Raw genomic sequence first — 57,671 nt, forward strand, 5'->3', positions numbered from 1 at the left:
ATGAATGAGTTGTGGAAAAACATCTTAGCTGAGCTTGAAATGGACCCTAGAATCCAAGGTGCAAATTTTAAGACTTGGTTTGCTGACACTCAACTCTTATCTTTAGAAAATGACCATGCAGTTATTGGCGCTAAAAATTCTTTTATAACTAATACTATCAAGAAAAAATATCTTGAGCATATCAAAAAAGCCTTTCGAAATAACGGTAAGAATCCTGAAATTATCTCTTTTGAGGTTATTTCCACAAAAAAACGTAAAAAACAGACCGAAGAAATTCCGACACATTCTTCTAAAAAACCTTCTGTTGAGGATTTAATTAAAAAGAAGACCGAAAAAGCCAAACATTCCAGCGGTTTAAACAAAGATTTTACTTTTGATAATTTCATCGTTGGCGGATCAAACGATCTTGCATTTTTTGCTAGCCAAAATGTTGCCAAAAATCCTGGAACAAAATACAATCCACTTTATTTTTATGGTGAATCCGGATTAGGAAAAACTCACTTAATGCAGGCAATCGGTAACGAAATTGAAAAAACACACCCAGAATTAACTGTTCTTTATATTACAATTGAAAATTTCTATCGTGATTTTTTGGATAACGTGCGCTCAAAAAAGCAAGGTTATGCTGATAAATATCGCAATGTCGATGTTTTGATCGTCGACGATATCCAATTTATTTATGGAAAAGATAAAACTCAAGAAGAGTTTTTTCATACTTTTAACGAATTACATCGAGCGAATAAACAGATTATTCTCTCTAGTGATCGTGCACCTTCAAGTATCCCAACTTTAACTGATCGTCTAAAAAGCCGTTTCGAAAGTGGAATGACTGTTGATATCCAACTGCCTGACTTTGAAACTCGTCAAAGTATCGTTGAAGCTCGAGCAGAGCATGATAATGTTAAACTCGACCCCGAGGTGTCGGAGTTTATCGCCGAAAACTACCGCACAAATATTCGTGAAATTATCGGAGCGGTAACTCAACTAATCGCAATGGCGGAGCTGCGAAATATTAAACCAAACCTCGAGCTTGCGCAAGGATTAATTCAAAATAGTCGACCGACTCGACCAAATCATCTTAACTCAAAAAAGATAATTGATAAAACAGCAAAATACCTGGGCGTTTCTAAAGAAGATATCTTAAGCAAATCTCGTCAAAAAGATATTAATCACGCGCGCCAAGTTGCTTGTTATTTAATGAAGTATGAGTTAAAAATGAGTTTTCCGCAAATCGGCAAGGAATTCTCACGCGATCATTCGACCATCATGAATGGTGTTTCGAAAATTGAAAAAGGCATTAAATTGGATGCTGAAATTCGCTCCGAAATCGAGAGCTTACGTGATTTAATTTACGAATAGAGTCTAAATGGCTCTATTTTTATATCTGTTAATTTGACATTTTCTATTTTTAGTTTTATAAAAAGCGAACAGCTTTATTTGTTCGCTTTTGACTTTTTCTAATTATATTTTATTCATATAAATACTAAGAGCACTTCTCTATTTGCGAAAATATATTTTTTATTTTATTGCTATGTTTGACAATATGCTGCTATTGTTTTAATAAAGTGTTGAAAGCTTGTGGAAAAATCAAAGATTTCGTTTGGAAAACCTGTAAAAATCTTGCAGAAAAAAATGGCAAAGTTTTGCACAAGTTTCTTGTGGATAATTTCCAATTTTCAAAATTGTGAAAAAGTATTTAATTTATGCACAGTTTTTCAAAAAGTTTTGCTTTGATTTTCCACACAAAAAATGGTATAATTTAAGTAGTGAATAAGTGGTTTTCCACAGTTTCCACAACACCTATTATTATAACTACTACTTTTTAAGAAAAAGGAATTTGAATTTTATGGAACTGACTGTTAATAAAGATGATTTAGCTAAAGCACTCAATAATGTTGAAGGAATTGCAAGTGCAAAAACAAGTATGCCTATTCTTGAGAATATTCTTTTACAAACAGATGGACCAAGACTTTTAATTGCTGCTACAAATTTAGAGATTGCGATTTCGCAAAAAATTAGTGCAAAAATTGAAAAAGTTGGTTCGATTATGGTTCCAGCAAGTTTAACAAAAAGTTTTATTAGTAGTCTTCCATCAAATAGTCAAGTTTCTTTTAAAGTTAGCGGCGATCATATTTTAATTGAAAGTGGAAATTATAAATCTAAAATTAATGGTTTTTCGGCTGAAGATTTCCCTGAACTGCCAACAATTGATGAGCCAACCGCACGATTTTTTATGAGTACGGATATTTTTAAAGAAGCGGTTGATCAAATCAACACGGTAAGTATGGATACTTCGCGGCCAATTTTAACGGGTGTGTTTTTGCATACTTTCGAAAACTATATTTATATGGCCGCAACGGACGGTTATCGATTGAGCGAGCGAAAGTTGTTTGAAACTGATCAAGAGTTTGAATCAATTGTTCCAAGCAGTGTTTTAGCAAAAGTTAAAAGTGTTATTCCAGAAAAACTTGATGAAATTGAAATTCTTATCAACGATAACCAAATTCAATTTATGGTTGGCGATATTTTAGTAATTAGCAATTTAATTGATGGAAAATATGTTGAATATCGCCGTTTAATTCCCGATAAAACTGAAACTACAGTAAAGATCAGCCGCACCGATTTTTACCAAATTGCAAAAGTTGCAAAAGTTTTTAGTGATAAATCTGGTGGAAGTGTTAAAATCACTGCAAACGAAGAAACTTCGAAATTATCAATGCATACAATTGCTAGCGAAATTGGTGAAAACACATCTGAAGCCGATGCGGAAATTCAAGGTGGAGGCGAAGTTACGCTGAATGTAAATTATATCGAAAATGCTTTAAAACCATTAAAATCTTCGAAAATTTATTTTGGATTTTCAGGAAAACTTGCGCCAACAATTTTTAAAAATACAGATAGCGATGATTATATCCACATTGTGATGCCTCTAAAAAGTTAGGAATTGAATGATTTTAAAAATTTTAAGGGTTCAGAATTTTCGAACGCATTCTGATTTCATTTTAGAAATTGGTGAAAAATCGACATTAATTTCTGGTGCAAACGGTAGCGGAAAGACTTCACTTCTTGAAGCGATTTATTTTACTCTTCAAGGAACTAGTTTCCGATCGAGCGATAAAGAAATTCTTCGAAATGATGGTTCTAGCTGGTTTCGGATTGATTTAAAAGATTCGAAAGATTCTTTAAGGACGGTTACATTCGATAATTCCCTTACTAGTTCGAAAAAGCAATTCCTAATAGATGGAAACAAAAAAGCACGCCTGAGCGCAAATTTAAGGGTTCCTGTGGTGCTTTTTGAGCCTGAAGACTTGCAATTATTGAGCGGGTCGCCGAATCGCCGACGTAATTTCCTGGATCATTTTTTAGCCCAAATTTATCCAAGTTTTCAACTAGCACTTTCAAGATACAATAAAGCCTTAAAGCAGCGAAATAATCTGTTGAAAAGTGATAATTTCTCAAAGATTGAACTCTTTCCGTGGGATTTGATGCTCGCAGAATACGGTTCCGAAATTATTTCGAAAAGATGTGAATTTATAAAATTATTGAATTCGAAGATCGAAAATATTTATGCAGAAATTTCAGGAGTTAAAGATAGTATTAAAATTCAATATTTGGGCGACAATGTCTCGAAAAGCGAAATTTTAGCGATCTTAAGTGAAAATGTTGAGCGCGATAAGATTTTAGGCTATACAAGTTTTGGTCCACACAAGCATGATATTCAGTTTATTTTTAATGGAAAACCAGCGCAAAATGTGGCAAGTCGTGGCGAGAACCGTAGTTTAGTTTTAGCGCTTAAATTTATCGAAACAGACATTTTAGCGGAACTAACTGGAAAACGACCAATTGTTTTGCTCGATGATGTATTTTCAGAGCTTGATAATGAGCGACAAAAATTACTAACTAAGCATTTTTCGAAATATCAAACTATTATAACTTCAACAAACGATATTCAGGTTGACGAATGTAAAATAACCTCACTAAGTTAGTGAGGTTATTTTTTTGGTTAATCTGTAATAGGCTTTACGTTTGTTGTATCTTCTTTACATACGGCAGGGTCGCAGTAATTATATTCGAGAACTGGATTTTCTTCCTTATCGGTGTCATAAAAATAGAACTTATACCTAAATGGTGTGAAAGATTCAATTTTTACCCATAAGGTTTTTTTGTTAGTATCTAGTTCGATCTTGAAGCGATGTGTGAAGATATTAGTTTTTGGATCTGTTTTGGCTGAGTAAGAGTCTTTATACATACTTACACGCTTATAATAAGTATTGTAATTATTGCCATTAACTTTAAGCTGATACTGTCGAACGACACTTTGAAATTCTTTATACATATTGAAATTTGCGCCGTTATTAACAAACTTTTCAAAGCCAATATACGGAACAGCATATTCTGGAAGATTTCCACCAGTTGGAGGGCCAATTACTTCGCCCGAAGCTGGATCGATCTCAGGTTTTTTGTTGGCCTCTTGCTGCTGGCGAACAACCGACCAGATTGCTAAACCAATCATGAGTGCGCTAGCAAATAGAAAGGTTATTACGATAGCTTTGATTTTCTTGTTTTTTAAAATATCTCTAAGCATATTCAACTCCTTTTATTTAGTAACTCCAAATGCTGCGAAAGTCATTGAGATGACGTAAGAAGGATCATAAGGAGTGTCGTCAAGCTCTTTACGGCCAGGGTTTGCTGTGTACCATTTTCCACCTGAGCTTTTTCGAATAACAACATAGTGGCTCGTGTTTAGGAATGGACCGGGGCCAGTTCCTGCTAACATAACCAACCCACCTTTCTTTAGGACATCTTCAACAGCATTAACTGAAATATCAATTTTAGATTGTTTTAATCCATAATCTTGTACCATTTCAACAACTCCTAGGGTAGTTCCGTATCCGGCTTCATAGCCCTTTTCGGCGGCCTTTTTAGCCATCTCAAGAGGGCTGATGGATTTTCCAGTAAGGGCTAGTACCATGTTGGAAACAGATGTTGGACCGCAGGCTGCGTGACACATTGTATTTCCAGGATTTTTTCCCCACTGTTCATTAGCCCATCGTGGATCGCATTGTTCGAAAACTGAGAATCCATCTGATGTTGTGTGTGATGCGTCGGCTGAAGTCATAAACTTGCCCGAAGCAGATCCGGTTGCACCACAAGAGTCCGATGACTTAGAAGAATTATTACCACCACCATTAAGCGCTTCTTGTAGGAATTTTACATAGGCTTCCTGTCCCTCAGTATTTGGGTGAATTCCATCACCTGAGTAAAGCTTTTCGCGTCCACCATTTTTCTCGGCGTAAGCCTTCCAATCTAAAACTTTAACTTCACTATGCTTTGATGCGAATGCTGACAACTTCTTGTTGATTACTTCATAATCAGCGTTACCACCTTTCGAGAAGTTATTTACCCAATAAATTTTCTTACCTTTTAATTTACCAAGTAGGGTTTCAGCAGCGCTTTCATCAAAGTTATCGTTAGTTCCAAGATTGATTACAACAGTATCGTTTATTTCAGCTGGGAGTTTGCTTGTTGCGGCTGCGATTGAGTCTCCGACCGTTGCTGAAACGTTCGAACCTGAGAATGTTGAAGTAAGTTTATCTTGTACACCAACAGTAATAGAATCGCCGATGAAGGTTATTTTTCCGCTATTTGATGAACTATTCGAGCTTGAAGATCCTGAATTTGAGCTCGAGCTTGAGCTGTTTGAGCTTGATGAATTGCTTGAAGAACTTGAAGAACCTCCACCCTTACCTTTATATTTAGCAAGAATATCATTACCAACTTGCTCACCTTCTTGAATACGTCCAGGTCGCAAATCTTCACGCGGTCGTTCAAACTGAAGCGTCCAGGCTGTAGTTGCTTCTTTCACGGATTTTGCAGAACTTACGGCATTTTTTGCGGCCACTTCTGGGCCCTCAAGTTCTGTCCATAGGAAATCTAGCTGAACACCAAGATCTGATACGGGCTTACCCTTTTCTTTGGCATAATTTTCGAGATTTGTTCGTCGTCCAAAAGACCACTGAGCAATACCATAACCAATTCCGCTACCCGCCTCATTTAAGTCAGGTTGAAAGTGGTTTGATTCACCCCAAAGGCTACCCATAACTCCAGCAACCTGTTCATCGCTCCAACCTTTAGATTTGAAGAAGTTCCAGATTTTTTCAGCATTATCGTTTCCTTCGAGGTTCGTGGAGCCACTACCACCACCTCCTCCGGTTCCACAATCATCACCCGCATCGTAATAGGTGATATTATTTGAATTGAAGAATTTAGCATTAAAATCTGCTTTGGCTGGAAAGCTAATTAAATCGGCTAGCAAAATAGATACGGCTATAATTGGTAAAATTCTGATTCGTTTCATTACAATACTTAAGTATTTCCTTTAATTAAATCCATAGGGTTGAAGGCACCTTTTTCTCCCGGTACTCCGGTTCCCTTCTTTGTTTCAAAGTGAAGATGTTCCCCGCTTGCGTTTCCTTCTGCTCCGGTAACACCAATCTGCTGGCCTTTTTTAACTTTATCTCCTTTATGCACGCTATGGGATCGCATGTGTGAATACGTGGTGTAAATATCGCCATTATGCTTAATTGCAACGTAGTGACTACCAGCACCCCATCCTACGGTTTCGGCGTCTCCACCGTAAACAACTTCACCGTCTGCTGCCGCATAAACTGGTGCTGCAGAGCCGAAGGTTGCACTACCGAAGTCTATTCCATAGTGTGTTGATGAGAATCCATCAAAGAATGATCTAGGTCCGAAATCTTGATCTGGCCCAACACCTTCGATTGAGTCACCATTAACTTTAACACCCTTAACTGGCCACACAAATTCTCCACTAAGTTTAGCTAGATCTGGGTCTACACCTCCTGAACTTGAGCTTGAACTTCCAGATCCGCCACCTTCGTCAGGTTTGAAATCTTCATTCATACCTTCTTCAACCCGAACATCTGTTAAGAATAGTGCGTATAGATTAGCTTTTGGATTTTTATCACTATTACAAATAGCTCCAAAGTTATCGTCATCATCATCTTCTGATGCGCCGATTGGTTTTTTGCGGTTGAAGCAATATTTTTCGTACTTTTTAAGTTCGGGACCCATTTCAACTGTACTTAGCATATCGTCAGTATCCTCGTCTCCGGAGTTATCTTTTTCTTTTAAATCTCCGCTACTCTTTAGCTCGTTGATAACTTCATCTGTATCTTTATCGGCTATTTTCATATCGATACCAGTATAGACATTGCAGAAAATATCAGTTGCAGCACCAGTATCTTTGATAGACTTATCTTCACAAGTGTCCATATTTGCAATAAAGTTCGCATCATTTGCAGCATGTGCGCCAGGCGTGATTGCAGCGAATGATCTTTGCGCACCACCAATAATCGAAGGCAGGAAGCCGCTGATTGAGGCTATTTGCTTTGAATAAGGTAGCATATTGCTTACAATTGAACCTAGGAATGTGTGACGAGTATTTGGATCGAACGGACTTCTTGTCTTTCGAATTTCTTCAGCATTTTCGGCAATTTGCCTTTCGGTCTCATGGTAAAAAGCAACGGCTTGTGATTTAGTTAATACTCCTCCGCTTCCGGCCATTGTGTTTTTAGACATCATCGCAGCAGAACCCGACATTATGGCATTACCAAAATTTTCACCTTTAGTGGAGTCGTTAAGAATTGTTCCAGTTAAACCTTGCGCAACATGCAGAGATATCTCATCCATCGCCTTATCTTTTAAGACAGTTAAGGCAAGAGACAGTGCAACACCAACAGCCGCTCCCCAAGCTATAGATCCTAGAACTTCAGCTACACAGGCAGTAGTTGCGCAGGCCACGAGGCTGGCTACGACTACTGCAGCACCAACTACAGCTGTAGTAACAGTTGCAACTTTACACCCTTTACGAACCACCCAGCCAAGAGTTCCGCTAGTGAATGTATCCATTATTTTTGCTAAAGCACCAGTTATACCAACTTGATAGTCTTTTGCCGAATTATCTAATTTAGAGACGCGGTCTCCATAAGCAACAGCGCGCCAACCCTGCGAATCTGTAGCGCTTTTTCCAGGACTATTTTCTTCAGCTGAATCTGCGAAAAATGCAAAGGCCTCTTTTAATCTAGAAGTATTAGAATCGCTTTGTTCGCTGTCTTTTTTCTCGTCGGAATCTTTCTTATTAGCAATTCCCATTAAACTATTTCCTTGAGCTGTGACTTCTTCTTGGGTTGCATCACCGGACCTGATCTTTGAAGACATCGAAAGGAAAGATAGCCCAAACTGAGCAAAAACTTCAACTTTTGCTACTTTCGCAACACTCCATCCCATAGTTACGAGTGCATACACGCCACAAATTTTATCAATTGCATTTAATGGGCCACTAAGTGTCTGACCTACACCCTTAATGGTATTTGCGGCTGCAATGGATTTTTGTCGGGCATTTTTAAAGCCCTTTTTGAGTTTATCACTATTAGATTTTAACTTATCTTTAACTGCACTCGTACCCTTATCTCCTTTTTCAACTTTACCGTCTTCTGGGTCCGGGTCACCCTTACGGCTTTTGCCGTCAGCGTCCTCTTCTTTCGAATGATCATTGGCAGTTTTTTTCATGTCCTCATCAATTTCTTCTTCGGTTTTGCCCTTGTTATTCTTTCTCCATTTCTTGAAGCTAAACCACCCCTTAAGCTTTCGCCACTTCTTGTCTAGGAAAGATGCAAAGCGCCCGTTATAGCCACGTTTAAAAGCCTCCCGAACCTCGGGATTTTTAGTTAGCACATTTTTAATATCTGAAGATGTATTATTTATTGTAATTTCTTGGCCAGCCTTAGTGTAGGTTAAGGATTTGATTTTTTTACGACCAAAAAGGCCATCACCATCCTCTAGTTCAACTTTAAAACCAGCCTCGCGTAGATTCTTAATATTTCGATTAGTCACTCGTGACATTCGACAAACGATTCCTGCCGTACAGTTTGCGCCCTTAACTTTAAGTTTCATAACTTTTACGCTTCGCTTGTTCATGCTTATCGAGGCTGAGTTGAGCTTTTCGGTAATCATTTCAGTGATATGGTTCGACATCAGGGAGACCATATTAAATGTTCCGGCAAAAATTAAAGCACCAACACCACCAATAACTCCACCAGTTGTAGCAAAAGCTCCCTTACCCTTAAAGAATGACATCGCGCGGTTTTTTGCGCCGCCTTTTGAGGCTGCATTTCGTGATTTATGAGTTCCTCCGCCGCTAACATTATTACGCCAACCACTTGATTGAGTTGTGGTTGCGTCTTTCATGAGGGTTTCGTTATCGCTGATTCCTGAACTTGAGCTTGTTGCCATAGACGAATTTTCAGCGCTCGCTAAATCTGACGGATTATAGCCGTCATCACCGCGAATAACCTCAGCGTTTCCCCATCTACTTTTTGCTTTTTCTAACGCAGATTGGTTTGTGTCGCTTAAGTCGCTAAAATCAAGATTTTCATCTTGGTCAAAATCTCTTGCTGCTCCCATTTTTTTCCTAAATTAAAACTCAAAAATTTATAAGACTATCTTAACATGTTTATGCTCATGTTTCAAGACTAGAATAATTCATTCGGGTCTGCATACCCATTTGTCATTAAGTTATCACTCTGGCGATTCTTAGAATTATTTGGACTTGTTGAAATTAACTGGTGTTCAGTATCACTGGCAATAATTTGAATATGAACGTGATTCTGTCCAGCGAAGAATAGACCTTGCCCAACTGGGAAGTTTGCAAGACGTTTACGCTCTTCTTCAGTTAATTTAAAGACATCACTCAAAACATCAACTGCGCTTGAAGATTGCTTTAGAAGTAGCTGCATTGAGCTGTTCGAAACAATCGCACGACCCATTTTTGAACCCATAAAGTCTTCAACGTCCTGAGAAATTGTAGTAAGACCAAGGTAGTATTTTCGGGCGCGTTTTGCCAAACTGAACAAAAAGTTTGCGGAATCGTCGTATTTCATTAACTGCCAAGCCTCATCAACGATCAGCATACGTTTTTTCTGTTCCGAACGCACAATATTCCAAATGTGTGAAAGCACAATATACATCGCAACTGGGCGAAGTTCATCTTCAAGGTCGCGAATATTAAATACCACCATTGAGTTATTAATATCAATATTTGATTGTTGCGAGAAAATCCCCGCGAATGTTCCGGTGGTATATTTGCGAAGGCGTTGTGCTAAACTTGGACCGCTTCCATCCATATGAACCAAAGTATCATAAAGATTATGGATTGTTGGCGGTGTTGAATTATGCGTTAGCGGATCAGAAGTAATTCCAGCGCGCGCATAAGTATCGATAATCGCTTGATCAAGATCAGCTTCTTCACTCGGCGAAAGACCAATTGATTGCCCTGCACTCGTTCCGCCAAGCATTAAGCGAAATAGGCCGTGAAGTGTAACGATATTTGCGCGAAGTGCGTTGTCGGCTTCCTCGGCATCAATAACGTGTGGCAAATCGAACGGATTAATTCGCACATCAGAGTTCAAACTTAAGCGAATGTAGCTTCCGCCAACCGCATCACTTAATTTTTGGTATTCGTTTTCTGGGTCGATAATTAAAACTTCGGCGCCCATCATCATTGTTCGAAGGGCCTCAAGCTTCACAGTGAAAGATTTACCGGCACCAGATTTCGCAAAGACCACCATGTTAGCGTTTTCAAGTGTGAAACGGTCGAAAATAACAAGTCCGTTATTGTGCATATTAACACCATAAAGAACACCATTTTCCTGCGTAAGATCGGCAGAAGTAAATGGGAATGAGGTTGAAATTGCACCCGTGTTCATGTTTCGGCGAATCTGTAATTGATCTGAAAGTTGAGGAATTGTTGCTTTCAAGCCCTGCTCTTGTTGGCTTGATGCCACTTTCGAAAATAGCATTTGCTGTCCGAGCATTGTTTCGATTTTACTTCGTACGAAGTTTAATTCATCAAGGCTATCAGCATAAATCGTTAAATAAAGTCCAAAACGGAAGAATTTTTCCGCTCCAAGCTGGAGTTGATCTCGAAGCTCTTCGGCGTCATTTAAGGCAGCCTCGAGCGCTGGGTCACGAGTTTTACCCTTTTCATTATTAATCGAAAGGTCGGCTTCAAGCTGGGTAACTTTTCGGCGGAGGTTTTTCATCACGATTTCGGTTTCAACTGGATAAATAAACATTGAAACATCCAAAACTTCATCAGCATTCAAGATTGGTGAAGCCCATCCGGTGTAAAGCTGGCGTGGGTAGCCATAAACGTAGATTGTCTGGCCGTATTTTGTGCCTAAGCGAAAATAGCTCGAGTGAAATTCGAGGCTTGATGGCGCGATAAGGTCGCGTAAAGTGTTAATACCAGTTAAAAATGCTTGTTCAACCTCAGCCTGCTCTTGGGCGCGTTGCTGCGCGGCAATATCAACTGCGTCTTTTTTCTTCTTCCCCATAATTAAAATCCTCCTTGATTTGGATTATCACCCTCTGCTTTTCGAACAAATAAGCTTGCTGTATCACGGAAATCACCCAAAGGCTCATAAACTGCCGTATCTGGGTTATAAACATTGTAATAAAGCTCACCAAGTTCTTTCGTGCTTAACTGCACGGATTTAATTCCCATTTGATAAAGTCCACCAGTGATTGAGTCAACGCGTTTTTTAATTTCCTCGCGCGCTTTATCCCAGGTATTTCGATCAATTTTCGAAATTTGTGCACTTGGTTTTGCGAATATTTTTCCAAAAAATCCCTTGGCTGAATCTTTAAGATTATTTAGATCACCAGTTGGGTGGTAAGGAATAACAATAAAGAAAGATTTATCCATAATATTCGCACTGCGACTCAAACTATCGATAAAGTTAATATAATCTTCCATTAAATCACCAAGAAGCATATTATCTTGAGCCATTTGAATATCGGCAAGTTTGTTTAGATATGGCTCGATATCAACGCGTTGCGAACGAACCAAAATTTGAATTGGAAAAGTTAGCGAGTTTAAAAAGCTCTGGTAAGAATACTCCACTCCCTCACGTTCACGAGAACTCATAAGGTCGAAGTTGATTGACTTACAAGCAATAACTGCTCGAAAGCTGCCATCGCGCATCACAACCATTCCTTCACGAAGTTCGGCAATTTCTAGCGAATTTTGTGTTGAAGTTGGGTTAGCTGGTGCATTTGAATTTGTTTTATTCTCGGCTTGGTTTGCATCCATTGCTGGATTTTTTTGATTCATGTTATTCATTATTTACCTCAATGATATTAATACTTCATTTTCTTCCAGGTCGACCTCTTTTGAATTATCCTGGGTAATCTTTTCTTTATTTGCTATTTTATTCGCTTGGCGTGCAAGCGTTTCAACCGAAAGGTCCTTTCCTTCTGAAACTAGCCTTTTCATTTCAGCACTAATTTCTTTAGCAGAGGTTCGACCGGTTGATTGTTTTTTATTAATGAACGGATTATCCTCTGGGTTTGTTGAAATTCTCGCCTTTGGATCGCGCTTTTCTCTTTCGTCTGTTGTATTATTAAATTCTCGAATTCTCTCAATATCTTCACGGAGTCCTTCAAGTTCATCTTTTTGGCTTTGATAGCTTTCTGGACTATTCGGTGCTGGATACGGATGTTGTTGCGGTTGATTTGGATAAGGGTTCTCAGTAAAGTTTGAAAGTGGTTGTGGCGCAGGTTGTTGGATATTGCGCGGTGGGTTTTGTTGCCAGTTGGGTGAAATAACAGTTTGATTCATTGAATCTGGGTAAGGGTTGTAATGAAGCTTGATATTATTAAATTCGTTATTATTTTCAGGATTTGGTTGAGGCGGATTTTGCCAGTTTTGGCTTGGAGTGTAGCTATTAGAATTATTCTGTCCCGAATTCCAATTTTGCGTTGGGTTTTGCGGATAGGTATTCGTAAAAGTATTGTTAGGAGTTTTATTTTGACTAAAATTCATGCGATATTGGTCTTGCTGATTTTGTGAAAATGCTGTAGGCTGAGTTTGTACTGGGGCTGATACTGGGGCTTGAATTGAGACATCTTCAAATTTAACATTATCTGAGCCAATGTATTTATTTTTAGGATCGAAATAATAAGTTTGGTCTTGAATGTTTTCCGAACTTTCATTCGTAAACTGTGCGAGATTTCGCGCCATATCAAGGTTTTGCATAATTTGTTGTTTACGTCGCTGGTCGTGTTGGCTTAAAAGATTATCAACATTTGAAGATACGCGGGAATTTTCAAACATATCTTCCGCTGAACGTGCCTCATTAGAGTATTCCTCTCGAACGGTCGTGTTTACGGGTGCAATTGAGTGCTTAATAGCCCAACCTTCAGTGTCAACAATATCCGCCAAATAACTAAGCCGTCTTGACGCTTCATTTTGTGAGATATCTTTAGTTAAATGTTCATCTTTTTTAATTGGCGCAGAAATTTGAATCAAATGTTCAACACCATCTGGCTGCCAATAACGCTTATTAGGTTTAATATAAAAAGAAACAATTGCAGCAAGATAAGTTTCCATTGGTTGATCTTTTCGCAGAGGCAATGCGAGCGCTCCAAAGAAAATGATGAAAGGCATTGGTATAATTACTAATCCAGGAAAAATTCCCCATAGAAAAATATCCAGTGCAATACAGCCTGCAACAATAATCAAGTAAATAAACTGCCGAAAATTAAACGGCCCAAGCAATTTGTCATCAGCCTCAACGTCTTGAGGAACTTTATAAACGCTCATTCTCTATTTTTGCCCACTTCTCCTTTATTATTAGTACAATTTTAACATATTTTTTCTAAAAAATAAAGTAAAAAAAATAGACAAAGTCGTGAATGCTGACCTGACACCTAGCAGTTTAGCTATTTCAATATTGACAAGTCAGACATTTTTTGATATACTTTTGAAAGTTATTATTTATTTTTGGGGATTTATTTACCCCAAAAAAAATAAAAAGATTTCGTCGTTTTCATATGACGAATGTCTTTTGTACATTTTCGAAAATTTAGAATTTTCTGAGAATTGAAAATACAATAAATAGTAACTCAAACAGAAAAAACCACTTCCGAAAACGGAAGCAGTTCTTTAACCGAGTAGTTCCATAAACTAGGCCAATAGTTTATGGAATGAATCACATCTCCACAGTGAGATCAATCATTTATTGCGGTTACGCTCGTTCTTGCGTAGCCGTTTTTTATTATCTTTATCTGGCGGTTCTTTATTTGAGTTTTTTATAAACAATTCAATCAGAACTTCCAAAATTGGATAAGCTTTTTCAAAAACACTTATCAAAAGCAAATCAATATTTATATTTGACAAATAATAGAAAAAAGACGGATCATTTTTTAAACCGTCTTTTTAATTCACCCATAAGATATATGAACTCAGATTACTTTTAGACTACTGAGCGTTAAACTGTCTAAACTCTGTTTATTTTTTATTCTTAATATTGGTTGGTTTCCAGTTTGAACCAAGAATGGAGTCGTAGATTGCCTTATTACTCTTTTCGACCTCTTTAAGCATTTTGTGGATTTCAGATCCCTGAACTGCATTAAGCTTACTGTATTCAGCGGGGTTCTCGTTAATTGTTTTAACACTCTTGAGTGTTGACTTGAGTGTTTCATCCGACATTGCTGAAAGTGCTTTTTTATCCCAGATGATTTTCATTGCATCATTTGAAGCTTTTATAATTTTCTCATCTGAAACATTCTTGGTGTAGTTATCATGAATAGCATTTATAACTTCTTTTGAAGTCATGCCGTTTACTGCGATATTTTCTAAGGCCGCTCCGCCAATAAACTGAAGATCGTCTTTTTTGGTTTTCTTGAAAGCTTCAACCAAATCGCTACGATTGGCATTTAATTCGCTACCAAGTGAAGTTTTACCGAGCGAATCTAGAGCGGTTTCGAGATTTGATGAACCCATGAATTTCTCGGCCGTTGCAGCGCGCAAATTCTTAGTAATTTCGAAATCGATTCCATCTTTTTGAATACTTTCACCCATATTTTTTGAGAAGATTTGGTTATAATCGTTGCCTGAAAAGTTGAGTGATTTTGTAAGATTTGCGAGTGATTCGACCTCTTCTTTGTTTTCTTTCGAAGCGGCCGCCATAGCACTAGCAAGTGCTGAGACTTTTCCAGATTCGCCACGAACACCAGATGCGGTATTTAATAGGTCGTTATTGTAGCGCAAATTGTTTGCCATTGCATTATTGAGTGCAATATTGTTATTTCTTTCAGCTTGCTTAAATGAAGTTGTTCTGTTTGCATCATCGATGAATTTAAGTGCCTGTGAGCCAAATTTTCCATTGAGAGTTCTTAGAGTATCATCGCTAAGATCAACAATTCCTCTAATCTTACCACTCGGATCTTTATCAAGAGTTGAACTGAGTAATTCAGATTTAATTTGTGAAACTGCCGCGCCAGATTGGGCGTTGGCACGATTCAAGGCCTCGTTAGCGAGCATTTCTTGGTATTGAGTATTTGTTCCCAAAATATGTTGCTTGCGAGCTTCGTAATATCTGTTCGAAAACGCATTTGAACCTTCTGGCATATTTTGAACGGCTTCTAAATCAGAATTCTCTTTATTCGCAAAGCGTTCTTTTTGATATGTGTCAGCAATAGATTTTGCTGAACCGATTCTTCTTGATCGGTTGTAATTCATTTGATTTAAGCGAGAACCAAGTGATGCTGGATTTTTTGCAATTCCCCGATTTCGGTACATTTCTTGATTTTCTCCAAGGAATTTCTTGGCTCGGTCAATTGGTCCTTTATTTGGATTGTTGATAATTCCAGCAAATTTACCAAGTAGACCACCACTAATTCGCATAATTGTTGGTGTAATTGCAAGTGGTACAATCTGAACAACTGCACCTAAAAGGAAGACTAAAAAGCTTCCGTTTGAGCTAGCAATAATTGTAGTTCCAACGAGCTGTGCTCCACCAAATAGTAGGGATATAATTGGATACATGACAAGCATTGTCGTGAATAAATCTTTCCATTTCTGGAACCATTTTTCGGTATTTGGTAGGATGTTTGCGGCGAAAGCTAAAGGTGCTAAGAAAACTAAAACAATAATAATTGCTTGACGAGCAGCTAGAATTACTAAGCCAACTACGGCTGAATAGATAACGGCAACCAAAGCGCCAAGTATCATCATTACTGCTGCACCAGTACTTCCTGCAGTTGCTACAGATACTGTGTATGCTCCATACGCTACAACACCACTTCCACTTAAAACAGCTGCAGTCATATTTGACCAGTCTAAACCTGAAACCTTAATCTTATTACCGCCACTATTGAAAATGCTGTTTCGAATTCCCACGAGAAGATTTTGTGCTTGGGCGCCTAAAATATTCGAAATGTCCACCAAAATTGCACAAATATAATAAGAGATATTAATTAAGATTGCTGCTACGATTAATTTTGGTAATATTTTTTTTACACCATAATTACTAATTCCAAACCCAGTCACCTGTGAATAAATGACAAAAACAAAACCAATCACGAAAAAGATATTCGCGACATTTCGCATGTAATCCCAGACCTGGAAGAGACCTGATTTATGGGAAGTATAAAGTGGTTGAACTCGCAAAAAAGTTTGAAGCCATTCATAAATTCCATCCATCCATTTCGAGATAGTGTTTGCAACCATACAAACCATCCAGCCACCACCGCCTTCAACGCTACAGTTTGATGTTTCTTCATCTTTTGAGGTGCCGTCAACTTTAACATCTTGCGCATCACCATCTTGTTTTAGATTTCCTAAGGCGCTCACGTCAAAAGTGTAAATTTTTCCACTAGAGGCATCGTTTTCGTCATCTAAAGCAATAACTGTGGTTTTTTGATTGTCTGCGCTGACAGATGAATTTTCTGCATAGATTTTTTTTGAACGAATTGAATCAGGATATTTCGAAGTATCAGAAACTTTTGTATAAACTTTTCCGTTGTATTTTATACCATTTTTTGAAGAATCTGTCCATTGAGCACCATCGAGCGCGTAAGCCAGGCTCGAACTAAAAAAGCCCAAGATTGTGACTACTGTTATAGTCGCGATAAGAAAAACTTTTCGAAAATCTTGAGTTTTTGCTTTTCTGAACCTCGTCAAGATCTGCATATGACCTGATTTTATCATATTTTAACCCTTTTGTCAATCTTTAAATTGTTTTTTCGAAATAAAACACTTGCTTTTTCCCTAAAAATGGTTTAAAGTATAATTATTATGATTAAAAAAATAAAAAAAATAATTACAATTGGGCTAGTTTTGACGAGCTTTTTTGTAGCTTTTCAAACGTTTTTTGTATTCAGCAACGATGCATATGCGAAGCTACAGTATATAGATGGTAATGGTAATGCGGTCGATGCCCCTAAATCATCAAATAAGAAGAAGAAGGATAATAAAAAGAACAATTCAGGCTCTAATTCAGCACCAGCGCCTGCCCCTGCGCCCGCTCCTGCAAATTCAGGTTCAACATCTGGATCGAGCTCTAGTTCAAATTCCGGCTCCAGCTCTTCCAGCTCAAGTGATGGAGACGCGGGTGAAAACAAAGAAAATGAAGACGAAAAGGAGCCGATCGACAATACTCCGGAAGAAGTTAAAACAGCAATTCTTCCAGAAAGTTGGAAAATTGAAGATATTCTCAACATGATTCTGCTAGTTGTAACAACTGGAGTTGGAATTGCGGCCGTCGGTGCGATCGTTTATGCAGGTGTATTATATATAACTGCGCGAGATAATGCTGGGCAAGTTTCAAAAGCTAAAACAATGATCATGAATACGGTTATTGGTGTAGTTGCGTACATATTAATGTGGGCATTCCTACAATGGATTATTCCAGGAGGAGTCTTCTAATGAAAAAAATTTTATTGATGTTATCTATTATGCTTATGCCGATGATGTATTTTTCACAAAGCGCTTATGCAGACTCGGGATGTACTGGAAATGAAACTTTCTTTGGCCTTCCTGCTTGGTATCGCGGATTAGTTACTTCTGGCGAAAACGGCTGTCAGATTAAAGAGATTGGCCCTAATGATGCAAAGAATAAACACGAGATTACGATAGAACAATTTGTTTGGACGGTCGTAGCAAATGTGATTGATATGGGATTTCGAATTGCAGGGTTGGTAGCGATGGCATTCATTATTTACGCGGGATATCAATATATGATTGCTGCTGGTGATCCAGGAATGCTTGCAAACGCAAAAAGGTCATTGACTAACGCGGTAGTTGGTCTAGTGATTGCAATTTTAGCATCAACAATAGTAACATTTGTATTAGGAATTTTAGGATAATGGAACAATATATATTTTTAGCAGAAGAAAATGGATCTGGAGATAAGGGCGAAAGCACTTCAGATGGTTCAATAAATTTCGATAAATCCAAGGTATTTAATAACGTTGACACTTCAAATAAAGACAAAGCTAATGATGCTTCCCTTCAGAATGCGTTTAATACGGCATTTATCTGGGCTGGAATAATTTGCGTTATCGTGATTGTTGTTGCGGGTTTGACGTTTGTTACCTCCTCTGGTAACCCTGGCCGAATTTCGAAAGCTAAATCTGCGATAGTGTATGCATCTTTCGGAATTGGGATAATTGTCTCAGCAGCTTTAATTGTAAATCTCATTATTGGTGGGCTATTGAAAGGAAGTATTTAGATGAAAAAGATTATTCTATTAAGTAGTATCTTATTCGCGTTCATGATGCCGACAAATGCATTTGCGGCGACCCCATTCGGTGCCTGTAAAAATGTTGTTTCCGGAAATACAGCTGTTTGCTCTGGAGATGCGAAAGACGCTAAAGAAATTGCCAAAAATATAATTTCGGTTCTTCTTTGGATTGTAGGAATGGCCTCGATAATCGTAATTGTCTATTCAGGAATTACTTTTGTTACATCAGCAGGAAATCCAAGTCAAATCACACGAGCTAAAACAATGTTGCTGTACGCTGTAGTTGGTCTGGTAGTTTCGATTTTGGCATATGCAATTGTTAACTTTATCGTTGGAAGCGCGGGCGGAAGCAAAGGTGGATCCAGTGGTAGCTCCTCATCTTCTAGCTCAAGCTCTGGCTCTGGTGGTAATTCATCTAGCGGTTCGGGATCTTCTAATAAAAATTCAAATAATAATTCGCCAAATACTAAGTCTGATAATTCAAGCGGTAGCCAAGGCAACGATGGCAGACCTTCCTTCCCAGAACTTAACTCTGGAAAAAATGAAACAGGTGATAAAAGTATTTGGACAAAAATATAAAATAATTTAAGGAGAATAAATGAAGAAAATTTTATTAGCATTCGGTTTAATTTTTGCTTTTGCTACCCCTATTGTTATGACATCGAATGTTCTAGATAATCAAGCCCATGCTGAGGGCGCTGCAGATTTAATTCAAAAAGGTGCGGACTCTACTGGTCAGAAAGATTCTCGATCGGCTGGTGACCTTGCTAAAGATTTCGTTAATATTATGCTTTTTGCGGTTGGTATCTTAGCGGTTATCATGCTTATCTGGGGTGGTATCCGATATGTATTGTCGGGCGGAGATAGTGGTGCTGTTAGTTCAGCTAAGAAGACAATCCTTTATGCAGTAGTTGGCTTAATTGTCGCTATCTTAGCTTATGCTATCGTCAATTTTGTCATTACCACTATTGCAAAAAAATAAAATTTTGGTATAATTTAAGTATAAAATAACTTTTTAAGAAAGGAAATTAATTTAAAATGAAAAATTTTGTAAAAACAGCTTTATTAGCTGCTGTAACAGTGTTCGCTGTTGGTGCTACAACATTTGCGACTCCAGCATATGCTGCCGATTGTAAAGTTACTGGTGGTCTAAAAGCTGCCGATAGCTGTGCTAAAGGTGTTCAAGAAGAAAATGGTGGACCAACAAGCTTGTTTGACGGAGACTCACCAATTTTCACAACAGCAATCAACATTATGCTCTTCATTATTGGTATTCTTAGCGTGATTATGCTTATCTATGGTGGTATCCGATATGTTCTTTCAAGTGGTGATTCTGGTGCTGTGACAAATGCTAAAAATACAATTATGTATGCTATTATCGGTCTTGTTATCGCTATCTTGGCTTACGCTATTGTTAACTTCGTTATTGGATCAATTACAAATAAGAACTAAAGTTAATAAAAATAAAAAGAGACTTTCTAATGAGGTCTCTTTTTATATTGGGATTAATATGACGTAAAAATAAAAATCTCGAATGGTTAATTCGAGATTTTTAGATTTATAGAACTTTGATTCGTGTTGCTTGAGTTTTTAGCTTTGTAAAGCTAATTGTTAGAATTCCATCTTTCAACATCGCCTCAACTTCATCTTCCTTGATTGGAACTGGAAGTGTTAATGTTCGACTGAATTCTCCCCAGTAACATTCTTGAGCATGATGAGCAATAATTCCCTCTTGATCACCAGGATTTAAGCTACCGCTAATTGTTAAAGTTCCGTCTGAAAGTGAAACATCCAAGTCATTTTTGTTTACGCCTGCAGTTCGCGCTTTAACAAAAAGTTTATCTTCTGTTTCGTAAACATCAACAGCGAGCTGACCTGGAAGTTCATTCTCTTCTTCAGCCATTTCAATTTGTTCAGATTCTGCGAAAGCTTCGTCTTTTGAAGTTTCCATTAGATCATCACCAAAGTTGAAAGCAGCTTCGAGCTCATCATTCAAAAAGCTGTCATCATTTTGTCTTCTAGCCATTTTTCCTCCACATTAATTACTAAATAGGCTTAATTTACTTTATTATACCGCACTTTTGCTGTATAATCAAGGGGTAGAAACGATTTTTTATGAAGAAAAGCATATACGAAATAGTTTTAGATTCATTTGCGCCTGAAAGGTGTTATTTTTGTGGAAAACTTAGTAGTCCTATTTGCGAAAAGTGCTTTAAAAGCTATTGTGGATTTGGAAAAATTCTTTCGAAACCGAATTCTGTGATTTCGAAAGAATTTTATCTATCGGAGCGTTCTGGCGAGCTTCAAAAAATGGTTGATGAGTTTAAGCTTCAGAGCAAGCGGCAAAATTGCCGACCTTTAGTGCGGCTTTTTGTTGACTTCTTGCTTTCGAAAGAAGTTTTTCTTCAAAATCGTGATAAAATAGTTTTAATTCCTATTCCAACACTCTCGAGTCATATTCGTGAGCGTGGATTTGATCATACCGAGATGTTGGCGAAAAATCTTTCGGATATGCTTGATGTTCAGAAAATACAAATTGTTCAAAAAATTGAAAAAACTTCACAACGGGGTGCAGACTTTAAAACTCGTCAAATTCAAGCTAAAAAATCTTATAAATTTATCGGCGAGAAGCTTTCACAAGATAAAATCTATGTCATTCTTGATGATATTCGAACGACTGGCGCGACTTTAAATTCGATTGCGAAAATTCTCCGCAAAAACGGTGCAAAAGAAATTTGGGCATTTTATCTGCTTCAACAAGAAAAATAACTTGAGCTTTTAAAAAAAGTATGTTATAATGGTTTTTATCTGGAGAGGTGGCCGAGTGGTTGAAGGCACCGGTCTTGAAAACCGGCATGCGGTAAAACGTATCGAGGGTTCGAATCCCTCCTTCTCCGCCAGAAGATAGAATCTCACCGTTTGGTGGGGTTTTATCTTTTTTTATTTTTTTGTAAATTTAAACAGCTTATGCTATAATAAAAATATTATGAATTTTGATAACGAGAATCAAAACAATGTCCCTCGTGTGACTGGGCTGCCTGAATCACAATTTCAAACTCCAAGTTCGGGTCATTTCATGGCTGAAAATACGGACCACAGCTATGAAAATGAATCTTTCCAGACGCAAGAATATAGGACTGTTGAAAATAATGAGATGCAGAATCCCGATAATATAACTGAGGAACGAGAAATTGCAAATTGGCAGGCTCAAGACCTAATTATTGGCGATAAAAATGAAGTTTGGTATTTGTTCTTTTTTCTAGCCAGCTTATTATTGTGTGGGTTTGCAATTTGGGCTCAAAGCTGGACTTTTCTTGCATTAATAATCGTATCTTCGATTGGAATTCTTGTTCTTCGAAAATCTGATCGTTCACAAATTATCTCATATAGTCTTTCGAATCATGGAATTTATATGGGTACCACTTTTCATGCATATGACGAGTTCCGTGCTTTTGGTGTACGTAAAGAAAGTTCGACATACTCGATCGTATTTCTACCTAAAAAACGTTTTGCGCCAAGCACTGTGATTTACTTCCCTAAAGATTACGGTGAAAAAATTACTGATATTATCGGCGCACGCTTACCAATGGAAGAAGTTAAATTTGATCTCATCGATAAGATTATCCGGAAAATAAAACTTTAATTCTTGCAAAAATATAAAAAATATGCTAGAATTAAAAAGTCCATTAACGTGGAAGAACTTCAAAAGTTAGCTACTGAAAAGTAGCATATGCACCTGTAGCTCAGCTGGATAGAGCGTTGGCTTGCGGAGCCAAAGGTCGTAAGTTCGAATCTTGCCAGGTGTACCATAGAAAAAGCATCAGAGTAATCTGGTGTTTTTTCTATTTTGGTAGTATAATAAACTTATGGTTAAAAGGATGAGTGAAAAATATCAGAAACTAATTAAGGATAATCAGCGAAATCGAAAAATTTTGATTTTTTCTGCGTTAATAGTTTTGGTTATCGCAGTCATTTCTTACTGTGCTTTTTATATGATTAGCAAAAATAATCAACAAAAATCCACTCCTCAAACTGAAAACTCTCAAGAAGTTTCAAAATATTATTTTAAAGATTCGAAATATGAAGGAATAGCTTCGAAATTTATTGAAAGAAAAACTAAAAAAGAAGAAGTTTCTTTGGAAATCCCAGTAACGAAAAATTCGAAAATCAATGATTTTATTAACAAAAAAGTTAAAGAAATTGATGATACTTTTCGCGCAGATATCAAAAAACCATTTTTCGATAAACCTGCGACTGAAAAAATGAGCTACCAAGTTTACTATAACCAAGATAACCTTATTTCGCTAGCTCTCTCGGTTAAACAAGATACTCACGGAGCAAATTTAGTTGATGAAAATCTTTTTTGGACTTTTGATAAAAATAGTGGCGATGTTATAAAGCTAAGTAGTTTCTTAACCGATAAAGATAAATTTAAGCCAAAAGTTTTAGAAATTTTTAAAAATAAAGTTTTTGAATTTTTAAAGAGTAAAAATTTAGAATATTCGAAAGATATTTTGGATGAATTAACTTTTGATAATCTTGAGAATTTTATTATTTTAGATAAGCAAACTATTGATTTTCCATTTTCTCGATCAGATATCTTACCTTCTAGTTACGGTGATGTCAAAATCCAGCTAAAAATTAGTGAAATTTACGAATTTTTACAAAATGATTTTGCGCGCAAAACTTTTGATGTTCCAGAGCCACCAAAACCTAAAGCCGTAGCTCCAAAGCCAGTGTCGCAACCTGCTCCGGTTATTTCAAGGGCGCCAGTTGTTTCGGGCAATTGCCCAAATTGTATTGCTATCACTTTTGATGACGGCCCAGGAATTTATACTGATCGACTCTTGGGATATTTGCGAAATTATAATGCAAAAGCAACCTTCTTTATGATTGGCCCTAATGCCCAGCGATATTCAGGTGTGGCTCGACGCGTTTTCGAAAATGGCCATCAGATTGGAAATCATACGTGGTCGCACCCTTCGTTAACTAGTCTATCTGATGCACAAGTTCAAAATGAAATCTCATCTACAAATAACGTGTTGCAAAGTATAACAGGTGCTCGACCACAAGCCCTTCGCCCTCCCTATGGGGCAACAAATTCTCGCGTTCAAGCTGACGCTGCTGCTCTTGGTATGGCTTCTGTTTTGTGGTCGGTAGATACTCGCGACTGGGCGGATAGAAATTCGGCAGTAGTCTGTAATCGTGCAGTTTCGAATGCTCGTTCGGGTTCAATTATCTTATTGCACGACATTCATCCAACTTCCGTTGAGGCTGTTCCATGTATTTTACAAAACCTAACATCTCGCGGATTTCGTTTTGTAACGGTTAGCCAACTTTTGGGCGGATTACAGGCTGGTCAGATCTATTATTCCGGAAAATAGTCTTTATTTCAATCTATAATTATGATAAAATAGGAATATTGGAGAGGTGGCCGAGTGGTTGAAGGCGCACGACTCGAAATCGTGTATGCGGGCAACCGTATCGGGGGTTCGAATCCCCCCTTCTCCGCCACGAAAGTAGCTCGCGTTTGCGGGCTTTTTTCGTATTTGTTGACATTGGTTTTAGATTCTGTTATAATATAAAAATAGTTCTTTTAGAAATGAGGTTAGAAAAATGAAAAAAATGTTTTTTCAATTTACTTCCGTTTATGCGTTTTCACTAATTATTGCAATATTATTGTTAATTTTTAAATCAAGAATTCCAGAAGGTGACTATCTTGTAACACGACTTTTACTTTTTGGATGTAGCGTATTGACGGGTGCATTGCTTTTTACCCCAAGATTTATGGTAGGGCTATTAAAGAAGATTTCTAAGAATAGTGTTGCTAACCCTGATGAATTTCCAGGAGGCTCAATATCTTGGCTATGTATTGTTTTATCTGTTTTTATTCTAGATGTATTTTTCGGATTGACTTTGTTGATCCCTATAGCTACTATTATACAATCTAGTTATATTTTATATATTCTTGTTAGAAATTATAAAATTTTAATAGAATCAGAAGAATAACCTCTCTAAGTCAGCAAAAGCTGGCTTTTTTATTTTCGAAAAATACTCTCTCTATTGTTTAGTTATCTCTTCATACATCTCAAATAATCGTGCAACTGTTTCACTTTCCGTTAACCAAGTTTTCTTCCTGTCTACGATTTTTGTCATATCATAAGCTTCCATAACTGCTTTATCGTTAGCCTGGTGAGCTCGTCTAAGTTCTTTTGGCATAGTTAACTCATCATAAAGATCTGCTAATGAGCTATCAGGGTACAGTGCACGCGCATCGAGAATAGCCTTAGCAGTTTTAGAAATCTTCTCTTTTTGCTCATCTGTCACTTCTGGCCAAGGGAAATTGTTGTAAACTATCTTCGCAGAATAACGATAACGCATTTCTAGTCTACCAGCAACAGTACGCATCCAAGCCATGTGAACGTTGGAAGTTAGAATACCGAATTCATAAAGTGTAGCATTGGGAATAATTTGTACGGCATCACTTGAAATTATTTGACCATCGATAAAACCAATCGGTATATATCTTCTGTTTTCTGAAGATACCCTTGGAATTAGTAAATAATCATTATCATTATGTCTTATCTCTTGGAATTCCATGGCTCTTTCAGCACTATCTTGAGTTTGTTTTTTAGGACTACTTTGTCGAAATTCTTTAACTAATTGTATCCTACTGATAATTGGAGGGATGCTTCGTAAAGTACTAGGATTCTGACCAGCTAACCATAAACAGTATCTTTCTTTATTGTTTATGAATTCCGAAGCTCCATATACCCGTCGTATCATCGATTCGGCTTGTGGGTATGTCTTAATAAGTTCGTCCTTTTCTTGCAATGTTAAGAAAAGGTACCCTCCGTCAGTTGGCTTGCTTCCATAAACCATCGGAGAAACTTCACATATTGCTTTGGTTCTACTATCGATGAAAATTAAGTCCCCATTGATTAAATATGGATTAATTTGCTTAGCAATAATTTTTGTCTTATCATCATAAATAACTTTGTTTTTGGGATTATCTGACACTGAAAATCCAATGATTACACAATGAACTGCTGCTTTATTTTTAGCTTCACTGTTCCATTTAAATGTTCTGTATGCGAAGTCTATATGGATTCCAAATCGTTCATAGAGTGGTTTCCATACACTGGCTACTTGCTCTCCTTGTGTAATTGAGTTAGTTGATACTAAAGCAGTTCGGATTGATGTGTTCTGCATGATCTGGCTCGCCTTAAAATACCAAGCTGAAACAAAGTCAATTTTGCCAGCTGTTTTATATGGTTTACCGTTTTCATCAACATAAACACTCAATAAATCAGCTTTTTGCTTAGGAGATTGGAGTGAATACCCTAAAAAGGGTGGATTACCAATTATATAGTTCAATTTATCTTTAGGCACTACTGTTTCCCAGCCAATTTCTAAAGCATTACCTTCAACAATATTGGTATAAGACTTGAGCGGTAGAAAATCGATATTTGTATATACGATATCTGCGGTTTCTTCAAGCATTTGACTTTCTGCAATCCAAAGCGCTGTTTTAGCCACAGAAACTGCAAAGTCATTAATCTCAATGCCATAAAATTGATTCAGTTGGACTTTAACAAGCTCTTGCCCGACATCAAGCGCAACGGCATCTCCCATATAGAGTCTAATGGCTTCATTTTCTAAACGTCGAAGAGAGATATATGTCTCAGTTAAGAAATTCCCAGAACCACAAGCTGGGTCAAAGAAAGTCAGACTCGCTAGTTTTGATTGGAACTGCTTGGCTTTTCGTTCAACGATTTTAGGTTGCTTAAATTGACGAATCTCATTCAATTCATCTTTTAACTCATCTAAGAAGAGTGGATCGATAACTTTATGGATATTTTCAATAGAGGTATAGTGCATACCACCGCTACGACGTGTTTCGGGGTTGAGAGTTGATTCAAATACTGCTCCAAAAATAGTAGGGCTGATTTCTGACCAGTCGAAACTAGACGAAGCATGTTCCAAAATTAACTCACGTAGTTCATCGGTAAAATTAGGGATTTCCAGATTATTCTCTGCAAACATCCCACCATTCACATAAGGGAAAGCGTTCAATTCACTATCAAGGTAAGGATCACGCGCATCGATTGGCGTGTCTAAAACAGCAAAAAGATCGACTAGCCCACGACGAAAGTCACGGCTTCCAAAACGAACCATGTAGTCATGAAACATCGTTTTGTGTCCAAAAATACCAGCATCTTCAGCATATAGACAAAATACTAGACGCACGATAAGCTGATTAATAGCATGAAGGCTTTCGGGGCTATTTGGATTAATGTATTGCTTAAGAAGGCTTTCATAAATCTTACCGACAATCTCACCAGCTTCAATAGAAACCTTCATCTCACGCTCTAAGTGTTCATTTGTCTTGTCAATTAAAAATTCTAAACGATAGGCTTCTTTATCTAAATCAGCAAGTTTAATGACTTTAGGTTCGCCGTTTGGTTGCTCCATGTCATAGACATAGAACTCTTTGAAATTACAAGTCACAATCCAACGGGGGCGTTTAGAATATGGAAGATTGGCTGAATAGCGTTTTGCTTGTTGGAAAGGCGTAAGATAAGTATCATCGGACTGTTTTATAGCTTTATTAAGGTCTTTATTCACCCCTTTTTGCTCAATCAAAACTTTTGTTTTTTCTATATACCCATCTATAAAACTAGTATGGTCAAGCATCACTTTATCTTCAAATTTTATATACTCACTTGGGTTTTCAATCCCATAAACAGATTGAAGTAAATCTAACCAGAAAGACTGGCTATCTTGCCTTTCGTTCCCTCTATTTCCCCAGCGTTCAATAAATGCTTTAGCTTGCTTTTTTTGTTCCCGGATATTATTCACTTTGTGCTCTCCAACTACCATATTATTTTGATTTATTTGTGTAATAAATCCTTTAAGGTTTTAATAATTTTATTTTATCTGTTTCTGTTAATTCATATTCTCTCAATAAACTAACAATTTCTTCTAGTCCTGCATTTAGTCGGGCTTTTTCATATTTTCCCACTATTTGAAACTTAATGGTGGTTTTTGAAATTATTTTACTAATTCAATCTTTAGTTTTTCAATTAATTCCACTGGTGTCGGGTTAACATTATTCAAAATTGCAAGATAAATACTTACGAAATCTGCTAAAATTGAGCCCCAAAGAACTTGTTCAAGATAAGTTGAACCTTTAAGTTCGATATTTCGTGCAGCTGGGCGCTTTCCGCTTAAAAGCCTATCTGAAATTTCAAAACGCTTTTGCACTCGCGGATGGTCTAAATTACTTCGAAGATTAAAAATTGCAAAGAGTTTTTCAACTGGGTGCGAACTCCAGCCAATAAATTCATTGTGATTGAATTCCGGATATTCGTTATAAAAGCTAACGTTTTTAGCATTTTCGTTCCAAGAAATCTTCCATTTATAAGCCAGCGGTGAAAATTCATTCGAACTTAGAAAAACTGCACTTCGCCCTGCTGAATAAAGCGCTAATTGTTTGGCATAGTTTCTTTCGGTTGAGATATTCGCTACCCAAGATTCACTTTCCTTTCGTAAAAAGTCGGCATAATGCTCAACTTCTTCGTGCATCTCATTTGAGATAACCCCAAAATTTACTAAAATTTTTGTTAGAGCGCGGAAATTATAGATTACAGCCATTCGAGGTTGTAGCCCGGCTGGCAATTTAACGTGTGCGATATCACGGCTTCGAGCAATTTCTTCAATTTTACCATGAGAAGAAATGGTTGCAATCTGTGCACCAATTTCAATAGCTTGATGTAGTGATGAGATTGTTTCTTCAGTATTTCCAGAGTAAGAACTAATAATTACAAGTGTATTTTTCGAAACATTTTTTGGTAAAATGTAATTTCGAACAACCTCAATTGGCAAAGTTATATTGTTTTCAAGCCACTTCTTAACAATTAAGCCAGCTAATGCTGATCCGCCCATTCCGGCAATTACGATATTTTTAATCTCCCTCCCATCATTTTCGGGAGAAAGAACTTCCGCTTGAAAAAGCGTTTGTTTCCACTGTTCGCTAGCGACTAAGAGTGCATTTTGCGGGTCGCGCTGAACTAATATATTAAAATTATCTAACATTTCCACCCTTTCGAAAAATAATCTTGATTATGCTTTAATTCTATGATACAATATAACTAATAAAAAGTAAAGTCAATTAAGAAAAGGTGGGTTATGGAAATTGATATGAGTCAATCAAGCAAGATGCCAGTTAGCGACGACCCAGAGCTCGCTAAGATTCTTTCTGGTGTTAATGCTTCGAATAGTAACGATAATACAAATGACGATACAACAAACGACGGATTGCAGTATGAAGGTCTTGAGCAAATGCCAGATGCGCAAGAAGATATTCAACCAGAACAGCCAATTGAACAAACGATTGAGCAACCAGTTGAACAAACTGTGCCTGTGACAAGTTTTGCTGCTTTAGATCTAGATGGAATTAAAAGTCATGCGCTAGAAGATTTGCGCCCATTGGTTGATAAACTAACAGTTACAAACGAAGAAAAATTTGATATTTATCTTCTACTTCTTCGTTCAAGCGATGATGACACTTTGATTGAACCAGCTTATAACGCTGCTCGTGCGATCGAAGACGAAACTAAACGCGCGAATGCTCTACTAGATGTAATTAAAGAAATTGATTACTTCAAATCAAAATAATTATAGATTTAAAAACTACACTAGGTATTTCTAGTGTAGTTTTTAAGTTAATTACAATAATAAGATATACTAGTAGTTAAAAGAAGATATTTTCATGATTATTCGCTCAATAAATTATATATCGATGGTCTCACCTACAGCTAAAACCCTATAGCCTGCAGCCTCGACTTCTTTATTTGTCGTATTGTAATGACTATAGTCTTCAATATGAATTGGATAAATATTTTTAGGCTGAAGTAGGTCATTCATTTGGTTTAGCATTTTCAAGTCCATGGTAAATGGTCCACCAAATGAACCTGATTTTACAGCACCTAAATTAGCAAATATGGCATCTATATTTTTAGGAACATTTTTTGTTAAGTCTGGGTACAAAACAGTATCACCAGTAAAATACATGACTTTAGTTTCTGACGAACTGGTGATTGTTAGTTGATAGCCATTTACCTTTCCTACTATCTTTCGCATGATATAATTACTGGCATGATAAGCAGGTAAAGCTTTAATAGTGATATTATAATCATCGATTGAAAATGTATGTTTGTCTCCCCATTTTAAAACACTATTATTTAAGCATGACACGCCATTTAAGATTTTCTTATTAGGAGAAAGGACTGTTTTACCCTTCAAATAATCTTTCCCTACATCATCCAAATGATCTTGATGCCCATGAGTAATTAGCCATACATCAACTTTACTAAGAAGAGACTTATCCTTATGAACATCAGTTTGTTTCTCGGAGACAAATCCTTTAAACCGTACCAAGGTTCCTTTAGGTGATAAATCAGGATCAATTCCAATATAAAATTGATTATCAATGGAGATAACGCCACATGCAACGCCACAATAAGTAAACAAAATAGACATAGTACCTCTATTATTTTATTAATTCTTTATATGTCCCAAGCAATCTTACGCTAGTCAACTATAAACTACATGCTAAATCTGTTTTGATGGTTTCGAGAAAAATAATAAATATATTCCAAACACAAGCTTAATCGCTGAGTCAATATATGCTATCAATCCTAAAGGTATAGCAATAAAAATGTATCCTACAAAAATATTAATGGCGCAAATAAGACCTAGATATATCATTGATTTTCCATGCACAAAATAATACGGGAAAAAATGTAGTGCAGTTGCCATCAGCGCTCCCAGCCAAATTAATCTCCAATTCTCAGTCGCAAAGAATGGTCCACCCAGCAAAACCATTAAGATAAATAATAGAATAACGGCACGTGAAGATATTTTCTTTTGAAATTCACTCGAGGGGCCATCGGATAGTTTAGTTAGCACCTTTTTATTCATGTTGATTGAGAAAAAACTAATAACATATCCAATACTAAATATTTGCATATTTATTATTTGCTTTCCTCCTATTAAAGTAGCTATCGAAATAATCGCCGCTATTACAATTAGCCACAATCCACACGCTCTCTTATAATTGAATTCTAACTTTTCATCTTTATTGTAGCCTAAAAAAGCCATAAAAATCTCCACTAATCTCTAATATTTACACCCCACTATATTGCTATTCTTTATTAAGGAGTTTTAAAAATAGCAATATAGTTTTTCGAATACTTTATTTTTTAGGATTTTTCTTCTTCTTTTTAAGGATGAGTGCAATCGCTGGGGTAATAGTTGCAGTAATTAGGACGGTAAGAACTAGAAGATTATTCTGTTCGTCTTGTTTTTTCTTATCTTCTCGCAAGAACCCTGTTTCTGGTGAATTGATACGCTGATTTTTAACTTCAGGGTTATGTTTTTCTTCTGCTGGTTTAGAATTGTCAGCTTCAGCTTTTTTAGCAGCGATTAATTCTTTAATTTTTTGAAGTTTTTCGGTTAATTCTTTACGCTTATTTTCATCTTTAACTTTCGAAATCAAATTCTCGGCATTAGCAATCTCTGAATTAATGTCTTCAAGCTTATTGTCATCAAGATTTTTCTGGATATTTTCTAGAGAATTATCTGCTTTTTTCTGATTTTCAGCTTCTTTATTAAGCAGCTCTTTAATCTTATTATTTAGGTTATCAGCCGCAGTTTTTATTTCTTCTTCTGTAGTTAAAGGTTTATCGATTAACTGTTTCGCGTCATCAATTAAACTTTCCGATATATCATTTTTAATATAATCTGGCTGATTATCTAAATTCTTGAGCGCATCTTTAACTGGATCGCGCGAGATTGTTCCAAAAATAAGGTGGAATTTAACAGTAGTTGAATTTCCATATTCATTGATTGCGGTTGAAGTTATGATGAAATCACCTTTTAGCTGATTTTCTTGATTATTTAAAACTTCGTCGGCGTCATTTCCGAATAGGATAACTCTAGATGTGTCACTTGTTGCGTAATAGCCTGATGTTTTTGAAATTTCGGTTCGTAAACTCTCTTTAAGATTGTCCAAAACTGATTTTGTTAATTTTGTAGAGGTTTTATCGAAATTTAATGTTGTGTTTTCTGTGAGCGGAGTGTCTTCAAATTCAATTACTGGTTTTTCGGCAGAATTTACATCAATTCCCTCAACTGTAATTGTGGATTTACTGAAATTCAAATTGAATTTATTTCCACTCGGTAGTGTATTATTTTTTTCGTGAACTTCAAAATTATAATTGCCTTTTAAAACAGGTTTAATAATCTTAACATACCCGCCATCTTGTTTAGGATTTCCATCGGCATCAGTATTAACGAAGTTCTCGTTTTCTTCAATTGGCATAGTTGTTCCATCAAAGTTGATGAATGGATTTTTGAAAACTTTTTGCGACTTCTGCACTTTGATTTTTGCATTTGATCGAACGCCCCAAACTGAGGCACGTGGAAGTTCCTTAAGGAATGAAAAATCAGTGATAGGATTATCGTGAATCCAAAGCAATCCAACTTGCTTCCAATTTTTTACGGCTGACATATCTGAAATATTTGACGAGCTTAAATAAGCCGTTTTAATTTTAGTTAATGTTTCGGCTGCAGAAATATCTTTCAAGCTACTCATTCCAGAGACGTGAATCACTTCAAGGTTTGTGAAATATTGAATTCCTTCAAGATTTTCGAAATTACGATAAGCTGCATCCGGCCAAAATGAAGTCATTTTTTTAGCAGCGCCCACCGTAATTGGACTATCGAGATTTCGGGAAGTGTCAGTTTTCATTAAAACCGAATTTAATGCACGCTTAAAATTATTATCTGTAAATTTAATTTCGTAACTATCTGGCGCGGTGCTTGGGTCAACCGGGTTAACTGCCGAAGTATAAGCTAATGCTTTTGAAAATATATTCTGTTTATTAGTTAATTGTACTCCATAATACCCGACACCAAAAACTAAAACAGCCACAGCAACTGCAGGCATTAATATCCTATGATTTTTTACTCTCATTACTATCCCCTTTTAAACTATTTCGCTTAAGTCTATTTTACTGTAAATTTGCTTAAAAATCAATACCGTGCTAAAATGGTAACACTTTTCGAAAGGGGTGGTATTATGAATTCGAAAGAACTTTTAAACAGATTTGGCTCGACAAACTTATTTTTAGCTTTAAACGCTATTTTCTATACTCGCCGAGTTAAAAATCCAGAAAAAACAAGGTTATTGTCGAATGAGAAAAATTTCGATTTTTTATTTTTAGAAATCGAACTTTATAAACCAATGGGAGTTTTTGGAAGAAAAAGTTTCTTTTTTAGATTAAACAAGAACAATTTAAAAGAAGCAACAAAAGCTTTCCAAAATCAAGAAATCAAAAACTGGTATATTCGTAAAGTTTTTTCTGTATCTTTTTTTGAGGGCAGAAGGAGGATGCAAATCTATAGTCAAGTCTAAAATTAGCCGTTCGTAGGAGCGGTTTTTTATTTTTTAAAATCGCCCGGTAATTGAGCGATTTTATATAATTATAAGTTTTTCGAAAATTATTTTTTAAAGATTTCTTTTGAAATTTCACGAACAATTTCGGTGTCGTTCCAAGGGGTTTTTTCGCCATCGATTATACGATAAACTTCATGGCCTAGGCCAGTAATTAATACGGTGTCGCCTTTTCCTGCAATCTGGAGGGCCTTTCGAATTGCTTCTTTTCGATCTGGAATTTCTTGGATATTTGCTGGTATTTTTCCATTCTTCTTAGAAAATCCTACAATGACTTCTTCGCGAATTTGTTTTGCATCTTCGGTGTAGTTTTCTTCATCTGTTACGATAATTCGGTCAGCTAAATCTTGAGCGATTTTTCCCATAATTGGGCGTTTCTCGCGATCGCGATCACCACAAGCACCGAAAACCAGAATAGTTCGATTTTTAGTGATTTTCTTTGAAGTTTGAAGAAGTTTTTCAAGTGCATCAGGTGTGTGAGCATAATCTACCACAACTTCGAAAGGAAGATCTGATGTTGCATATTGGAAGCGCCCAGAAATTCCTTCAAGGTTAGCAATTCCTTCTTGAATATCTTGTAGTGAAATTCCTAAAAGATATGCACCAGCTGCTGCCGCAGTCATGTTGTAAACATTAAATTCTCCAGGCAAATTTGTAGCAATTTCAAGTGCTACGTTGTTGTCAATTCGCAATTTAGCTTCACTACCTTTTTTGTAAAGTTTAAAGCTTTTAATTTTAACTTCTGCTGAATCGCTTTCACCATAGGTTATTTTTTGCTCGCTAGCTTCAAACTTATTAAAGTAATCAAAATATTTATCGTCGGTATTTAGGACGATAAAGCGTGGTTGCATTTCGAAAAGTTTAGCTTTTGCTGCAGCGTAATTTTCCATTGTTTTATGGTAATCAAGGTGATCTTGAGTAAGGTTGGTCATGATTGCCATTTCAATTGGTACACCCGCAAATTTATATTGGTCAAGCGCGTGTGAAGTCGCTTCAATTAGTGCAAATTCAACATCGGCTTTTTTTGCATCGTGAAAGAATTTTTGTAATTTCGAAACTGTTGCGGTTGTAGAATTGGTATCATTGACTGTTTGAACGCCTGCGATTTCGATATTTGCAGTTGAAAACATTGCTGTTTTGTAGCCAGCTTCTTTTAAAATCTCATTAAGAAAATTAACGGTAGTTGTTTTACCATTTGTACCAGTCACGGCAATCACTCGTAAATCACGAGCAGGGTTTCCATAACGCGCCGCAACTACTTTTGCGCGAGATTTTCGATAAGTTCTTTCAAGCTCAACAAGTGCCGATTTTGGCAAAACTTTTCGAGCGGTTTTAGCTAAAGTATTCTTAATGCTCATACTTAAATTATATCACTTTTTCGAGATCAGAGCAAATTACAAAATAAAAACAGCTTCTTTCGAAGACTGTTTCTAAAAATAATTTCTGGTACACGAGAAAGGACTTGAACCTTCACGCCAATTGGCACTAGTTCCTAAGACTAGCGTGTCTACCAATTCCACCACTCGTGCAAAATTACTTTACTATTTTAACTGATATTTTTTGAAAAGTCAAGGATTTTTTCAAAAAATAGATTTTTTGGCGGAGAGAACAGGATTTGAACCTGCGAGAGCTTGCGCCCAACACGCGTTCCAGGCGTGCGCCTTAAACCACTCGGCCATCTCTCCATAAAAATATTATAACACGCTAAAACTATTAGTCCAAATTAAATATATAAGCTAAACTTTTTAAATAAATCGTGCTATAATTTCAAATATAATTATCTAATATTTTAAGGAATGAGTTAATGCAAGAAAAATCAATTTTTACACGAATTATCGAGGGTGAAATTCCCTGTCATAAGGTTTACGAAGACGAAAAAGTTTTTGCAATGCTTGATATCGAGCCACTTTCGGACGGCCATGTTTTAGTTTTTCCAAAAAAGCAAGTTGATTTGCTTTGGGATTTAGAGCAGGATGACTATGATTATTTGTGGCAAATTGCTAAAAAGATTGCTAAAAAAATTCAAGCTGAAATGAAACCAATTCGTGTGGGTGTTGTGGTTGAAGGCTTTGGCGTGCCACATGCGCACATTCACCTTGTGCCACTTTATGACCAAAATGTTTTGCAACTTCATCACGGCTACCCCGCTGAGACTTCACCCGAAGAACTTGCAAAAATTGCTGCAAAGATCACTTTCGAAAAATAAAAAATAACCCCACAATTTGTGGGGTTTAAAAAAGTGAGATGTTAGAGAATTAAGCTGCGTTAAAGCATAACAATACCTTCTTGTGTCCAAAAATCAATTTCTTCTTTTGTTGTTTGACCATATCGAGGATCGTGCTTAGATACAATATGCATTGAAAAGTTACCGGTCTTATTTTTAAATAAGTAGTTTCGTAATTGACGTTTGTATGTTTGCAAGAAGTCATGTCGTTTTTGTTCTGAAACCCCAGCAAAATTAATTCCTTCCACTACTTTGCGTGTAGGATTTTCTGATGAGTAAAGCTCCAAAACTACCCAGCCGTTATCTTTTTCAACAAACTCTGTGTAAAATTTAGCTTGAGCCATATGGAATCTCCGCGCTTAAAGCCCGCTTGGCTATAGATTTTTTCGAAACTTTCAGCTTCGAAAGCTGAGCTTAATTTTTTAAACTCAATTTTCGAAACTGAAAAATCGATCAATAGCCAATTTCTCACTTTTGAAATGTTCGCTTGTTTCACACAAGCTTTTAAATTATATCATAAAAAAATAAAAAAGTCAATAGTTATAGCACAAAAAAAGAAAAAGCCTTGCAAAAACAAGGCTTGTGAGTTGTGGAATTGAGCTATTGGCTATCTATATTTGGCCAGCGCTTGGCAGCCAATAATTTGACCGTCGCCATTTCTCACCGTTTTAGCAGTGAGAAGAAGATCTTGCGTATTTCGGCCGCTTAAGTATGCTGCTTTAGCGGTTAGGGCACTTACAATATAATATGTGCCCTGATCATATTCTGGTAAATCAACTGGCTCACCATAAGATGTCTCAATTATTGGAATACCTTCAAGCATTCCAATTTGAATATCCTCTTGCGCAGCTCTTGCCTTACCCTCAGATTCGAAGACTTTAATTACATTGCCTTCTTCATTCATGATGTTAATTTTATGTGGCGTCAAGTTTATAATGATATTTGTCATTTTCTTTACTTCCTCTTTCGAGGCCCTTCTATTATTTTACCAAGTTTACTACTTAGCAAAAAATCTTTAAAGAATCTTTAAAAACTTATTGCTAAGCAGTAAAAAGATAATAAAATGAACAATATTTTTAGCTCAATTCTGGTAATGTTCGGTTGTGATTTTAGTATTCACAACTCCATTAATTATAGCATAATTACAATAAAAAGTCAAATTCGAAAAAAATCAAAAAAATGTTAAAATAAGAATATGAAAATGAAAATTATTGCGATTGGTAAAAAACATGAAAAGTGGGTTGCGGGCGGGATCGAAATGTTCGAAAAACGTTTGAAAAAGCCGTTTGAAGTGGAATGGCAAATTTTGGCGCATTCGAATTTTGCCGAGGAAAAAGCTCGTGAAGAAGAAACTTTGCGAATTTTAGAGAAAATTAAGCCGAATGATTTTGTAATTTTGCTTGATGAGCGCGGTAAAAATATTTCTAGTCCGGAATTTGCGAAATTACTTTCGAACGGCTTTGTGAATTCGCAAAATTTTGTGATTGTGATTGGCGGTGCTTTCGGAGTTACGGAAGAGCTTCGAAAACGTGCAAATTTTGTTTGGAGTCTTTCGAAATTGGTTTTTCCGCACCAAATTGTGCGATTGATTTTAATTGAACAGATTTATCGGGCGCAAGAAATTTCTTCTGGCGGAAAATATCACCATGAATAGTTTTATTTTGTGGAAAAACTGTGGAAAATTTTTTTCAAAAATGTACGAGAAAATAAGCTAAAGCAATTGCTAAAAATCGTAAAAAAATATATAATAGAATTACTATGGCTAAAAATGAAAAAGAAATTGTTAAACTGCGAAATTTAAAGAAGCGTTTTGGTGTTGGTGACGCTGAAAACTACGCCTTGAATGGTGTTAATCTAACCATTAAACAAGGTGAATTTATCATAATTATGGGGCCTTCTGGCTGCGGAAAAACTACTCTTCTTAATACAATTGGGCTTCTTGATCGTGCGACAGAAGGAGATTATATTTTTGATGGGCGAAATGTTGCGCGAATGTCGCGTTCAAAGCAGGCGCAAATTCGAAGTGAAAAAATTGGATTTATTTTCCAGAATTTTAATCTAATTCCCCGTTTAACGGTGATTGAAAACGTTGCCCTTCCCCTTGTCTATAAAGGTGTTGGTAAAGTTAAACGCCTTGAACAAGCTTCAGAAAGTTTGAAACAATTTCATCTTGGTGAGCGTGAGTTTTATATGCCGTGGCAACTTTCGGGTGGCCAAACGCAACGTGTAGCAATTGCACGAGCTCTTGTGAACAAACCATCAATTATTCTTGCCGACGAGCCAACTGGAAATCTAGATTCAAAGAGCTCGCATATTATTATGGAAGAATTGGCTGATGTGCATAAAAAAGGTAATACTATTATTATGGTAACGCACAATCCTGAATTAATGGCATACGCTACGCGGATTATTACAATGTTTGATGGAAAAATCGACACTGATACCAAAAAGAAACCCGCTAAAAATTCTTCGAAAAAAGATGAAGAGTTGAATACACTAGACAAACTCGAACAGATGGAAGAAAAAATTGATGAAATTAAAGAGGAATTAGGAGTTTAAGATGAGTCCGAGAGTTTTAAAAACGAATATCGAAAATGCGATAGAATCGCTCCATGCAAATCGTTTGAGAACTTTCTTGACGATGCTTGGCGTGATGATTGGTATCGCCAGCGTTGTGGTTATCTTTTCACTTTCTGGCGGTGTGGGCTCAATGATTTCAAATCAAATTGTTGCTGAAGGTGGGGCGTTGGCAGTTGTTCGTCCAAAAGAATTGACGGCAAATGATAAAAATGTAATCACAAGCCTAGCAACTTCGAAGAGCTTTACGCAAAGTTCAATCACGAACGAAGACCTTGGTATGATTTCGAAGATTAAAGAAGTATCGGCGGTTGCTCCACTTGCAAATTTTTCGGCAAAAGTTAGAGGGGATGGCGAAGAAAAATACGCAAACCTACTCGCAACAAGTCCAAATCTTGATCAAACAGTGAGTCTTAAAGTTCGCGAAGGCCAATTTATAGCGGATAGCGCAAATGCAAATACGGTCGTTCTTGGTAATCAGATGGCGATTGATTTATTTGGAACAACTCAAGCGGTTGGTAAAGAAATTGCAATGAAGGGTGAAAAATTTATCGTTATCGGTGTTCTAACGCATCAAAGCTCTTCAATTAACTTTAGTAATGTTGATTTTAATAATACTGCAATCATTCCTTATGAAACTGCGAAACGAATTATCGGTGATAATTTGCAGATTCAACAAGTAAACATTCATGCAAAAAGCATTAATAGCCTAGGAGCAATTCAAAAACAAATTGAAAGCGATCTTTTGAAAAAACACAATGGTGAACGCGATTTTGAAGTTCTTACAGGTAAAAATATTTCACATCCATCAGATAAATTCATCGAACTTTCAACATTAATTTTGGCGATTGTTGCTAGTGTTTCATTGGTTGTTGGCGGAATTGGGATTATGAATATTATGCTAGTAAATGTTAGCGAACGAACACGGGAAATCGGAATTCGAAAAGCGCTTGGCGCGAATAATCGACACATTCTATTCCAATTCTTAACTGAGTCGATGATTATTTCGCTTGGTGGAGGATTGTTTGGATACTTGATTGGCTATGCATTCTCATTTGGTGTAAGTATGTTCTTGCCGTTTAGCCCAATTATCTCTTGGCAAATTGCACTTTTGGTTTGTGGACTTTCGACAGTTGTTGGTGTGATCTTTGGTCTATACCCTGCCTTCCGCGCAGCCCGAAAAGACCCAATTGTAAGTTTGCGTCAATACTCTTAATTACTTAATAATAAATAAAAAGGTCGCTTCGAGTGCGACCTTTTAAGTTTCGATAAATTTAAACGTTTGTTGGTGGAACACCATTCACGCCATTTGGATTGCTTCCTCCACCGAAACCAGTTCCGGTACCTGTGAATAATCCAATAATGAAGTTAATAATTGCATACGCAAGAAGTGCGATAATTAAACCAACGATTGCGTAAAGGATGGTATTTTTTGCAGCATCAACTTTTTTCGAATCTCCGTTTGAGAGAATGTAGCGAAGACCGCCATAGATTAGCATAACAACGCTAAGAATTCCTACCGCGAAAAGCATCATGTTGATCATTTGGGTGAAAATTCCAGTATTTCCGTCACCGAAAAGGGTTGTTGGAACACCTACGCCACGACCCCTGTCTGCTCCGCCTTGAACTCCACTGTTAAAAATAGTGCTAGTCGCAAAAGAATTAAGCGTTAGAAAAGTTGCCGGAAAAGCCGAAGCTATAAAACCGCTAATTGAGATTTTCGAAACTTGTTTTAAATTCTTCATAATAGGCATATTATATCAAAAAAATGGTTTTTTGTCAATGCTCTTGTGTTTTTTATAAAAATTTGTTAAAATGGAAAGTACTGGAGGATTACCCAAGTGGCTGAAGGGGACGGTTTGCTAAATCGTTAGTCTGGGGAGACCTGGAGCGGGAGTTCGAATCTCCCATCCTCCGCCAAATAAAAAACTCATCGCAAGATGAGCTTTTTATTTTGTAGTGTTTTGGCTTTATTGCTTGACACCTTTCATTGTAAGATTCAACCTTCCCTTTTCGTCAATTTTATCTAGTTTTACCCAAATTTCTTGATCTTGGCTTAAAACATCCGTAACTTTTTCGGTTCGCTTTTCAGACATTTGTGAAATGTGAAGCATGCCATCAATTCCAGGAAGAATATTTACGAAAGCACCAAAGTCTTTAATTGAAACAACTTTTCCGCGATAGATTTTGCCAACTTCAGGCTCTTCAACCAATGATTTAATCCAGTTCAGTGCTTTTTCAATCTGTTCAGCATTCGAGCTTGCGATTGTAATCAAGCCGTCTTCCTTGATATCAACTTCAGCACCAGTTTCAGATGTAATCTTATTGATTGTTTCACCACCCTTACCAATGATTGCACCAATTTTTTCAGGGTTAATTTTAATCTTTTCAATCCGTGGTGCATATGGTGAAAGGTCTTTTTTAGGCTCAGAAATTACACTTAACATGTGGCGCAAAATATGCTCGCGACCTTTTCGTGAAGTTAAGATTGCTTTTTCAAGAACAGAAACTGGCAAACCATGAACTTTCATATCCATTTGGAGCGCTGTAATTCCGTTTTTCGAACCTGTACATTTGAAGTCCATATCGCCAGCAAAGTCTTCGGCGTCGGCGATATCGCTTAGAATGTAAGGTGTTTCACCATCCATCATTAATCCCATTGCGATTCCTGAAACGGGATTTTTCAAAGGTACGCCGGCGCTCATTAAAGCCATACAACTTGAACAAGTTGCTGCCATTGAAGTTGAACCATTTTGGCTCATAATTTCAGTCACGCTACGGATTGCATAAGGAAAATCTTCAACACTCGGTAAAACTGCTTCCAAAGCTCGTTGCGCCAAATAACCGTGGCCAATTTCACGCCGACCAGGGCTTCCTAGGCGTCGAGGTTCACCAACAGTATATCCGGGTGCATTGTAGTGGTGCATATATCGGCGTTCAATTTCGTTGAACTCCATTGTGTCAACCAATTGCGAATATGAAAGTGGTGCAAGAGTTACGATATTCATTGCTTGAGTCACGCCACGAGTGAAGAGGCTCGAACCGTGTGCTCGTGGCAAGAAGTCGATTTCACTCGAAAGTGGTCGAATTTCATCTAACTCACGACCATCTGGTCGCTCGCCGTCTTCAATAATCCCCTTTCGAACTGCTTTATGAACCGCCAAAGTGAATGCTTCATCATATTCTTTTCGAATTTCTTCATACGCTTCTTCACCGAATTTTTCAAGCATTTCTGCGTGGAACTTCTCGCGAATCTCGGCAATATTTTGATTATACTTTGGATAAGCCTCACGAATTTTCGAATCGAATTTTCCGTCTGTCCACTCTTCCACTTCTTTTAAAATTTCTTCATTAGGCAAAACTAATTCGAAAGCGCGCTCCTCAAAATAACCTGCTTCGATATATTTTGCGCGTAATTCATTTTGGAGTTTAATTGCTGGTTGGAAATTTTCGTAAGCCCAAGCTAGCCCTGCGATAATTTCTTCTTCAGGAACTTCGTTTGCTCCAGCTTCAACCATTGTGATGCCGCTTTCGATTCCGGCAACAACCAAATCGAGCGGAGATTTTTCGCGTTCTTCAGGATTTAAGAAAGCTTTAAATTCTCCGTTAATTTTACCAATCCGAAGACCAGCAACTGGGCCATCAAACGGAACTCCAGCAAGATGCAACGCGCTCGAAGCTGCAATCATCGCAATCATATCTGGTCGAAATTCTGGATCGGCTGAAAGAACAGTTGTGACAACTTGAACTTCTTCGCGATAACCTTTTGGAAACAAAGGCCGAATTGGGCGATCGATTAACCGACCAATCAAAACGGCGTCATCGCTTGGGCGACCTTCGCGCTTAATAAATCTTGAGCCAGAAATTCGTCCGCTCGCGTACCACTTCTCTTCGTAATCAATTGAAAGTGGGAAATAATCTAGCGCCACTGGTTTAGAGCCTAATTGAACGGTTCCCAAAACAACAGCTTCGCCGTATTTTACGATAACGCTTGAAGTTGAACGAAAGCCAACTTTGCCAACTTCTAGTGTTAATTTTCGACCCAAGAAATCAGTACTAACCGAAATTAATTTCTTCCCGGTTGGATTTATGATCATATCTTCTCCTTCTGCCAAATGAGTTGCAGGAATCTTCTTCGAAAAGCTTTCGAAAATAATTTCTACCACACATTTGGCGTTAATTTTACCCTTTTATTATAGCATTTTCGAGTAAATTTAGCAAAATATATTGATTGATTTTATTGGAAATTAACCCAAGTTTTAGACTCTGAATATTATAATGGAAGGTATAAAGAATTTGTCTATAATGGAAAAATTTTATAGCAACAAAGATCCCCGAATTGGGGGGTCTTTAATTTTATAATTCTACTCTAATTCCTAGAACACTAAACTTTTCTTGTTTTTCTGGTGTATAAAATTCACTAAGAACACCTAGAAGTTCTTCTTTTGCCATTGTTCTTTCGGCGAGAATTTCAATTCCGAAATCATTGAAAAGAGTTTTAAAGTCCTGATACTTTAATAATCCAATAACTTTTGCTGTAAATTTATCTTTTTTATTGCTAAACTCAATTGAATCGCCGATTTTTATTTGTTGTCGCTTCTCATCATTTAATCTTAATTCAATTCTTTTTGTTCCATTTTTAATAAAGTCAAAATATTTATCTTGTAAGTTCATTTTATGGATCATATCTTCTCCTTCTGCCAAATGAGTTGCAGGAATTCTCCTCGAAAATCTTTCGAAAATAATTTCTACCACACATTTGGCGTTAATTTTACTCTTTTATTATAGTATTTTTAGCTAAAAATCGCAAAATTAAATAGCCCTTGATTGGGCTATTTAATTAAATTTTGTGTCGAATAATCCAAGTTAAGATTATTGGTAATGCTGCAATTCCAGCGGCAATTAAAATTGAGAAATCTTTAGTGCTTTTACGTGAACCAGTGTTTGGTGCCTCAACCTTTGAATCTGTCTTTTTAGCTTCGGCATTATTTGGATTCTTAGGTGTTTTTGGATCTTTTGGATCAGCTGGTTTAGCTGGCTCTACTGGTTTGTTTTCACTTGGTTGCGTTGGTTTATTCTCTGGGTCTTTCTTGTTTTTAACTTTTAGGTTAAATACATCTTCGCATCCTTCTGGCAATTCCACAGGAGTACCAACTTCAGGTTGAGTTGCTGGTAGATTCATTGATTCGATAAGTTTATCGAAATTATCTGAAGGATCTCGGTAATAATTTGAAGTTTTTGATGTAAAGTAAATGAATCCTGCATTTCGTTCGCGGCTTAGCTCTAGAACTTTTTGTTGCTCTGCTTCTGAACGAATTCCATAAACGATGTGATAAATCTTTTTCGAATTTTTGCTATCTTTTTCGAAATTAGAAATATTTTTCCAGCGGTTAGAATCTTTGTCTAGATATTTTTCAACATCTGTTTCAGCAGTTGTAAAGATATCTGCGTATTTTCCGATTTCTTCATCTTGAAGGTAAATTCCAGGGTTTTGAATAACTAGAGTTCCAGGATATTTTACCTTAATATAGTTGTAAGTGTTTGCAACGTAACAACGTTGAGCGGGTGTACCAGAAGCCATCTCATCGATAAAGATCGCTTTTGTGTCCGGTGCGATTTTAAACCAAGTATCGATGTCTTTTGCGAGCTCTTTAATGTCACGATTTTGATAAGTTTGGGCAACATATCCAACCTTATTAAAACCACGGTTGCTTAATTCTGTCATCGCTTTTTGATAAGATGCATCTAGCGGATCAGCTGGTCCGTTATTGGGGTTGACAATCGTGTATGGAATTTTTGTGCTTCCGTGTTTATAGATTGCTTCCCATAGCGGTGCATTTTTGCTAGGGTATTTATACATCGGTATGATTATGGATTGAGTTGATGTTGCAGCAGAAGCTTTTAGCCCAAAGAGCACGCTCAAACCAACAATCCCTAAAATTGATGTTAGTATTGCTATTTTATTTTTGTTCATTTTCTCCTCCTTAAAAAGAATAACATTCCGATTATAAAATATTTATAAATAAAAATCAATAGTAATTATGCTTATTTTTTGAAAAAACAAAAAAGCTTCGAAAATAACGAAGCTTTTAAAGTGTTTGGCGATATTTATTTTCAACCAAGATTTTTATATCACATGCATATAACCCAGAATTCGAAAGCGGGTTTAATTCAACAATTCCCGGTTTACCGTTAATTATTGCTGCATCCAACACAAAATCTTTAGTTTTAAAAACCGGCGTAATTTCTTTAGCGGTTTTTCGAGCAAATTCAAGTAATTGATTTCGAATCTTAGGTTGAAATTTAACTTCGGTTTGATTGCGAATTTCTTGCAGTTGCGGATCAAACTTTTCAGTGTTTTGCAACCAAGTAAAATCTTCAATGTTACCAGCCGAAGTTAACACTTCCCCGTTCACACAAAAACAACGCATTTCATAACGAATATCTGCAAAATCTTGAATGAATAAATCATTTTCGTGCCAGGCATTCATTATTCTTACCAGCATTTCGTGAGTTGGCTTTTGAGATAAATCAATTTCGAAAATTCCCGCTTTTGGATTTATCATAATTTTAACCATTACTTTTTTATGGTTTTGGCCGAAAATTTCAAGCGTTTCTAGAAAATTTTCGCTATAACAATGAATGAAATCTCGATTAAAATATTTTTGAACTTGCGGCTTTAAATCGTATCGATTAACGTCATAGTTTGGATGTTTTTCGATTCCAAATCGGGGTAAGTTCAATTTCGAATAATCAAAATTTAAGATTTTTCCGGTTTTATCAAATACAACCGTATCTTGTTTTGAGCCAAGATCATAAAAAACAAAAATTGGATTTTGCGCAACCTCGAGGCCAAATTTTATTCGGCCAATCATTTCTAGCCAAAGCTCGGTGTCTTGCTTTAAGTGAGTGTGTAAATTATTTACATAATTCAAAATGCTGTGCAAATCTTTTGGATTACAATTTTGTGTTTCCTGCTTGGGAAATTCAAATTTTTGGGCAAGTTTTTTGAACTCTGTTTTCAATGAATCCGGAACGCGCTTTTCGAAATCTTCGTTCGAAATTTCAAACACATAATTACTGATAATTAAATCGTAGGCCATTTTAATACCTCCAAAAAATAAAAAGTTCAACAAAAAGTCTAGTTTTAATTATAATATATTTTTATCTTAAGTTAAACTGAAAATACACAACAAAAAATCGCCCAGAATTTGAGCAATTTTTGCAGTTTCGAAATTATTATTTTCGAAGACCTAATTTAGCAACAACAGCTTTGTAAGCTTCAAAATCTTTTCGTTCAAGATATTTTAGAAGTTTTTTACGGCGACCAACCATTTGCATCAAACCGCGACGAGCCATGAAGTCGTGCTTGTTTGATTGAAGGTGTTCCGTCACTTCTTTGATACGAGCCGTCAAGATTGACACTTGCGCCTGTGGCGAACCAACGTCATTCTTTGAAACCTGAGTCAAAGCGATTGCCTTCTCTTTATTCTCTTTAGTAATCATCTTGAATATTTTAACAAATTTTTCTAGATAAGTCAAGAAAGTTTTATAATTCTATAGAATTTCAAGCGCTTTTTTAACTTTTTCAAGCTCGGCTTTTTTGTTTGAGAATTCTTCACGAGTTTCTTCAACCAAATGTGCTGGTGCTTTCGAAACATAGTTTTCGTTCGAGAGTCGTTTTTCGAGCAAGTTAATCTCGTTCGAAATCTTTTCGATTCGTTCATTTAATTCAGTTTTATATTCGGCTAGAACGCTAGTTGGAACATCAAGATATGCGCCCAAACCGCTAGCGGCAAGACTGAATCCGTGTGGCGCGTCTGTTTGAACAATTTCTGGTACGCGTGAAAGGTGGCGAATTGTCTCGGCATTTTTTGCAATTAGTTCATCTTTTTCGAAAACCAAATTGTAGCGTTTTTTGCCTGGAAGTTCAGCGGTGATCAAGCGAATTTCACCAACCAAATCTTGAATTCGTTCAAATTGAAGTGCTTCGAATTCGTTAAACTCTAGTGATTCGGCAAGTTTTTCATTTGCGAGAATTCCCTCAGTCCAAGGTAAAGTTTGCCAGATAGTTTCGGTTACGAAAGGCGCAAATGGATGTGCAATTTTTAGACAAGTTTCAAGGACCCAAGCCAGAAGTTCAGGATTTTGTTGTGTTTTTGATGCTTCGATATACCAATCGGCAACTGTGCTCCAAATTGTGTGATAAACAGTTTCAGAAGCTTCGGCAAAACGGTAATTTTGCATGTGATTATCTAATTCTGAAATTGCACGGTCGAGTTCTCGTACGATCCAGTGATCTGCTGGCGAGAAAGCTTCGGGGCGTTTTTCACTCTTAATATCGCCAACTTTTTCTGAGATAAATCGTGAAATATTCCAAAGTTTATTGCAGAAGTTTCGCCCAGCGATAACTTTATTTTTCGAAAATGCTTGGTTTTGCCCTGCTGAACGTGCTGCGATAATTCCAAGGCGGAAAGCGTCGGAACCATATTCAGCAATTACATCCATCGGGTTGATCACATTTCCCTTTGATTTACTCATTTTTTGGCCATGCTCATCAAGAACCATTCCGTGCAAGTAAACTTCGCGGAAAGGAATTTGGCCGGTGCAATAAAGCCCCAACATGATCATTCGTGAAATCCAAGGGAAAATCAAGTCGTGGCCGGTTTCCATTACACTATTTGGGTAGAATTTCGAAAGCTCACCGCCCTCAAGAAAATCAGTTGTAATGAATGGCCATTGACCACTCGAGAACCAAGTATCAAGCGTATCCTCATCGCGTTTATAAATTTTGCCGTTAACTTCAATTTCAGCTTCGTGAACGCGTTCATCAAAAATCCAATCTGTTGGATCTTCAACATTTTGAAATGCTGGGATCGGAATTCCCCACGGTATTTGACGTGAAATGTTCCAGTCGCGAATATTTTTAAGGTATTCCATTAGAACATTCTTCTTATTTTCGGGCGTAAATTTAATTTTGTCCTCTTCAAGAACTTCAATAGCTTTTTTAGCTAGAGGTTTCGTAGAGATAAACCACTGCTCTTTTACAAGTGGCTGAATTGGCTCGCCAGATTTATAGTCGTAACCAACAACGTGCGTAATATCTTCTTCTTTAAAGAGAGCGTTAATCTTCTTGAGGTCTTCAAGAATCTTTTTTCGCGCTTCCATAACTTCTAAGCCAGCATACTCACCGGCGTTTTGAGTCATTTTTCCATCAAAGCCAATTACTTGAATTTTTGGTAAGTTGTGACGATTACCAACTTCGAAGTCATTTGGATCGTGGAATGGTGTAATTTTAACAACACCAGTTCCAAATTGTGGATCGGCGTATTCATCGGCGACGATTTCAACTTCACGATTAGTTAGAGGTACGCGCACTTTTTTGCCAATTAGATTTTGGTATCGTTCATCTTCTGGATTAACTGCAAGTGCAGTATCGCCAAGAATTGTCTCTGGGCGCGTTGTTGAAACTAGCATATATTCACTAATATCACCAAAATTATCAAGAACAGGATACGCGATTGTCCAAAGTTTGCCCTTCTCTTCTTTATAATCTACCTCAATGTCGGCGTAAGAAGTTTGGTATTTTGTTGAATAATTAACAATTCGCTCACCTCTATAGATTAGGCCATCGTTCCACATTTTTTCGAAAGTCTTATAAACGCGATTTACTACTTTTTCATCTAGTGTGAAAGTAAGGTTTTTCCAGTCAGCTCCAGCTCCGAGTGCGCGAAGTTGTAATTCCATATTTCCGCGTTGGCTAGCAACAAAATCCCAAACATTTTTATAAAGCTCATCACGAGAATAATCAAAACGGCTCTTCCCTTTTGCATTTAGAAGGCGTTCATAAACAACCCATGTTTCAAAACCGGCGTGGTCGGCACCAGGCAAATAAATTGCGTCATAACCCTTCATTTTGTGATAACGCACCAAAATATCCTCTACGGCGGCCATTAATCCGTGACCAATGTGAAGATTTCCGTTTGCATTTGGTGGTGGCATTACAATTGAATATTTTGGGCCAACTCCGCTACTTTCGAAAGCACCGGAAAGTTCCCAAAGATTATAAATTTCAGGTTCGTAATTGTTCGGTTCGTAAGTCTTTGTAATTTTCATAATTCCCTTTAATCGCATTTATTCAACATTTCACGCGAAATTTTTTAATGCGTGAAAATTTTACATTTACAATTATACCACATTCGGTGTATAATATAAATATGCTAAAGATTATCGAAATTACAGATAAAAAAGAATGGGACGATTTTGTTAACGAACATAACGGTCATCCTTTGCAGCTTTGGGGCTGGGGTGAACTTAAAGCCGAGTCATCAAACTGGAAAGTGGTGCGAGTTTTTTTGAAGAACGGTGAAGAAAAATACATTGATCGCAAGAAGAATGATCATTCAGATATTGTGGCAGCAGCGCAAATTTTAATTCGAAAACTACCTTTTCCGCTTAATAGTTTTGCATATATTCCGCGTGGCGCTTTGGCGCTTTCGAAAAAACCGATTGAACGAGCTCGCATTTCGCGTGAAATAGCACTTTGGGTTTCGAAAAACATTAAACCAAAACCAGTTTGTTTGAGTATGGAGCCAGATTGGAATGAAGATGAATTTGAGATTCGTGATGGCTGGCGAAAGAGTAAAAATACTATTTTAATTCCGCGAACGCTAATTATTGATTTAACGCAAACTGAAGATGAATTGCTCGCACAAATGAGCAAAAAAACGCGTCAATATATTCGAAAGAGTAGTGGGGAAGTAAAAATTCGCCAACTTCGTTCGAAAGAAGATATCGATCGCGCGCTAGAAATTTACGTTCAAACTGCAAAGCGTGCTGGTTTTGCAATTCACCCTAAAAAATATTACCACGACCTCTATAAAAAAATGGGTGAAAATTCGCCAATTTTTGGTGCATTTATAGATGTAAACTCGAGTGAAGAGCAGGGGCAAGCTTTCGAAAATAACCAAACTCAAGAAATGGTTGCATTTTTGTGGTTTGCGCAAAGCAACTATACTTCGTTTGAGCTTTATGGCGGCGTGACTGAAATGGGTCAAAAAGTGCGCGCTAACTACATTTTAAAGTGGACGGCAATGCTCGAAATGAAAAAACGTGGTGTGGAAAGATATGACTTCAACGGTCTTTTGAACGATGGGATTTCGAAATTCAAAGCTGGTTTTGCGCATCATGAAAATATGCTTGTTGGAACTTTGGATTTTCCGATTTCGAAAACATATTTCATCTGGAATTCATTCTTACCGACTGCGAAAAAAATCGTGCGAAAATTCAAAAAATAGGGAAGTGCAGAATAAAGAAAATCGCTCAAAATCTGGGCGGTTTTTCTTTTTCGAAAGTAAAAAAATCTAAAAAATTGACCAAAATATTAAAAGGTAGTAAAATAGAATTATGAAAATACTAGGAATTGAAAGCACTTGCGATGAAACTGCGGCGGCCGTGGTTGAATTTGATGCAGATCAAATTACGCGCGAAAGTTCGCCAAGATTAAATTTGCTCTCAAGTGTGGTTCATTCACAGATTGATATTCACGCGCAATTTGGTGGTGTGATTCCTGAGGTGGCGGCTCGTTCGCATATTGAATATGCGAATCCTGTAGTTCGAAAAGCGCTCGCGCGCGCTGGTGTTTCTTTTGAAGATCTCGATGGGATTGCCGTTTCTTATGCGCCAGGTTTAATTGGCTCGCTTTTGGTTGGCACATTAACCGCGCGAACTTATGCACGAATTTTCAATAAACCTTTTTATCCAATTCATCATGTTGAAGCGCACGTTTATGCGAATTTTTTGAACGAAAAACCGCCAAAGTTTCCATTTTTGGCGCTAGTTGTATCGGGCGGTCATTCGCAAATTGTTTTGTTTAAAGCTCACGGCGATTATCAAATTTTGGGCGAAACTCAAGATGATGCGGTTGGTGAAGCTTTCGATAAAGTTGCAAAAATTATCGGTTTGCCTTATCCGGGCGGTCCAGCAATTTCGAAAGCAGCGCAAAATGGAGATTCTTCAAAATATAAGTTGCCAAAAGCGCGCTTAAAAGGGAAGTATGACTTTAGTTTTTCGGGCTTAAAAACGGCTGTTTTGCGAGCGGTTCAAAAAGAAGTTGGTGTTGATTTTAACTTTCCTTCTTTCGAATTAGCGGCAAAACTCAGTGAACAGCAACGAAACGATTTTGCGGCAAGTTTTCAAAAAACGGCAGTTGAAACTTTGGTTGATAAGCTTGAGCTTGCGGTGAAAGATTTTGCGCCAACAACAGTTGTGATTGCTGGCGGTGTGGCGGCAAATTCAGCGTTAAGGGAAGAATTAGTTAAGCGAGTTTCAGATAAATTGCCGGATCCAGTGATTTTCACTCCACCGGAACTTTGCACCGACAATGCTGCAATGGTAGCAACATTGGGTGCTTTTCAAGCTGTGCTGAGCGAACCGCAAAATCCGCTCGAGCTTGAGGTTAAGCCTTCACTTTCGATGAGTGACTCAAATTGGTAAATAATTTTCAAAAAATGTTAGAAATAAAATAACCCGCAAATTTCTGCGGGTTTTGTTTCTTTGATGATTTTCTAAAGGAAGACGCGAATACCTTGGAAAATGTATTTGGTATCCGTATAGTTAGGGATAATTTTGTCTTTATTACGGTCGTAATAATTTTGTCTTTGAATCTGTTTCGCATCATAAACATTTTCAAATTTTATATCTTCACTCTCAAGAAAATGACAGATAATATTAGTTTTGCTGTCTCGCTCATTTGATAGTGAAATAAGTGTAGATGACTCACCCTTTCTTGCAGCAGCTAACAGCGTTTCTTTCACTTGTCCTACAATAGTATCACGGTCAAGAGCCTCGTTTTTGACAGCTTCTAGCTGGTCTTTAAATGACATAATTCACTCTCCCTTCACTATAAAAATACGCGGATACCTTTGAATTGATATTTAGTCACAGGGACTTGTTTATTAGGGTCGACGCCCTCATAACCACCCATGTGCGTATCGATATACGGAAATTCAGTTGTTTGGTATGAGTCGTAAGCCTTTTTGAAATCAATTCCTTCCTTAGTTAGGAACTGACATACGGCTTGCGTTTTGTAGCCATTTTCCTTATCAAGGTAGATAACTACAGTTGATTCACCATCCTTAGCGGCCTTGATGAGAATATCTTCGACTTGTTTAGCAATATTATCCTCAGTCAATGCGGATTGCTTCATTGTCGCCAATCGTTCCTTTAAAGACATATAAAAGTCCTCCAAATGTTCTATTTTTGCCAAAACGGCAAATCTTTTAGATTATAGCATTTTTAAGTAGAATTGTCAAGTTTTTGAAAAAGAAAAATAAAAAACCGCCCAATTTTGAGCGATTTTTGAAAATGTATCAAATTAAGCAAGTTTTACGCCAGCTTTTTTCGCAGCAGCGGCAAGAGAAGATTTTCGGCGGGCAGCTGTATTTTTCTTGATAAGACCTTTTTTAACAGCTTTGTCTAGTTCGCTTTGTGCTTTTGAAAGGCTTTTTGCGCTTGGTTCAGCAACAAAAGCTTTTACTGCACCTTTGATATCTTTTTTAATTCCAACGTTGCGTTCGCGTCGTTTTGCGGTTTGTCGCATTCGCTTTACAGCAGATTTAATAATTGGCATTTAGTGTCCTTCTTTTAGGTTGTTATTTACAATTCAACATCGATTATACAGTATTTCGAAAGAAAAAGCAAGTATTTCAAATAAACTATTGACATTTTATTATGATTATGCTAATATAGGGCTATAAATTATAAAAATAAACAATAGGATTCAATAAACAAATGTCAAAAAATAATGCTCAAGAGCAGATTATCGCAAAGTTGAAAGAATCAGAAAGCATTCTAATTGCGGTAAACGATAACCCAAGTGTTGATGAACTTTCATCAGCTTTGGCGTTGACGCTTGCGATAAACAATTCAGGCAAGCATGCAACAGCAGTTGCGAGTGGTGAAATGCCAGATGCGCTAACTTTCTTGCGCCCAGAAAAAACTTTCGAACATTCGGTCGATTCTTTACGTGATTTTATTATCGCCCTAAATAAAGAAAAAGCTGATCACTTACGCTACAAACTTGTTGGCGATCACGTTAAAATTTTCATTACGCCGTATCGTTCGGTGATTTCTGAAAAAGACCTCGAATTCGAACAAGGTGATTTTAATATTGATTTTGTTTTGGCGCTAAACGTTGAAAGCCAAGATCGACTTGATGGTGCTTTGGCGGCACATGGTCGAATTTTTCACGATGCTTCAGTGGGAATTTTAACTGTTGGCGAAAATCAAACAAATCTTAACGGAATTCACTGGCACGATGAAAGTGCAAGTTCTTTAAGTGAAATTACTGTTCAAATTATTGAATCTATTGGCAAAAAAAATCTTACTGAATCAGTTGCTACCGCGCTTCTAACTGGAATCGTTGCGGAAACTGATCGATTCTCAAACTCGAAAGTAACGGCTGAAATTATGGGTCTTGCTTCGAAACTTATCGCATCTGGCGCCGACCAGCAACTTGTTATTTCGAAAATTCGTGAAGCTGAAGAAAAAGCAGGCGAATTTGCCGTTCAGAAAAATGCTAAAATGGAAGAAGCACTTGAAGAGCTTTCTGGCGAAAAAGAAGATAAAAAGCAAGTTTCGAAAACCGAACAAAAACGTGACGGTGCTTTCGTAATTGCTCACGAAGAAGCAAAAGCTAAAAAAGAATCTCAAGAGCCAGAAAAAGATAGTGAAGAGGAACTTGAAGAGTCTCTTAACGACCTAAAAAATATTAACACTGGAGTTAATGCTTTCTCAGAACTTGAAGATGGAGATTCTGAAGATGAAGAAGTCGAGCAACCTCAAGAAGATTTCAAAGAAGTGGTTGAAGAGTCTAAAGAAGAGCCTGCTCAAAAAGAAGAATTTATTCCTCAGGCTCCAGTTCAGCCCGTAGTTGAGATTCCAACTCAACCAGTTGAAGCTACACCAGCACCAGTTGCTGAACCAAAAGAAGCTCCAGCGCAAGAACAAAATAACGATGCGCCAGTTCAACAAGAAATTCAACAACCAGCTCCACCTCAAAGTGTAGAAGGTTTAGTTGAGGCGCCGATTGAAAACTATGCGCCAGAAATTCCAGCTAGCGAGCCTTTCGAAAATCCGAATGCGTTTATTGCTGAATCTCCAGTTCAAGAGCAAGTTTTTGAACCAGCTCAACAAACTGAGATTTCTGTTCCAGCTTTTGAAGCTCCAACTCAACCAGTTGAAGCTACACCAGCACCAGTTGCTGAACCAAAAGAAGCTCCAGCGCAAGAACAAAAACAGGGCGATGAATATTATCACCCTAAGGATAACGCAGAAATTGTCAGCGGGTTAATGGGCGCTCAGCCATATTCACCTAGTGGAATTAAGCGAGAAGATAATGCTGCCGCAACCTCAAACCCTGAAGATAACGATTATATTTTAAATCGTAAACAAACTCAGAATGCGGTTTACGAAGAGCCAAAAGATAATAGCAATTTTATACCCGAAACTAACGCTTATGCACAGGCTGCACCAGTTCAACCTCTTTCAAATTTCGAATCAAGCAATCCGATTTCGAATGAACAATACGCGGCAAGTAATCCGGTGCAAAATTCAAATGATTTTGCAATGCCAATGCCACCAGCTATGCCAGATTTTAACACAATGCCAATGCCACCAGAAATTCCAAATTTTGACGTAGCTCCAAGTCCAGCAGAACAGCCGGCAATGGGTGCACAAAATAGTGGCGATAAAATAATGACGGATCAAATTTACCCTAACGATCCATCGCAGTTTAGAATTCCAGGAATGTAAAATGGCGTTTTTCGAAAACGATAGCGGGCGAATCTTAATTGATAAGCCCGCTGGAATTACTAGCTTTGGTGTTGTGGCAAGAATTCGCCGTGTGCTAAAAAATGAGTTTGGTAAAAAAATAAAAGTTGGCCACACAGGAACGCTCGACCCTTTTGCGACCGGGCTTTTAGTTTTGTTATATGGTAAAGAAACTAAAAATGCGATGAGTCTCACTAAGCTTGATAAAGTCTATGAGGCTGAATTTACACTTGGCCAAATTTCCAGCACGGGTGATCCAGAAGGTGAGATTTCGAAATGCGAGAATTTTGAAGTTCCAACTTTCGAACAGATTAAAAAAGAAATTAAAACTAACTTTTTGGGCAAAATTGAACAAACACCGCCAGCTTTTAGTGCGATTAAAATTGATGGTAAGCGCGCTTACGATTTAGCGCGAAAGGGTGAAGATTTTGAAATTCCTAAACGCACGGTTGAAATTTTTGATTTCGAAATTTTAAGTTATGATTTTCCAAAACTAAAAGTTCGCACGCATGTTTCAAGTGGGACTTATATTCGTTCACTAGCGGAAGATTTGGGTGAAAATTTGGGTTGCGGTGCATTCTGTTCGCAACTTCGGCGCACAAAAATTGCCGATTTTGATATTTCGAAAGCTAAAAAGCTTGAAGATTTTGGAATTTTAGATTAGTTTTTGCTTATTCTACTAAAAAATGATATAATTTAAACAATGAAAAGCGCAAAAATTCTTTGGATTGATTTAGAAATGACTGGTCTTGATCCGCAAAAAGACCGGATTTTAGAAGTTGCCGCAATTGCGACAGACTGGGATTTTAACGAAATTGCCACTTTTGAAAGTGCGGTTAAAGTTGATGAAAAAACACTCGAAAGCCGAATGGTTGGCGAGTTTTGGGATACTTTTAGTGAAACGCGCAATGCTTTAAAATTACAAAACTCTCGTGCTACGAAAAATTCACAAGAAGTTGAAGCGGACTTAATTAAATTTGTAGAAGAAAACTTTGCGGAAGAACTTACGAATGGCGAAAAGATTCTTTTGGGCGGAAATTCAATTCACCAAGATCGCCGATTTATTCGTGCGGAATGGAAAAAACTTGAAAAAATGTTGCATTATCGAATGCTAGATGTTTCGGCGTGGAAAGTTGTGATGAGTGCCAAGTTTAAACGGGTTTTTGCCAAGCCCGAAAACCACCGTGCGTTGGATGATATTCGCGGTTCGATTGAAGAGTTGAAATTTTATTTAAAAAAGGTGAAAAAATAATGAATCAAGATGAAATTAGAGATTTTTTGTTAACTTTTGATGCGGCAGAAGTTCGAAAAGATGAAGAAAATAAGCTTGAAATTTTTGAAGTTAATTTCGATAAATTAGAAAAAATTTGGCAAGAAAAAATGACTGGTGAGCTTGGTGATTTTGAACGTGCGACTGGTGAAAAGATTCTTTCGAAAATTGCGGAAAGTGAAGAATCGAAAGCAATTTTTGCAATTATCCATGATGGCTCAAAACCATTAAACGTTGAAATGAAAACTGGTGCGCAATTGGCGCGAATTTTGCGTGAAAAGGAGAGCGTGGTCCCTTCTAAATTAATGAACGAGCGTGATTGGAATTTGATTATTGGGCAAGGGCAAGTTGCGGCCGATGAGCTTTGTGACTTATTGCGACTAAGTTATCGATTAGCTTGTGAGTAGTTAACTATTGACAAAAATATATTTATATGGTAACATAGTAATTACCTCTTTTTGGGGAAATTATAGCCGTGCGGGCTTTAAACGCGGTACATTATATGACAAGAAGAAGAATTATTGACCACCACACAGCATATAGCGAAACGAAATGTGGGGTAAAGGCTCCTACTCAGAACAGGACGAATAATAGCCCAAATGAGCATTATGCTGTTGATGGAAACAGAAATAATGATGGGCAGTTAGCACGGTTGTCTGGACGAGTTGACGTTGACGGTAATAGGAATGGTAGTGAAAGTGAGCCGGCATGGCGAGCGCAAACTGCATGCTTTGGTGCATTCGATGGAAGTGCTCCTTGTGTTGCGCATCAAGAAGATCGTCGTTATGCAGACGATCGGTGGTAAAAATCTTCTCGGCCTCGAAGGAGGCCTTTTTCATTTGCGAAAAAAATATAAATTTGGTATAATCATAAGTAATATGAAACCAAATCAAGACTGGAATCAGAACGACCAAAATTATGGTGTTCAACCGAATAATTTTCCTCAAAATCAGTATCCACAACAACAAAACTATGGTGGATATCCAAATGAGTTTACTCAAAATGGGCAATTTCCTGCTGAGCAAAATCAGCAGCAGTTTGGTGTTCAGTATCAAAACTATGGTGCTCAACAAAATTATCCGCAATATCCAAATGGGTATCAAAACCAACCTCAATATCCACGGCAACCAGTGCAGAATCCGTCTGCTGCTCCAAATTTAATGCCAAATCAAAACTATAACGGTAGCTCTGCATCTGAGAATCCGTATACCGTTGAGTATTTGAATAAAATCTCGCCTAAAAAGGCTGTTCCGTTTTGGACAAAGGGCAAGATTTTGGTTGCGTCCGCGCTTGCAATTGCGCTATTCTTTGCCATTTTCATTATTGCAACTGCTGGAAAAAGTGATGATTCTACGCAAAAAGTTCTTCGGGCTTATTATAACGTTGTGAAACTTAAAGAGATTACCGGGACGTATCAAAAGAAAATTAAAAGTTCAGACTTAGCAGCCGTTAATGCCGGAATCAATATTTCACTCAGTTCTGATGAGCAAATCTTAACAGAATACATGAAGAGTAAGAAAATTGATGTTCCGCGTGGTGATTCAAGGAAGAAATCAGAAATTTATAAGCAAACTGAAACTGATTTTAACAAGCTTGATACAACTCTTGATGATGCGTTTTTGAATGCTACGATTGACGAAGTTTATTCTCGTGAAATGGCCTATCAGTTAGTTCGTGTTAAAAACTTGATTGTTCGTCATAAAAAGACAGCAGGTTCTGTGCAGAAAAAAATGTATGCAAAGATTGAAAAAAATCTTGAAGAATCTTCAAAGCAACTCGAAAACTATAAGAAGTAGAATATTCTAAAAGCCGCTTTTTTCGAAAAGGCGGCTTATTTTTATTTGTTGATAATTTCTTGAATTATTTTTTGTAAATCTGGAATCACTTCGTCCTTGAACCAAGGATTTTTTGCTTGCCAAATATTGTTGCGAGGCGAAGGGTGAACGAGCGGAAAATATTCCGGAAGATAAGATTTATAATTTTTAACGGTTTCGGTTAGCTTATCAGACGATTTTTGATTAAGGTAATAATGCTGAGCATAATTACCAATTAAAATTGTTAATTCTATATCTGGAGCGAGAGCAAGAACTCGCTTGTGCCACTTTTCAGCAAAGCCTTTCCTTGGCGGTAAATCGCCCGATTTTCCGTGTCCAGGAAAATAAAAATCCATCGGAATAATAGCAAATAATCCTGAATTATAAAACTGTTCTTTACTTACGCCAAGCCATTCTCGAAGATTATCACCACTTGGGTCATTCCAATATAGCCCTGATTCTTGTGCGCGTATTCCTGGCGCTTGGCCAACAATGTTGATGCGTGCAGTTTTTGGAATTGTAAAGAGCGGTTTAATTCCTTGTTTTGTGTAGATAGAATTTTGTGGATCGGCCATAATTTCGGCTGTAAGTTTTTCGATCGTTTCCATTTTATTTTTTCCTTTTCTGATTTTTATTTTAGCACTTTAATTTCAGTAAATCAAGAAATAGCATTTTTTAGAATATTTTTTCGACCCGTGGTATAATATAAACATGAACGATGCCAGAGAAGAAATTAAATCGCGAATAAGTATTGAAGATTTAGCTGGCGAATATCTTGAGCTCAAGCGAACGGGGCGCAATTTTAAGGCGCTTAGTCCCTGGA

At 37.1% G+C, this 57,671-nt stretch carries 56 protein-coding genes and 6 tRNA genes (1 of these 62 running past the window's edge); 32 read left to right on the forward strand and 30 right to left on the reverse strand.

Translation table 11 applies throughout. The annotated features are described in order from the left end of the window. From dnaA to recF, 3 genes are all read left to right on the forward strand, one after another. Positions 1 to 1,359 (forward strand): chromosomal replication initiator protein DnaA, encoded by a 1,359-nt coding sequence (gene dnaA, locus HXK94_000005; GenBank protein QTI96287.1) that lies wholly within the window; start codon positions 1 to 3, stop codon positions 1,357 to 1,359. 487 nt (positions 1,360 to 1,846) lie between these two features. Then, positions 1,847 to 2,941 (forward strand): DNA polymerase III subunit beta, encoded by a 1,095-nt coding sequence (dnaN, locus tag HXK94_000010; GenBank protein ID QTI96288.1) that lies wholly within the window; start codon positions 1,847 to 1,849, stop codon positions 2,939 to 2,941. Positions 2,942 to 2,948: 7 nt separating this feature from the next. Then, positions 2,949 to 3,986 (forward strand): DNA replication and repair protein RecF, encoded by a 1,038-nt coding sequence (gene recF / locus HXK94_000015; GenBank protein ID QTI96289.1) that lies wholly within the window; start codon positions 2,949 to 2,951, stop codon positions 3,984 to 3,986. A gap of 17 nt (positions 3,987 to 4,003) precedes the next feature. Here recF and HXK94_000020 read toward each other — a convergent pair whose 3' ends face one another. The 7 genes from HXK94_000020 to HXK94_000050 all read right to left on the reverse strand — a co-directional run bounded on the left by HXK94_000020 (position 4,004) and on the right by HXK94_000050 (position 17,077). After that, entirely contained in the window at positions 4,004 to 4,585 is a 582-nt protein-coding gene (locus HXK94_000020) for a hypothetical protein (protein ID QTI96290.1), read from the reverse strand. Between the two features lie 12 nt (positions 4,586 to 4,597). Beyond that, entirely contained in the window at positions 4,598 to 6,358 is a 1,761-nt protein-coding gene (locus HXK94_000025; GenBank protein ID QTI96291.1) for a C39 family peptidase, read from the reverse strand. 8 nt (positions 6,359 to 6,366) lie between these two features. After that, positions 6,367 to 9,486, reverse strand: coding sequence for a M23 family metallopeptidase (locus tag HXK94_000030; protein ID QTI96292.1), 3,120 nt, complete (start codon positions 9,484 to 9,486; stop codon positions 6,367 to 6,369). A gap of 68 nt (positions 9,487 to 9,554) precedes the next feature. Next, positions 9,555 to 11,417, reverse strand: coding sequence for a DUF87 domain-containing protein (locus HXK94_000035; protein ID QTI96293.1), 1,863 nt, complete (start codon positions 11,415 to 11,417; stop codon positions 9,555 to 9,557). 2 nt (positions 11,418 to 11,419) lie between these two features. Continuing rightward, on the reverse strand, positions 11,420 to 12,205 hold the full coding sequence (locus HXK94_000040) for a hypothetical protein (protein QTI96294.1): 786 nt from the start codon (positions 12,203 to 12,205) through the stop codon (positions 11,420 to 11,422). A gap of 3 nt (positions 12,206 to 12,208) precedes the next feature. Continuing rightward, complete coding sequence (locus HXK94_000045) at positions 12,209 to 13,687, reverse strand: PrgI family protein (protein QTI96295.1); 1,479 nt, start codon at positions 13,685 to 13,687, stop codon at positions 12,209 to 12,211. A 687-nt stretch (positions 13,688 to 14,374) separates the two neighbouring features. Beyond that, positions 14,375 to 17,077, reverse strand: a complete 2,703-nt coding sequence (locus HXK94_000050) for an MFS transporter (protein QTI96296.1) — start codon at positions 17,075 to 17,077, stop codon at positions 14,375 to 14,377. 87 nt (positions 17,078 to 17,164) lie between these two features. Here HXK94_000050 and HXK94_000055 point away from each other — a divergent pair, with 87 nt between their 5' ends. Genes HXK94_000055 through HXK94_000080 form a run of 6 tightly spaced genes read left to right on the forward strand, consistent with a single transcriptional unit; the run spans position 17,165 to position 20,063 of the window. Next, positions 17,165 to 17,794, forward strand: a complete 630-nt coding sequence (locus HXK94_000055) for a hypothetical protein (GenBank protein QTI96297.1) — start codon at positions 17,165 to 17,167, stop codon at positions 17,792 to 17,794. Next, positions 17,794 to 18,234 carry a pilin gene (locus HXK94_000060; GenBank protein QTI96298.1) on the forward strand — a complete coding sequence of 147 codons (441 nt, stop codon included), beginning with the start codon at positions 17,794 to 17,796 and terminating at the stop codon, positions 18,232 to 18,234. Before HXK94_000055 ends, HXK94_000060 begins: the two co-directional genes overlap by 1 nt. Further along, entirely contained in the window at positions 18,234 to 18,599 is a 366-nt protein-coding gene (locus HXK94_000065) for a hypothetical protein (GenBank protein ID QTI96299.1), read from the forward strand. Before HXK94_000060 ends, HXK94_000065 begins: the two co-directional genes overlap by 1 nt. Beyond that, positions 18,600 to 19,190: a pilin gene (locus tag HXK94_000070; GenBank protein QTI96300.1), complete on the forward strand. Its 591-nt coding sequence runs from the start codon at positions 18,600 to 18,602 to the stop codon at positions 19,188 to 19,190. Between the two features lie 19 nt (positions 19,191 to 19,209). Further along, complete coding sequence (locus HXK94_000075) at positions 19,210 to 19,593, forward strand: pilin (GenBank protein QTI96301.1); 384 nt, start codon at positions 19,210 to 19,212, stop codon at positions 19,591 to 19,593. Positions 19,594 to 19,649: 56 nt separating this feature from the next. Continuing rightward, positions 19,650 to 20,063 carry a pilin gene (locus HXK94_000080; protein QTI96302.1) on the forward strand — a complete coding sequence of 138 codons (414 nt, stop codon included), beginning with the start codon at positions 19,650 to 19,652 and terminating at the stop codon, positions 20,061 to 20,063. A gap of 106 nt (positions 20,064 to 20,169) precedes the next feature. Here HXK94_000080 and HXK94_000085 read toward each other — a convergent pair whose 3' ends face one another. Then, on the reverse strand, positions 20,170 to 20,637 hold the full coding sequence (locus tag HXK94_000085) for an Hsp20/alpha crystallin family protein (protein QTI96303.1): 468 nt from the start codon (positions 20,635 to 20,637) through the stop codon (positions 20,170 to 20,172). Positions 20,638 to 20,726: 89 nt separating this feature from the next. On the opposite strand from HXK94_000085, the gene HXK94_000090 reads away from it, so the two are divergent. The 7 genes from HXK94_000090 to HXK94_000120 all read left to right on the forward strand — a co-directional run bounded on the left by HXK94_000090 (position 20,727) and on the right by HXK94_000120 (position 24,620). After that, positions 20,727 to 21,380 carry a hypothetical protein gene (locus tag HXK94_000090; protein ID QTI96304.1) on the forward strand — a complete coding sequence of 218 codons (654 nt, stop codon included), beginning with the start codon at positions 20,727 to 20,729 and terminating at the stop codon, positions 21,378 to 21,380. Positions 21,381 to 21,421: 41 nt separating this feature from the next. Next, a tRNA-Ser gene (locus HXK94_000095) sits at positions 21,422 to 21,511 on the forward strand. Positions 21,512 to 21,597: 86 nt separating this feature from the next. Then, complete coding sequence (locus HXK94_000100; protein ID QTI96305.1) at positions 21,598 to 22,254, forward strand: hypothetical protein; 657 nt, start codon at positions 21,598 to 21,600, stop codon at positions 22,252 to 22,254. A gap of 89 nt (positions 22,255 to 22,343) precedes the next feature. After that, a tRNA-Arg gene (locus HXK94_000105) sits at positions 22,344 to 22,420 on the forward strand. A gap of 57 nt (positions 22,421 to 22,477) precedes the next feature. Further along, a complete protein-coding gene (locus tag HXK94_000110; protein QTI96306.1) occupies positions 22,478 to 23,995 on the forward strand; it encodes a polysaccharide deacetylase family protein in 1,518 nt (505 codons plus the stop codon). A 40-nt stretch (positions 23,996 to 24,035) separates the two neighbouring features. After that, positions 24,036 to 24,125, forward strand: a tRNA-Ser gene (locus tag HXK94_000115). A gap of 102 nt (positions 24,126 to 24,227) precedes the next feature. Further along, complete coding sequence (locus HXK94_000120; GenBank protein ID QTI96307.1) at positions 24,228 to 24,620, forward strand: hypothetical protein; 393 nt, start codon at positions 24,228 to 24,230, stop codon at positions 24,618 to 24,620. A gap of 51 nt (positions 24,621 to 24,671) precedes the next feature. On the opposite strand, the gene HXK94_000125 is transcribed toward HXK94_000120, so the two are convergent. Continuing rightward, a complete protein-coding gene (locus HXK94_000125; GenBank protein ID QTI96308.1) occupies positions 24,672 to 27,473 on the reverse strand; it encodes a hypothetical protein in 2,802 nt (933 codons plus the stop codon). Between the two features lie 192 nt (positions 27,474 to 27,665). Then, positions 27,666 to 28,709: a bifunctional phosphoglucose/phosphomannose isomerase gene (locus HXK94_000130; protein QTI96309.1), complete on the reverse strand. Its 1,044-nt coding sequence runs from the start codon at positions 28,707 to 28,709 to the stop codon at positions 27,666 to 27,668. 93 nt (positions 28,710 to 28,802) lie between these two features. On the opposite strand from HXK94_000130, the gene HXK94_000135 reads away from it, so the two are divergent. Continuing rightward, positions 28,803 to 29,291, forward strand: coding sequence for a hypothetical protein (locus tag HXK94_000135; GenBank protein ID QTI96310.1), 489 nt, complete (start codon positions 28,803 to 28,805; stop codon positions 29,289 to 29,291). 114 nt (positions 29,292 to 29,405) lie between these two features. Here HXK94_000135 and HXK94_000140 read toward each other — a convergent pair whose 3' ends face one another. From HXK94_000140 to HXK94_000150, 3 genes are all read right to left on the reverse strand, one after another. Next, the gene (locus tag HXK94_000140) at positions 29,406 to 30,155 is read right to left on the reverse strand and encodes an MBL fold metallo-hydrolase (GenBank protein QTI96311.1); all 750 of its coding nucleotides are present in this window, start codon (positions 30,153 to 30,155) and stop codon (positions 29,406 to 29,408) included. A gap of 72 nt (positions 30,156 to 30,227) precedes the next feature. After that, complete coding sequence (locus tag HXK94_000145) at positions 30,228 to 30,776, reverse strand: hypothetical protein (GenBank protein QTI96312.1); 549 nt, start codon at positions 30,774 to 30,776, stop codon at positions 30,228 to 30,230. A 94-nt stretch (positions 30,777 to 30,870) separates the two neighbouring features. Beyond that, positions 30,871 to 32,652: a hypothetical protein gene (locus tag HXK94_000150; GenBank protein QTI96313.1), complete on the reverse strand. Its 1,782-nt coding sequence runs from the start codon at positions 32,650 to 32,652 to the stop codon at positions 30,871 to 30,873. A gap of 105 nt (positions 32,653 to 32,757) precedes the next feature. On the opposite strand from HXK94_000150, the gene HXK94_000155 reads away from it, so the two are divergent. Then, positions 32,758 to 33,093: a hypothetical protein gene (locus HXK94_000155; GenBank protein QTI96314.1), complete on the forward strand. Its 336-nt coding sequence runs from the start codon at positions 32,758 to 32,760 to the stop codon at positions 33,091 to 33,093. A gap of 86 nt (positions 33,094 to 33,179) precedes the next feature. Here HXK94_000155 and HXK94_000160 read toward each other — a convergent pair whose 3' ends face one another. The 3 genes from HXK94_000160 to HXK94_000170 form a co-directional block, all read right to left on the reverse strand. Further along, the gene (locus HXK94_000160) at positions 33,180 to 34,490 is read right to left on the reverse strand and encodes a UDP-N-acetylmuramoyl-L-alanyl-D-glutamate--2,6-diaminopimelate ligase (protein ID QTI96315.1); all 1,311 of its coding nucleotides are present in this window, start codon (positions 34,488 to 34,490) and stop codon (positions 33,180 to 33,182) included. A gap of 86 nt (positions 34,491 to 34,576) precedes the next feature. Further along, positions 34,577 to 34,661, reverse strand: a tRNA-Leu gene (locus HXK94_000165). A gap of 68 nt (positions 34,662 to 34,729) precedes the next feature. Further along, positions 34,730 to 34,817 (reverse strand) — tRNA-Ser (locus tag HXK94_000170). A gap of 119 nt (positions 34,818 to 34,936) precedes the next feature. Between HXK94_000170 and HXK94_000175 the strand changes: the two genes are divergently transcribed. Then, positions 34,937 to 35,338 carry an HIT domain-containing protein gene (locus HXK94_000175; GenBank protein QTI96316.1) on the forward strand — a complete coding sequence of 134 codons (402 nt, stop codon included), beginning with the start codon at positions 34,937 to 34,939 and terminating at the stop codon, positions 35,336 to 35,338. A 59-nt stretch (positions 35,339 to 35,397) separates the two neighbouring features. On the opposite strand, the gene HXK94_000180 is transcribed toward HXK94_000175, so the two are convergent. The 3 genes from HXK94_000180 to HXK94_000190 form a co-directional block, all read right to left on the reverse strand. After that, complete coding sequence (locus tag HXK94_000180) at positions 35,398 to 35,700, reverse strand: hypothetical protein (protein QTI96317.1); 303 nt, start codon at positions 35,698 to 35,700, stop codon at positions 35,398 to 35,400. Next, entirely contained in the window at positions 35,646 to 35,852 is a 207-nt protein-coding gene (locus HXK94_000185; protein ID QTI96318.1) for a hypothetical protein, read from the reverse strand. Before HXK94_000185 ends, HXK94_000180 begins: the two co-directional genes overlap by 55 nt. 111 nt (positions 35,853 to 35,963) lie before the next feature. Continuing rightward, a complete protein-coding gene (locus HXK94_000190; GenBank protein QTI96319.2) occupies positions 35,964 to 36,305 on the reverse strand; it encodes a hypothetical protein in 342 nt (113 codons plus the stop codon). A gap of 246 nt (positions 36,306 to 36,551) precedes the next feature. Between HXK94_000190 and HXK94_000195 the strand changes: the two genes are divergently transcribed. The 3 genes from HXK94_000195 (at position 36,552) to HXK94_000205 (ending at position 39,149) form a co-directional block, all read left to right on the forward strand. Continuing rightward, a complete protein-coding gene (locus HXK94_000195) occupies positions 36,552 to 37,010 on the forward strand; it encodes a 23S rRNA (pseudouridine(1915)-N(3))-methyltransferase RlmH (protein QTI96320.1) in 459 nt (152 codons plus the stop codon). Between the two features lie 104 nt (positions 37,011 to 37,114). After that, the gene (locus HXK94_000200) at positions 37,115 to 37,915 is read left to right on the forward strand and encodes an ABC transporter ATP-binding protein (protein ID QTI96607.2); all 801 of its coding nucleotides are present in this window, start codon (positions 37,115 to 37,117) and stop codon (positions 37,913 to 37,915) included. Between the two features lies 1 nt (position 37,916). After that, on the forward strand, positions 37,917 to 39,149 hold the full coding sequence (locus HXK94_000205) for an ABC transporter permease (GenBank protein QTI96321.1): 1,233 nt from the start codon (positions 37,917 to 37,919) through the stop codon (positions 39,147 to 39,149). A gap of 58 nt (positions 39,150 to 39,207) precedes the next feature. Here the strand turns inward: HXK94_000205 and HXK94_000210 are convergent, their stop codons facing one another. Then, positions 39,208 to 39,678, reverse strand: coding sequence for a pilin (locus tag HXK94_000210; protein ID QTI96322.1), 471 nt, complete (start codon positions 39,676 to 39,678; stop codon positions 39,208 to 39,210). 82 nt (positions 39,679 to 39,760) lie between these two features. Between HXK94_000210 and HXK94_000215 the strand changes: the two genes are divergently transcribed. Further along, positions 39,761 to 39,853, forward strand: a tRNA-Ser gene (locus tag HXK94_000215). 50 nt (positions 39,854 to 39,903) lie between these two features. Here HXK94_000215 and pnp read toward each other — a convergent pair. The 6 genes from pnp to HXK94_000245 form a co-directional block, all read right to left on the reverse strand. Further along, entirely contained in the window at positions 39,904 to 42,099 is a 2,196-nt protein-coding gene (gene pnp / locus HXK94_000220; protein ID QTI96323.1) for a polyribonucleotide nucleotidyltransferase, read from the reverse strand. Positions 42,100 to 42,289: 190 nt separating this feature from the next. Then, complete coding sequence (locus HXK94_000225) at positions 42,290 to 42,688, reverse strand: ASCH domain-containing protein (GenBank protein ID QTI96324.1); 399 nt, start codon at positions 42,686 to 42,688, stop codon at positions 42,290 to 42,292. Positions 42,689 to 42,773: 85 nt separating this feature from the next. Further along, positions 42,774 to 43,907: a spherulation-specific family 4 protein gene (locus tag HXK94_000230; GenBank protein ID QTI96325.1), complete on the reverse strand. Its 1,134-nt coding sequence runs from the start codon at positions 43,905 to 43,907 to the stop codon at positions 42,774 to 42,776. Between the two features lie 115 nt (positions 43,908 to 44,022). Then, positions 44,023 to 45,036: a hypothetical protein gene (locus HXK94_000235; protein QTI96326.1), complete on the reverse strand. Its 1,014-nt coding sequence runs from the start codon at positions 45,034 to 45,036 to the stop codon at positions 44,023 to 44,025. Positions 45,037 to 45,172: 136 nt separating this feature from the next. Further along, positions 45,173 to 45,439, reverse strand: a complete 267-nt coding sequence (gene rpsO / locus HXK94_000240; protein ID QTI96327.1) for a 30S ribosomal protein S15 — start codon at positions 45,437 to 45,439, stop codon at positions 45,173 to 45,175. A gap of 51 nt (positions 45,440 to 45,490) precedes the next feature. Beyond that, on the reverse strand, positions 45,491 to 48,049 hold the full coding sequence (locus HXK94_000245; protein QTI96328.1) for a valine--tRNA ligase: 2,559 nt from the start codon (positions 48,047 to 48,049) through the stop codon (positions 45,491 to 45,493). Between the two features lie 101 nt (positions 48,050 to 48,150). Between HXK94_000245 and HXK94_000250 the strand changes: the two genes are divergently transcribed. Beyond that, positions 48,151 to 49,230, forward strand: a complete 1,080-nt coding sequence (locus HXK94_000250; GenBank protein QTI96329.1) for an aminoacyltransferase — start codon at positions 48,151 to 48,153, stop codon at positions 49,228 to 49,230. Between the two features lie 109 nt (positions 49,231 to 49,339). Next, entirely contained in the window at positions 49,340 to 50,428 is a 1,089-nt protein-coding gene (tsaD, locus tag HXK94_000255; protein ID QTI96330.1) for a tRNA (adenosine(37)-N6)-threonylcarbamoyltransferase complex transferase subunit TsaD, read from the forward strand. Positions 50,429 to 50,499: 71 nt separating this feature from the next. Here tsaD and HXK94_000260 read toward each other — a convergent pair whose 3' ends face one another. The 3 genes from HXK94_000260 to rpsT all read right to left on the reverse strand — a co-directional run bounded on the left by HXK94_000260 (position 50,500) and on the right by rpsT (position 51,563). Beyond that, positions 50,500 to 50,817 (reverse strand): hypothetical protein, encoded by a 318-nt coding sequence (locus HXK94_000260; protein QTI96331.1) that lies wholly within the window; start codon positions 50,815 to 50,817, stop codon positions 50,500 to 50,502. Between the two features lie 17 nt (positions 50,818 to 50,834). Then, complete coding sequence (locus tag HXK94_000265) at positions 50,835 to 51,167, reverse strand: hypothetical protein (protein ID QTI96332.1); 333 nt, start codon at positions 51,165 to 51,167, stop codon at positions 50,835 to 50,837. A gap of 141 nt (positions 51,168 to 51,308) precedes the next feature. After that, entirely contained in the window at positions 51,309 to 51,563 is a 255-nt protein-coding gene (rpsT, locus tag HXK94_000270; protein ID QTI96333.1) for a 30S ribosomal protein S20, read from the reverse strand. Between the two features lie 161 nt (positions 51,564 to 51,724). Between rpsT and HXK94_000275 the strand changes: the two genes are divergently transcribed. From HXK94_000275 to HXK94_000300, 6 genes are all read left to right on the forward strand, one after another. Beyond that, on the forward strand, positions 51,725 to 53,746 hold the full coding sequence (locus tag HXK94_000275; protein QTI96334.1) for a hypothetical protein: 2,022 nt from the start codon (positions 51,725 to 51,727) through the stop codon (positions 53,744 to 53,746). A 1-nt stretch (position 53,747) separates the two neighbouring features. Next, positions 53,748 to 54,428, forward strand: a complete 681-nt coding sequence (truB, locus tag HXK94_000280; GenBank protein QTI96335.1) for a tRNA pseudouridine(55) synthase TruB — start codon at positions 53,748 to 53,750, stop codon at positions 54,426 to 54,428. A 39-nt stretch (positions 54,429 to 54,467) separates the two neighbouring features. Then, entirely contained in the window at positions 54,468 to 55,016 is a 549-nt protein-coding gene (gene orn / locus HXK94_000285) for an oligoribonuclease (protein ID QTI96336.1), read from the forward strand. Further along, positions 55,016 to 55,441, forward strand: a complete 426-nt coding sequence (locus HXK94_000290; protein QTI96337.1) for a hypothetical protein — start codon at positions 55,016 to 55,018, stop codon at positions 55,439 to 55,441. The genes orn and HXK94_000290 overlap by 1 nt, the downstream gene beginning before the upstream one ends. 95 nt (positions 55,442 to 55,536) lie before the next feature. Continuing rightward, on the forward strand, positions 55,537 to 55,839 hold the full coding sequence (locus HXK94_000295; protein ID QTI96338.1) for a hypothetical protein: 303 nt from the start codon (positions 55,537 to 55,539) through the stop codon (positions 55,837 to 55,839). Positions 55,840 to 55,912: 73 nt separating this feature from the next. After that, positions 55,913 to 56,830, forward strand: a complete 918-nt coding sequence (locus tag HXK94_000300; GenBank protein ID QTI96339.1) for a hypothetical protein — start codon at positions 55,913 to 55,915, stop codon at positions 56,828 to 56,830. Positions 56,831 to 56,871: 41 nt separating this feature from the next. On the opposite strand, the gene HXK94_000305 is transcribed toward HXK94_000300, so the two are convergent. Continuing rightward, positions 56,872 to 57,456 carry a uracil-DNA glycosylase family protein gene (locus tag HXK94_000305; GenBank protein QTI96340.1) on the reverse strand — a complete coding sequence of 195 codons (585 nt, stop codon included), beginning with the start codon at positions 57,454 to 57,456 and terminating at the stop codon, positions 56,872 to 56,874. Between the two features lie 103 nt (positions 57,457 to 57,559). Between HXK94_000305 and dnaG the strand changes: the two genes are divergently transcribed. Next, on the forward strand, positions 57,560 to 57,671 hold the start of the coding sequence (gene dnaG / locus HXK94_000310; GenBank protein QTI96341.1) for a DNA primase. The gene runs 1,625 nt beyond the window's last position; only the first 112 of its 1,737 coding nucleotides appear in the window; it begins with the start codon at positions 57,560 to 57,562; its stop codon lies beyond the right edge, outside the window.

The sequence above is a fragment of the Candidatus Nanogingivalaceae bacterium genome (assembly GCA_015257795.3).
Classification (GTDB): Bacteria; Patescibacteriota; Saccharimonadia; order Saccharimonadales; family Saccharimonadaceae; genus Nanogingivalis.

What these genes read in the sequence shown, in the direction of transcription:
- HXK94_000140 (QTI96311.1), bottom strand. Translation starts at nt 30,155, where the DNA reads ATGTCTATTTTGTTTACTTATTGTGGCGTTGCATGTGGCGTTATCTCC.
- orn (QTI96336.1), top strand. Translation starts at nt 54,468, where the DNA reads ATGAAAAGCGCAAAAATTCTTTGGATTGATTTAGAAATGACTGGTCTT.
- HXK94_000055 (QTI96297.1), top strand. Translation starts at nt 17,165, where the DNA reads ATGATTAAAAAAATAAAAAAAATAATTACAATTGGGCTAGTTTTGACG.
- HXK94_000075 (QTI96301.1), top strand. Translation starts at nt 19,210, where the DNA reads ATGAAGAAAATTTTATTAGCATTCGGTTTAATTTTTGCTTTTGCTACC.
- HXK94_000275 (QTI96334.1), top strand. Translation starts at nt 51,725, where the DNA reads ATGTCAAAAAATAATGCTCAAGAGCAGATTATCGCAAAGTTGAAAGAA.
- HXK94_000265 (QTI96332.1), bottom strand. Translation starts at nt 51,167, where the DNA reads ATGTCTTTAAAGGAACGATTGGCGACAATGAAGCAATCCGCATTGACT.
- HXK94_000290 (QTI96337.1), top strand. Translation starts at nt 55,016, where the DNA reads ATGAATCAAGATGAAATTAGAGATTTTTTGTTAACTTTTGATGCGGCA.
- HXK94_000050 (QTI96296.1), bottom strand. Translation starts at nt 17,077, where the DNA reads ATGATAAAATCAGGTCATATGCAGATCTTGACGAGGTTCAGAAAAGCA.
- HXK94_000135 (QTI96310.1), top strand. Translation starts at nt 28,803, where the DNA reads ATGGAAATTGATATGAGTCAATCAAGCAAGATGCCAGTTAGCGACGAC.
- HXK94_000180 (QTI96317.1), bottom strand. Translation starts at nt 35,700, where the DNA reads ATGGCTCAAGCTAAATTTTACACAGAGTTTGTTGAAAAAGATAACGGC.
- HXK94_000190 (QTI96319.2), bottom strand. Translation starts at nt 36,305, where the DNA reads ATGACAAATATCATTATAAACTTGACGCCACATAAAATTAACATCATG.
- dnaA (QTI96287.1), top strand. Translation starts at nt 1, where the DNA reads ATGAATGAGTTGTGGAAAAACATCTTAGCTGAGCTTGAAATGGACCCT.
- HXK94_000060 (QTI96298.1), top strand. Translation starts at nt 17,794, where the DNA reads ATGAAAAAAATTTTATTGATGTTATCTATTATGCTTATGCCGATGATG.
- HXK94_000040 (QTI96294.1), bottom strand. Translation starts at nt 12,205, where the DNA reads ATGAATAACATGAATCAAAAAAATCCAGCAATGGATGCAAACCAAGCC.
- HXK94_000120 (QTI96307.1), top strand. Translation starts at nt 24,228, where the DNA reads ATGAAAAAAATGTTTTTTCAATTTACTTCCGTTTATGCGTTTTCACTA.
- HXK94_000295 (QTI96338.1), top strand. Translation starts at nt 55,537, where the DNA reads ATGACAAGAAGAAGAATTATTGACCACCACACAGCATATAGCGAAACG.
- HXK94_000210 (QTI96322.1), bottom strand. Translation starts at nt 39,678, where the DNA reads ATGAAGAATTTAAAACAAGTTTCGAAAATCTCAATTAGCGGTTTTATA.
- truB (QTI96335.1), top strand. Translation starts at nt 53,748, where the DNA reads ATGGCGTTTTTCGAAAACGATAGCGGGCGAATCTTAATTGATAAGCCC.
- HXK94_000175 (QTI96316.1), top strand. Translation starts at nt 34,937, where the DNA reads ATGCAAGAAAAATCAATTTTTACACGAATTATCGAGGGTGAAATTCCC.
- HXK94_000260 (QTI96331.1), bottom strand. Translation starts at nt 50,817, where the DNA reads ATGTCATTTAAAGACCAGCTAGAAGCTGTCAAAAACGAGGCTCTTGAC.
- HXK94_000200 (QTI96607.2), top strand. Translation starts at nt 37,115, where the DNA reads ATGGCTAAAAATGAAAAAGAAATTGTTAAACTGCGAAATTTAAAGAAG.
- HXK94_000205 (QTI96321.1), top strand. Translation starts at nt 37,917, where the DNA reads ATGAGTCCGAGAGTTTTAAAAACGAATATCGAAAATGCGATAGAATCG.
- HXK94_000070 (QTI96300.1), top strand. Translation starts at nt 18,600, where the DNA reads ATGAAAAAGATTATTCTATTAAGTAGTATCTTATTCGCGTTCATGATG.
- HXK94_000155 (QTI96314.1), top strand. Translation starts at nt 32,758, where the DNA reads ATGAATTCGAAAGAACTTTTAAACAGATTTGGCTCGACAAACTTATTT.
- HXK94_000130 (QTI96309.1), bottom strand. Translation starts at nt 28,709, where the DNA reads ATGTTAGATAATTTTAATATATTAGTTCAGCGCGACCCGCAAAATGCA.
- HXK94_000110 (QTI96306.1), top strand. Translation starts at nt 22,478, where the DNA reads ATGGTTAAAAGGATGAGTGAAAAATATCAGAAACTAATTAAGGATAAT.
- HXK94_000245 (QTI96328.1), bottom strand. Translation starts at nt 48,049, where the DNA reads ATGAAAATTACAAAGACTTACGAACCGAACAATTACGAACCTGAAATT.
- HXK94_000305 (QTI96340.1), bottom strand. Translation starts at nt 57,456, where the DNA reads ATGGAAACGATCGAAAAACTTACAGCCGAAATTATGGCCGATCCACAA.
- HXK94_000045 (QTI96295.1), bottom strand. Translation starts at nt 13,687, where the DNA reads ATGAGCGTTTATAAAGTTCCTCAAGACGTTGAGGCTGATGACAAATTG.
- HXK94_000090 (QTI96304.1), top strand. Translation starts at nt 20,727, where the DNA reads ATGAAGAAAAGCATATACGAAATAGTTTTAGATTCATTTGCGCCTGAA.
- HXK94_000030 (QTI96292.1), bottom strand. Translation starts at nt 9,486, where the DNA reads ATGGGAGCAGCAAGAGATTTTGACCAAGATGAAAATCTTGATTTTAGC.
- tsaD (QTI96330.1), top strand. Translation starts at nt 49,340, where the DNA reads ATGAAAATACTAGGAATTGAAAGCACTTGCGATGAAACTGCGGCGGCC.
- HXK94_000020 (QTI96290.1), bottom strand. Translation starts at nt 4,585, where the DNA reads ATGCTTAGAGATATTTTAAAAAACAAGAAAATCAAAGCTATCGTAATA.
- HXK94_000145 (QTI96312.1), bottom strand. Translation starts at nt 30,776, where the DNA reads ATGGCTTTTTTAGGCTACAATAAAGATGAAAAGTTAGAATTCAATTAT.
- HXK94_000160 (QTI96315.1), bottom strand. Translation starts at nt 34,490, where the DNA reads ATGAGCATTAAGAATACTTTAGCTAAAACCGCTCGAAAAGTTTTGCCA.
- HXK94_000080 (QTI96302.1), top strand. Translation starts at nt 19,650, where the DNA reads ATGAAAAATTTTGTAAAAACAGCTTTATTAGCTGCTGTAACAGTGTTC.
- rpsO (QTI96327.1), bottom strand. Translation starts at nt 45,439, where the DNA reads ATGATTACTAAAGAGAATAAAGAGAAGGCAATCGCTTTGACTCAGGTT.
- HXK94_000025 (QTI96291.1), bottom strand. Translation starts at nt 6,358, where the DNA reads ATGAAACGAATCAGAATTTTACCAATTATAGCCGTATCTATTTTGCTA.
- HXK94_000065 (QTI96299.1), top strand. Translation starts at nt 18,234, where the DNA reads ATGGAACAATATATATTTTTAGCAGAAGAAAATGGATCTGGAGATAAG.
- HXK94_000100 (QTI96305.1), top strand. Translation starts at nt 21,598, where the DNA reads ATGAATTTTGATAACGAGAATCAAAACAATGTCCCTCGTGTGACTGGG.
- HXK94_000085 (QTI96303.1), bottom strand. Translation starts at nt 20,637, where the DNA reads ATGGCTAGAAGACAAAATGATGACAGCTTTTTGAATGATGAGCTCGAA.
- HXK94_000250 (QTI96329.1), top strand. Translation starts at nt 48,151, where the DNA reads ATGCTAAAGATTATCGAAATTACAGATAAAAAAGAATGGGACGATTTT.
- recF (QTI96289.1), top strand. Translation starts at nt 2,949, where the DNA reads ATGATTTTAAAAATTTTAAGGGTTCAGAATTTTCGAACGCATTCTGAT.
- HXK94_000300 (QTI96339.1), top strand. Translation starts at nt 55,913, where the DNA reads ATGAAACCAAATCAAGACTGGAATCAGAACGACCAAAATTATGGTGTT.
- HXK94_000035 (QTI96293.1), bottom strand. Translation starts at nt 11,417, where the DNA reads ATGGGGAAGAAGAAAAAAGACGCAGTTGATATTGCCGCGCAGCAACGC.
- HXK94_000235 (QTI96326.1), bottom strand. Translation starts at nt 45,036, where the DNA reads ATGGCCTACGATTTAATTATCAGTAATTATGTGTTTGAAATTTCGAAC.
- dnaN (QTI96288.1), top strand. Translation starts at nt 1,847, where the DNA reads ATGGAACTGACTGTTAATAAAGATGATTTAGCTAAAGCACTCAATAAT.
- HXK94_000195 (QTI96320.1), top strand. Translation starts at nt 36,552, where the DNA reads ATGAAAATGAAAATTATTGCGATTGGTAAAAAACATGAAAAGTGGGTT.
- rpsT (QTI96333.1), bottom strand. Translation starts at nt 51,563, where the DNA reads ATGCCAATTATTAAATCTGCTGTAAAGCGAATGCGACAAACCGCAAAA.
- HXK94_000150 (QTI96313.1), bottom strand. Translation starts at nt 32,652, where the DNA reads ATGAGAGTAAAAAATCATAGGATATTAATGCCTGCAGTTGCTGTGGCT.
- HXK94_000230 (QTI96325.1), bottom strand. Translation starts at nt 43,907, where the DNA reads ATGAACAAAAATAAAATAGCAATACTAACATCAATTTTAGGGATTGTT.